The sequence below is a fragment of the Streptomyces sp. NPDC104831 genome, from assembly GCF_055583025.1.
Map to the genome: position 1 here is coordinate 57,672 of NZ_JBVJOT010000020.1, position 57,671 is coordinate 115,342.

Sequence of the window (57,671 nt, forward strand, 5' to 3'; positions counted from 1 at the left end):
GCCCAGTCCGAGCACCCGGGCCGCCTCGTCCTCGCCGACCTGGACGGCACCGAGGCGTCCCGCCGGCTGCTGCCCGCCGCCGTCGCCTGCGGCGAACCCCAGCTCGCGCTCCGCGACGGCACGCTGTGCGTCCCCCGGCTGGTGCGCGCCCCGCGCCTGCCCGAGGCCGCCCCGCCCGCCTTCGCCGGCGGCGTGCTGGTCACCGGCGGCACCGGCGCCCTGGGCCGGCTGGTCGCCCGGCACCTGGTCACCGCGCACGGCGCCGACCGGCTGGTGCTGCTCAGCCGGGGCGGGCCCGAGGCGCCGGGCGCGGCCGGGCTGCGGGAGGAACTGACCGCGCTCGGCGCCCGGGTGACGATCGTCGCCTGCGACGCCGCCGACCGCGCCGCCCTCGCCCGGGTCCTGGACGAGCACCCGGTCGGCGCCGTCGTGCACACCGCCGGCGTCCTCGCCGACGCCGTGCTGACCTCGCTCACGCCCGAGCGGCTGGACGCCGTGCTGCGGCCCAAGCTGGACGCCGCCTGGAACCTGCACGAACTGACCCGCGAGCGGCCCCTGACGGCGTTCGTGCTGTTCTCCTCCGCCGCCGGCCTGCTCGGCAGCCCCGGCCAGTCCGGCTACGCCGCCGGCAACGCCTTCCTGGACGCCCTCGCCGCCCACCGCCGCCTTCTCGGCCTGCCCGCCGTCTCGCTCGCCTGGGGCGCCTGGGCGGGCAGCGGCGGCATGGCCGACCGGCTCACCGGCACCGACGCCCGGCGCGTCACCGACGGGGGGATGCTCGCCCTGGACGCCGAGGCCGGGCTCGCCCTGTTCGACACGGCCGTCGGCCGCCCGGAACCGGTGCTGCTGCCGGCCCGCCTGGACCTCGCCCCGCGCGAGGCCGCCCGCGTCGCCCCGCTGCTGCGCTCCCTGGTACGGGTGTCGCGCCCGGCGGGCCCCGGGGCACCGGCCGCCGCGACGGCCCTGCGCCGCGAACTGGCCGGGCTGGCGCCCGAGGAGCGGGGCGAGCGGCTGCTGCGGCTGGTGCGGGACGAGGCCCGCGCGGTCCTCGGCACCGAGGAGTTCGCCGACGAACTGCCCTTCAAGGACCTCGGGTTCGACTCCCTGACCGCCGTGGAGTTCCGCAACCGGCTCAACGAGGCCACCGGTCTGCGGCTGACCGCCACCCTCGTCTTCGACCACCCCACCCCGGCCGCGCTCGCCGATCACCTCGGCGCCGAACTGGCCCCGCGCACACCGGACGGGCCGCGCGCCGAGGAGGACACCGTACGGGCCGCGCTCGCCGCGCTCCCGGTGGCGCGGCTGCGCGAGGCCGGCCTGCTGGACAGCCTGCTCGAACTCGCCGGACTGCGGCCCGCGCCGGCCCCGGCCGACGACGACGGTGCCGGCCGCGCCCCGATCGACGCGATGGACGCCGAGAGCCTGATCAGCATGGCGCTCGACGATCTCGTCGGGGACGACGACGCCCTGTGACGACGCCCGCGACAAGGAAGAGGACCATGGCCGAGTCCGAGATGCCGGACACCAGGATGGTCGAGGCGTTGCGCGCCTCGCTGAAGGAGATCGAGCGGCTGCGGGAACGCAACCGCGCGCTGACCGCGGCGGCCCGGGAACCGGTCGCGATCGTCGGCATGGCCTGCCGCTACCCGGGCGGCGTCCGCTCCCCGGAGGAGTTGTGGCGGCTGGTCGCGGGCGGCGGCGAGGGCATCACCGAGTTCCCCGCCGACCGCGGCTGGGACCCGGACCTGTACGACCCGGCCCCGGGCACACCGGGCCGGTCGTACACCCGGCACGGCGGTTTCCTGCACGACGCGGGCGAGTTCGACGCCGCGTTCTTCGGCATCGCCCCCAACGAGGCCCTCGTGATGGACCCGCAGCAGCGGCTGCTCCTCGAAGGCTCCTGGGAGGCCCTGGAGAACGCCGGGATCGACCCCACCGGGCTGCGCGGCTCCCGCACCGGCGTCTTCGCGGGCGTCATGTACCACGACTACTTCGGCAGCTTCGGCTCCGGCAGCATCGTCTCCGGCCGGGTCGCCTACACCCTGGGCCTGGAGGGGCCCACGCTCAGCGTCGACACCGCCTGCTCCTCGTCGCTGGTCACGCTGCACCTGGCCGTCCAGGCGCTGCGGCAGGGGGAGTGCACGCTGGCGCTGGCCGGGGGAGTGACGGTGATGGCCTCGCCGGGCACCTATGTGGAGTTCAGCCGGCAGGGCGCGCTCTCTCCGGACGGGCGGTGCCGTTCCTTCGCCGACGACGCGGCCGGCACCGGGTTCTCCGAGGGGCTGGGCGTCCTGGTGCTGGAGCGGCTCTCCGACGCCCGCCGCAACGGTCATCCGGTGCTGGCCGTCGTCCGGGGCTCCGCCGTCAACCAGGACGGCGCCTCCAACGGCCTCACCGCGCCGAACGGGCCGTCCCAGCAGCGGGTGATCCGGCAGGCACTGGCCGCCGCCCGGCTGTCGGCGGCCGACGTGGACGTGGTGGAGGCGCACGGCACGGGGACGACGCTGGGCGACCCGATCGAGGCGCAGGCGCTGCTGGCCACCTACGGCCAGGACCGCGAGGAGCCGCTGTGGCTGGGCTCGGTCAAGTCGAACATCGGGCACACCCAGGCCGCCGCCGGGGTCGCCGGGATCATCAAGATGGTCATGGCGATGCGCCACGGCGTGCTGCCCAGGACCCTGCACGTGGACCAGCCCTCCACGAAGGTCGACTGGGAGGCGGGCAACGTACGGCTGCTGACCGAGGAACGCCCGTGGCCGGCCGCGGACCGGCCGCGCCGGGCCGGGGTGTCCTCCTTCGGCATCAGCGGCACCAACGCCCACGTCCTCGTCGAGGAGGCACCCGCCGAGGACCCGGCGGACACCGAACCGGACGCGCCCGCCGTCGTGTGGCCGCTGTCCGCCCGCTCCGCGTCCGCCCTGCCCGCCCAGGCCGCCCGGCTGCACGCGTTCCTCGCGGACCGGCCCGGGGCGCACCCGGCCGCCGTCGCCCGCGCCCTCGGCACCCGGCGCGCCGCCTTCGACCACCGGGCGGCCGTCACCGGCACCGACCGCGAGGAACTGCTGGCCGGGCTGCGCGCCCTCGCCGCCGGGACGCCCGCACCCACCGCGGTCACCGGCCGGGCGCGCCCCGGCACCCGCACCGCGTTCCTGTTCACCGGGCAGGGCGCCCAGCGCCCCGGCATGGGCCTGGAACTGCGCGCCCACTACCCGGTGTTCGCCGACGCCTTCGACGCCGTCGAGGCCCGGCTCGGCCTGGACCTGGCCGGGGTGCTCGCGGGCGACGACCCCGACGCCGTCCACCGCACCGGGTACGCCCAGCCCGCGCTGTTCGCGTACGAGGTCGCCCTGTTCCGGCTGCTGGAGTCCCTCGGGGTGCGGCCCGACCTGCTCGCCGGGCACTCCGTCGGCGAGATCGCCGCCGCCCACGCCGCGGGCGTCCTCGACCTGGACGACGCCTGCGCCCTGGTCGCCGCCCGCGGCCGGCTGATGCAGGCGCTGCCCGAGGGCGGCGCGATGGTCGCCGTACGGGCCACCGAGGAGGAGGTACGGCCGCTGCTGGACGACCGGGTCGCCCTCGCCGCGGTCAACGGCCCCGGCTCGGTGGTCCTCTCCGGCGAGGAGGAGGCGGTGCTCGCCGCCGCCGGGGGCTTCCCCAAGGCCCGGCGGCTCACCGTCTCGCACGCCTTCCACTCGCCCCTGATGGACGGCATGCTCGACGAGTTCCGGGCCGTGGCCGGCCGGCTCACCTTCCACGCGCCGCGTGTCCCGCTGGTGTCCACCCTCACCGGCCGCCTCGCCGGGGACGGGGAACTGCGCGACCCCGGCTACTGGGTGCGGCAGGTGCGCGAGACGGTCCGGTTCGCCGACGCGGTCGCCGCCCTCGCCGCCGCCGGGGCCGGCCGCTTCGTGGAACTCGGCCCCGACGCCGTCCTCACCGGCCTCGCCCGCGCCTGCCCGGAGACCGACGGCGCCCTCCTGGTCGCGCTCGGCCGCCGCCACGGTGCCGAACCCGCCGCCCTGGCGGCCGGCCTCGCCCGCCTCCACACCGACGGCCTCGCCCCCGACTGGGCCGCGCTCTTCCCCGGCACGGCCCGCGCCGACCTGCCCACCTACGCCTTCCAGCACGCGCGCTACTGGCTCGACGCCGACGTGCCCCTCACCGCCGGACCCCTGACCGAACCCGCGGCACCCGCCCCGGCCACCGGGCCCGAGGCGGCCGGCTCCCTGCGGCGACGGCTGGCCGAGGCGGGGCCGGCCGAACAGGAGGCCCTGCTGACGGACCTGGTCCGGGCGCAGACCGCCGCCGTCCTCGGCCACACCGGACCCGAAGCCGTCGAACCCGATGCCGTCTTCCTGGAGATCGGGCTGGACTCCGTCTCCGCCGCCGAACTCCGCGCCGCCCTCGGCACCGCCCTCGGCAGCACCCTGCCGGCCGGTGCCGTCTTCGACCACCGCACCCCGGCCGCCCTCGCCGCCGCCCTGCGCGCCCACCTGGCCGGCGGCCCACCGGCCCCGGACGGCACCGCCGGACTCGAAACGGTCGCCGGGCTCGTGCGGCACGCGGCGGCCGACGGACGCATGGGCCAGGCCGTCGACCTGCTGCGCACCGTCGCCGGCATCCTCCCCGGTTTCTCCCGCCTCGCCGAACTCGGCGACCTCGCCGACCCGGTGCGGCCGGCCACCGGCCCCGCCGGCCCCCGCCTGGTCTGCCTGCCCTCGCCGATGGCGCTCGGCGGTGCCCACCAGTACGCCCGCTTCGCCCGGCACTTCGAGGGCCGCCGGGACGTCCTCGTGCCCGCGATGCCCGGCTTCGCCCCCGGAGAACCGCTGCCGCTGTCCGTGGACGCGGTGCTGGAGGCGGTCGTCGAGGGCATCCGCCGGGCCTGCCCGGACGAACGGCCGTACGTGCTCGTCGGGTACTCCTCCGGCGGCCAGTTCGCCCACGCGGCGGCCGAGATCATGGAGAAGGAGGGCCGCCCGGCCGCCGGCGTGGTGCTGCTGGACACCTATCTGCCCGGGGACGACGGCAAGGACGAGCTGTGGCGGCAGATGTTCGACGGGATGCTGGCCCGCGAGTCCGCCCTCGGCGGCTTCGGGACCGCCCGCCTCGCCGCGATGAGCCGCTACAGCGACCTCATCCAGCACTGCCTGCCGGGCGCCCTGACCGCGCCCGTGCTGTTCGTGCGGCCCACCGAGTCCTTCGCCGCCGGCCCCGGAACCGGTGACTGGCGGGCGTGCTGGCCCGCCGAACACCGGCCGGCCGACGTCCCCGGCACCCACTTCACGATGCTGGAGGACCATGCGCAGGCCACCGCCGAGGCGGTCGAGACCTGGCTGACGGCCGGGCCGGCCGCCGGCACCAGCTGAGCCGGTCCCGCCGAAAAGGCGGCGGATACCCCACGCGATCCGGCGCGGGGGGGGGGGGGGGGGGCTCCCCCCCCCCCCCCCCCCCCCCCCCCCCCCCCCCCCGCGCCCGCGTATTCCCCTTATCTCGCCGCCTCGTGGAAATGCGCCAACCACGCCTCGATATCACAGTGGATACTGTCCGGATCGATCCCTAATCGAGCGGCGATTTCATCCGCCGCCAATTCCGGCTGCCAGTCGCTGCGCTGGAGCGCCAGCCACATCGTCGTGCCACGTGGACCGCACCGGTGGCGCTTACCGGTGCGCCGTGAGAACAGCTCCAGATAACCATCGGGCCGGACGCTCGCGGTCAGCTCGTGGTCGGGCCTCCTGGCCATGTGACATCCCATCTACGCGGATTATCGGGTCCGTTCCGACGGTACCCGCAGGTACGCCCCGTGACACGGGTGGCAATCGGACCTTTCCCGGTGGAGCCGCCCGTGCGAGCGGGGTGGAGGCACCTCTGCACAAACATGGCGCCACTTCTGCACAAAGGTGGAGACGGCGTCGTACACATTTCAGAGGAACCCTGCCGAAACCTGGCCAGGCGAGGTAGAGAAACCTCTACCTCGAACCGGGCGGACAATGCCAATGTGCCGACGGCGCGGTCTTTCTAATGTGGTCCTCAGACACCGCGTGAGAGGCGCGTCATCCCTAGGGAGCCCGAGTGCAGACTTCACACGACCTCCGCCGGACGGAGGCGGTACGGCTGGACGCCGTGTCGAAGACCTACGGCCGGGGAGACGGCCGGGTGGCCGCCCTGCGCGGACTCACCATGAGCTTCGCCGACGGCACCTTCACCGCCGTGATGGGCCCCTCGGGATCCGGCAAGAGCACCTTCCTGCACTGTGCCGCCGGGCTGGTCCGGCCCACCTCCGGCACGGTCACCGTCGGCGGCACCGACCTCGCCGGCCTCGACGACACCCGGCTGACCAAGCTGCGCCGGGACCGGATCGGCTTCATCTTCCAGTCCTTCAACCTGCTGCCCGCCCTCACGGTGATGCAGAACATCACGCTGCCGCTGCAACTGGCCGGGCAGCGGCCCGACCAGGACCTGATCCGCACCGTGGTCGAGCGCGTGGGCCTGGCCGAGCGGCTCGGCCACCTGCCGGCCCAGCTGTCCGGCGGCCAGCAGCAGCGCGTCGCCATCGCCCGCGCCCTGGTCACCCGGCCCGCCGTCGTCTTCGCCGACGAACCCACCGGCGCCCTCGACACCCGCACCGCCGCCGCCGTGCTCCGCCTGCTGCGCGAGTCCGTCGACACCGCCCGCCAGACCCTCGTCATGGTCACCCACGACCCGGTCGCCGCCTCCTACGCCGACCGCGTGGTCTTCCTCGCCGACGGCGCCTTCGCCGGCGAGCTGCACCGGCCCACGGCCGACGCGGTCGCCGCCCGGATGACCCGGCTCGGCGCCTGGGAGGACGAAGCCCACCGGCAGAACGCGCCGCAGACCTCGGGAGGACGGTACTGATGTGGCGCCTGGCCCTGCGCACCCTGAAATTCCGCCGGACGAGCTTCGTCGCGACCTTCCTCGCCATGTTCCTCGGCGCCGCGATCGTCATCGGCTGCGGCGGCCTGATGGAGACCGGCGTCCGCATGGCGGCCGACCCGCAGCGCCTGCGCGGCGCCCCGGTCGTCGTCACCGGTGAACAGACCCACGACTCCAGCGCGCTGACCGAACGGCACCGCATCGACGCCGGCCTGACCGGCGAGGTGGCCCGGGCCGACGGTGTGCGCGCGGCCGTCCCCGACGTCTCGTTCCCGGCCACCGTCCTCAAGGACGGCGAGCCGGTGACGAAGAAGTCCGCGTCGTACGGCCACGGCTGGGCGTCCGCCCGGCTCACCCCCTATACCCTCGCCGCCGGGAGATCCCCCGTCACCGGCGGCGAGGCCGTTCTCGACGCCGGGCTCGCCCGGCGGGCCGGCGTCCGCCCCGGCGCCACGGTCGACATCGTCGTCCGGGGCACCGCCCGGCAGTTCCGGGTCAGCGGCGTCGCCGAGCAGCACGGCGGCCACAACCCCGACGCGGCCGTGTTCTTCACCGACGACGAGGCCCGCGCCCTCGCGGGCGGCCGGATCGACTCCGTCGCCGTGCTGCCCGAGCCCGGCACGAGCACCGCCGCCGTCGCGGACGCGGTGCGCGCCCGGGTCGGCGACCGCGCCGAGGTGCTCACCGGCGCCCGCCGGGGACTGGCCGAACTGCCCGGCACCCTCTCCAGCCGGCGCACCGTCGTCATCCTCGCGGCGGTCTTCGGCTCCTCGGTCGTCCTGATCGTCATGTTCGGCGTGGCCTCCACCCTCGGCCTCTCCCTCCAGCAGCGCGCCCGCGAGATGGCCCTGCTGCGCGCCGTCGGCTCCACCCCGAAGCAACTGCGCCGCATGATCCTCACCGAGACCGCCGTGCTGTCGGTGGCCTCCGTGCTGCTCGCCCTGGCGCCCGGATACGCCCTCGGCCGGCTGCTGTTCAAGGTGCTGACCTCCAGCGGCGTGGTGGCGCCCGCCATCGTCTACCGGGCCGGCTGGATGCCGATGGCCGTCGGCGCGGCCGTCACCGTCCTCGCGGCGGCCGGCGCCACCCGGTTCGCCGGACGGCGGGCCGCCCGCACCGAACCGGTCGCCGCCCTCGCCGAAGCCACCGCCGCGGGCCGCTGGTTCAGCCTGCCCCGGCTGCTGCTCGCGCTGTTCTTCCTCGCCAACGGCATCGGCCTGGCCGTCGCCACCGCCACCGTGATGGAGGACGGCCCCACCCTCGCCAGTACCGCGGGCCCCGCCTCCGTGCTGTTCTGCATCGGCCTCGCCCTGCTCGCGCCCGGCCTCACCAAGGCCATGGTGGCGCTGCTGCGACCGCCCGTACGGGCCCTGTCCGGGCTCTCCGGGCAACTGGCGCTGCGCAACGCCGCCACCGCCCACGTCCGCATGGCGGGCGCCGTCGCACCGATCGTCCTGCTCATCGGCATCGCCACGGGCACCCTGTACATGCAGTCCACCGAGAACCACGTCTCCCGGACCTCCTACGACGCCAACGTCCTCGCCGACTACGTCCTCGACTCCACCACGGGCGGTTTCGCGCCCGGCGTCGTCGCCGAGGTGCGGGGCACGGCCGGGGTGGCCGCGGCCAGCGAGTTCGTCACCAGCCGCGGCTTCGTGGACCGCCCCGGCGGGCCGGCCGACACCGACCTGCGCGGCGTCTCCGCCGAAGGGGTGCGCCAGAGCCTCGACCTGCCCGTGGTCGCCGGTTCCCTCGGCGCGCTGCGCGGCGACACCGTGGCCCTGTCCGACAAGAAGGCCCGGGAGTACGGCGTCGGGGTCGGCGACCGGCTGCCGCTGCACCTCGGCGACGGCAGCGCCCTGCGGCCCACCGTCGTCGCCCTCTACACCGACAACCCCAAGCAGCAGTACCTGACCCTGCCCGCGGCGACCCTCGCCCCGCACACCGGCGACGGACTGCCGCGCCAGATCCTGGTCCGCGCCGCGCCCGGCGCCGGCACCGAGGTCCACCAGCGGCTCGCCGCGCTGGCCGCCCGGGTGCCCGGCACCGAACTGGACGACAGCTCCTCCCTGGCCGGCCGGAACAACCAGATCCAGCAGATCCTGGTGTCCGCCAACTACACCATCGTCGCCATGATCGTCGGCTACGCGGCCATCACCGTCGTCAACACCCTGGTGTCCGTCACCCGCAAACGGCGCGCGGAGTTCGGCCTCCAGCGGCTCACCGGCGCCACCCGCGCCCAGGTGATCGGCATGCTGACCGTGGAGGGCGTGCTGATCGCGGTCGTCGCCACCGTCCTCGGCACCCTCGCCTCCGCGACGACCATCGTCCCCTACAGCCTCGTCAAGAGCGGCTCGTACCTGCCCTCCGGATCCCCCGGCATCTACCTCGCCATCGTCGGCGGGTCCCTGCTGCTGGTGTTCGGCGCCACGCTGCTGCCCTCCTGGCGCGGCATGCGCAGCCCCGCCGTGGACACGGTGAAGGCCGCGTGAGCCACGCCCCGGCCGGGCCGTCCCCGCTTCCCCCGGGCGGGGACGGCCCCCGCGTGAGCGCCGGCCGGGGATGGCAGCATGAGGGCATGAAGACTGTGCCGGTCGCGTGGCGCGGCCGACTTCGCCGCGCCGCCCTGGACACCCTGGTCGGCGTGGCCACCGCCACCGGAGCCCTGCTGTCGGTCGTCCTCTTCGTCACCACCACCTACTTCGTCATCCTCTGCCTGATCGGCATCGGCTTCCTCGCGCTGCCCTACCTCACCCGTGCCGTGCGGTGGCTGTGCGACCTCAACCGGCGCGCCGCGGCCCGCTCGGGCGTCCCCGTGGAGCGGCCCTACCGGCCCGAACCCGAGGAGATCGAGCGGGACATCGTCGGCTGGACGCGCCGCTGCAAATGGATCCTCGCCGACCCCGCGACCTGGCGGGACCTGCTGTGGCTGCTGCTCAACACCGTCGTCGGCCTGACCGGGTTCATACCGGCCGCCCTGCTCTACTACGCGGGGGAGGGGCTGTTCCTGGCCTGCGGGCTGTGGCGGCCGGTCGCGGACGGCGGAACGGGCCGCTGGTACGCCTTCGTCACGGTCGGCAGCTGGCCGGCCGCGTTTGCCGCCGGCCTGCTCGCGCTCGTCGTGCTCACCGGCTGGCTGTTCCTGTCCCCACCGGTGCTCAAGGGGTACGCCTACTTCGTCCGCTTCCTGCTCGGCCCGACCCGCGGCTCCCAACTCGCCTCACGAGTGCAGCACTTGTCCGAGACCCGGTCCGGCGCGCTGGACATCCAGGCCGCCGAACTGCGCCGCATCGAACGCGACCTGCACGACGGCGCGCAGGCCCGGCTCGTCAGCCTCGGCCTCCAGCTCGGCGCCGTGGACCGGAAGATGGGCCAGGACCCGGAGGAGGCCCGCCGGCTGCTGCGGCAGGCCCGCAGCTCCTCCGTCGAGGCCCTGCGCGAACTGCGCGACCTGGTCCACGGCATCCACCCGCCGGTCCTCGCCGAACGCGGCCTGGCCGACGCCCTGCGCGCCCTCGGCCTGGCCAGCCCGCTCGACGTGACCGTGGTGGCGGACCTGCCCGGCCCGCTGCCCGACCCGGTCGAGTCCGCCGTCTACTTCGCGGTGTCGGAACTGCTCACCAACGCCCTCAAGCACGCCGACGCCCGGCGCGTGGAGGTCGTCGCCTGGCGCGCGGAAGACACCCTGCACGCCCGGATCACCGACGACGGCCGCGGCGGTGCCGACGTCTCGGCCGGGAGCGGTCTGGAGGGCATCCGGCGGCGGCTGGCATCCTTTGACGGCGTCCTGGAGATCGACAGCCCTCCGGGCGGACCGACCGTGATCAAGCTGGAGTTGCCGTGCGCGTTGTCCTCGCCGAAGACCTCTTCCTCCTGAGGCAGGGAATCATCCAACTGCTGGAGGCGTACGGGTTCGAGGTCGCCGCCGCCGTCGACAACGGCACCGACCTCGCCGCGGCGATCGCCGAGCACCGGCCCGACGTCGCGATCGTGGACGTGCGGCTGCCGCCCACCTTCACCACCGAGGGCCTCCAGGCCGCGCTGCGGGCCCGGCGCGAGCGGCCCGGCCTGCCGATCCTCGTCCTCTCCCAGCACGTCGAGCAGATGTACGCCCGCGAGCTGCTCGCCGACGGCACCGGCGGCATCGGCTACCTCCTCAAGGACAGCGTCCTCGACGACGAGCAGTTCATCGACGCCGTACGCCGGGTCGCGGCCGGCGGCACGGCCATGGACCCCGCCGTCGTCGCCCAGCTGATGACCAGTCACGCCCGGGACGAACCGCTCGCCGCGCTCACCGCCCGCGAACGCGAGGTGCTGGAACTCATGGCCGAGGGCTGCTCCAACACCGCGATCGCCCAGCGGCTCACCGTCACCGAGGGCGCGGCCGCGAAGCACATCTCCAACATCTTCACCAAGCTGATGCTGCCGCCGTCCAGCGACAGCAACCGCCGGGTGCTCGCCGTCCTGGCCTACCTCAACGCCTGAGCGGCGCGGCGCCGGTTGGGGCGGGTAGGGGTGGCCGGGCCTCCGCCCGGCGGGCCAGACTGCTGGGGCCCGCCCGCGCCCCGCGCGGCGCCGCCACCCGAGGAAGGGACCACCCGCCCCATGACCACGCTCGCCGAGCACGACCGCCTCTGGATCCGCCGCTACCATCCCCGCCCGGACGCGGCGGCCCGGCTGGTGTGCCTGCCGCACGCCGGCGGCTCGGCGACGTTCTACCACCCGGTCTCGGCGGGCATGCCGGCCTCCGTCGACGTACTCGCCGTGCAGTACCCGGGCCGCCAGGACCGCCGCCACGAGCCGTGCGCCGAGAGCATCCAGGAACTGGCCGACCACGTCACCCCCGCGCTGCTGCCGTGGGCCGACCGCCCCCTGGTCCTGTTCGGCCACAGCATGGGCGCCTCCCTCGGCTTCGAGGTCGCCCGCCGGCTGGAACGCGACCACGGCATCGTGCCGAGGGCCCTGTTCGCCTCCGCCCGCAGGGCCCCCTCCTGCCCGCGCGACGAATCCGTCCACCTGCGCGACGACGACGGGCTCATCGAGGAGATGCGGCGGCTCAGCGGCACGGACTCGGCCATCCTCGACGACATCGAACTGCTCCGCATGGCCCTGCCCGCCATCCGCGCCGACTACCGGGTCGCCGAGACCTACGCCTACGAGCCCGGCCCGAACCTGCGGTGCCCCGTCGTCGCGCTCGTCGGCGACGACGACCCCAAGGTCACCGTGGACGAGGCGCGCGCCTGGTCCCGGCACACCGACGCCTCCTTCGAGTGCCATGTGTTCCGGGGCGGCCACTTCTACCTGACGGGCCATCAGCAGCAGGTGCTCGGCCTGCTCGCGGACGCGGCGGTGCGGTCGTGAGGTCGGTCCTCGTCACCGGCTGCGGCAGCGGTATCGGACTGGAGACGGCGCTGGCGTTCGCCCGGCGGGGCGACCGGGTGCACGCCTGCGTCCGCGACCCGGACACCGCCGGGGAACTGCGGCGCCGCGCCCGCGCCGAGGAACTCACCCTGGACATCCCCCGGCTGGACGTCACCGACGACGCCTCCGTCACCGCCGCCGTCACCGCGGTGCAGGACCGGTACGGCCCCCTGGACGTCCTGGTCAACAACGCCGGCATCGACCGCACCGGCCCCGTCGAGACCATGCCGGACGAGCAGGCCCGCACCGTGCTGGAGACCAACTTCTGGGGCCCGCTGCGCCTGGCCCGCACGGTGCTGCCCGGGATGCGCGCCCGGGGCTCCGGCGTCATCGTCAACGTCTCCTCGCTCGCCGCCCGCACCTTCGCCGTGCCGCACGGCGGGTTCTACGCGGCGAGCAAGGCCGCCCTGGGCGCGCTCAGCGAGGCCCTGTACGCGGAGGTCCAGCCGTACGGCATCCGCGTGGTCTGCCTGGAGCCGGGCAGCTTCGCCACCGCCATCCAGCGTGCCTCCCTGGCCGGCGCCGCCGGCGGGCAGCCGTCCGGGAGCGGCCCCTACGCCGCGGACCACGCCTGGCTGGACCGGTTCCTCGCCCGGGTCGCGGAAGGCGCAGCCGACTGTGCCGAGGCGGCCCGGGCCGTGCTCGCCGCCGCCGACGACCCCGCCACCGGGCTGCACACGGTGGTCGGCGCGGACGCGGAGGCGGCCCTGGAGTTCCTGCGGGGGGTCTCCTACGAGCAGTGGCTGCCCCGTTTCCTGGAGCAGGCCCGGTCGCTCGCGGGGCCGCGCCCCACGGACCCCCGATAGGCCGACGGCGGTGGGACCGGGCCGCCCGGTCCCACCGCCGTCGAGCGGGTTCAGCCGTGCACGCGGATCGACCGGGACGGGCACAGCTCGGCCGCCTGCACGACCTGCTCGCGCAGGTCCTCGGCCGGCTCCTCCCGCAACAGGGTGACCAGGCCGTCGGTGTCCTGGTCGAACACCTCGGGGCTCAGCAGCGCGCACTGGCCCGAGCCCACGCACCGGTCGCGTTCGGTGGTGACACGCATAGGGGACCCTCCGTCCTGCCCGGCCGTCACCAGGTGACGGGGAGTTCGTAGACGCCGTAGACCATGGCGTCGTCCTTGAACCGCAGCTCCGCCACGTCGGCGTCCAGCCGCAGGCCGGGGACGCGCCGCAGCAGCGTGCCGTAGACCGCCTCCAGCTCCACCCGGGCGAGGTTGGCGCCGATGCACTGGTGGACGCCGTAGCCGAAGGCCAGATGACCGCGGGCCTCCGCGCGGCGGATGTCCAGGGTGTCCGGGTCCGGGAAGACCGACTCGTCGTGGTTGGCCGCGTTGTTCAGCGCGAGGATGCCCTCGCCGGCGCGGATGGTGACGTCGCCGACCTCGATGTCCGCCACCGCGACCCGGGCGGTGCCGGAGTCGGAGATGGAGAAGACGCGCAGCAACTCCTCCACGGCGTTCGGCAGCAGCGACGGATCGGCCCGCAGCGCCTCCATCTGGTCCGGGTGCCGCAGCAGGGCCAGCACCCCGAGCGCGATCATGTTGGCGGTGGTCTCGTGGCCGCCGACCAGCATCAGCCGGGCCATCGTCACCACGTCGGTGTGGTCGGCGACCTGCTCGGCGCGGTTCTTCTCCAGGAACCGGCTGATGAGGTCGTCGCCCGGCTCCTTCTCCTTCAGGGTGACCAGCTGGTCGAGATAGGTGTCCAGGGCCTGCACGGCCGCGCCGTACTCCTCCGGGCTCAGGTCGTGGTTCATCATCGCCGCCGACCACGCCTCGAACCGCGCGTGGTCCTCGTAGGGCACCCCGAGCAGTTCGCAGATCACCAGGGAGGGCACCGGCAGCGCGAGGGCGGTGACCAGGTCCACCGGGCCGCCCGCCGCCAGCATCGCGTCCACGTGGTCGTCCACGATCTGCTGGATCCGCGGGCGCAGCTCCCGCACCCGCCGGGCGGTGAACTCCGGTATGAGCATGCGCCGGTGGGCGGTGTGCTCCGGCGGGTCCATGTTCAGCATCATCAGCCGGACCTGCGCCAGCAGTTCCTCGGGGATGTGGAACTGGTGCGGGTAGCCCGGCAGTTTCAGATTGGAGCTGACCCGGCTGTCGCCCAGCACCTGCCGGACGTGCTCGTGCCGGGTGACCAGCCAGGCCGGCTTGCCGTTCACTTTCAGCGCGGCCCGGGCGACGGGCTGGTCGGCGCGCATCCCGGCGTACTCGGGCGGCTCGGAGAACGGGCAGGTGCGGCGCAGCGGGAACCGCACCGGCGGCGATTCCGTCTCGGGTGCGGCATCGGCGGACTGGGTCATGGCTGCCTTTCGGACGTCGGTGGCGGCGGGGGAGGAGTCGGGGCGGCGGGGCGGGCCGTCACCAGGTGACGGGCAGCTCGTACAGGCCGTAGACGATCGCGTCGTCCTTGAACCGCAGCTCCTCCACCGGGGCGGCCAGACGCAGCGTCGGGACGCGGGCGAGCAGCGTCGAGTAGACGACGTCCAGCTCCATGCGCGCCAGGTTCTGGCCGATGCACTGGTGGACGCCGTAGCCGAACGCCAGCTGGCTGCGGGCCTCGCGGCGCACGTCCAGGCGGTCGGGATCGGGGAAGACCGACTCGTCGTGGTTGGCCGCGTTGTTCAGCGGCAGGATGCCCTCACCGGCCCGGATGGTCACCCCGCCCAGCTCGATGTCCTCCAGGGCAACGCGCGCGGTGCCCGCGTCGGAGATGGAGAAGAAGCGCAGCAGCTCCTCCACCGCCCGGGGCATCAGCTCGGGCTCCGCGCGGACGGCGGCCAGCTGCTCCGGGTGCTCCAGCAGGGCGAGCACGCCGAGGGCGATCATGTTGGCGGTCGTCTCGTGGCCGGTGACCAGCATCAGCTTGGACATGCTGACGATGTCGGAGTGCTCCACGGCGGGGGTCTGCCGGTTGAACTCGATCAGCCGGCTGATCATGTCGTCGCCGGGCTCGCTCTCCTTGGCGGTGACCAGCCCGTCCACGTAGCGGTCCAGCTCGTAGTGGGCGCGGCCCCGGTCCTCCTCGCTGATGTCGTGGTTCATGATGGCCCACGCCCACTCCTCGAACCGGCCGTGGTCCTCGTAGGGCACGCCGAGGAGTTCGCAGATCACCAGGGAGGGCACCGGCAGCGCGAGCGAGGTGACCAGGTCGACCGGGCCGTCCGCGCCCTTCTCCAGCATGTGGTCGATCTGCCGGTCCACGATCTGCTGCACCCGGCCGCGCAGCTCGCGCATCCGGCGCACGCTGAACTCCGGCGCCAGCATGCGCCGTTGCACCGTGTGGTCCGGCGGGTCCATGGACAGGAAGGTCAGCGGCACCGACTGGAGGATCTCGTCCGGCACCGGCACCTGGAGGGGGTAGCCGGGCAGCTTCAGGTTCGCGCTGACCCGCTCGTCGCCCAGCAGCTTCTTGTACAGGTCGTGCCGGGTGACCAGCCAGGCGGGCTTGCCGTTGACCTTCAGCCGGGCCCGGGAGACGGGGGCGGTCTCGCGCAGCTCGGCGTAGGCGGCCGGCGGGCTGAAGGGACAGGCCCGCCGCATCGGGAAGTCCGGCGGCGCGGCCTGGTCGGCCGGTTCGGCAGGTGCAGTCATCATGTCCTCTTCGCACGGGAGGGAACGGGACGCGCCGACGCCGGGTCCGCCCCGGGCGCGGCGCCGTGCGGCGCCGTCGGCCGTCCCCCGCACGCTAGGCAGCCGCGCCGACGGGACCCAACCCCTAGCCGCCCCTAGGGGGTGGCGGGGACCGGGACGGCCGGCCCGGCCGGCTGCGCCCACCCCATGCGCCCCCAGTCCCCCCGGACCGCCTAGGGGCGGTTAGGGGTCTGGTGGCGGGGCGGGGGCCGTTAGCGTCGGCTGCGGACCACGGCGGAGACGGCGGGGGCGCCGCGCCCCGGCCCTCCCGGTCCCGGCCGGTGTCCGCGCCCGGCCGCCGTCCCGTCCCGCAGCGAGCAGAGGTGATCAGCGTGTCCCCGGAAGCCAGCGCGAAGGGCACCGTCCCCTTCGGGGAGTACCGGACCTGGTACCGGGTGACCGGTGAGCTGGGCGCGGGACGCCCGGCGCTCGTCGTCGTGCACGGCGGGCCCGGCAGCACCCACGACTACCTGCTGCCGCTCGCCCACCTCGCCGGGGACGGCTGGCCCGTCGTCCACTACGACCAGCTCGGCAACGGCGGCTCGACCCATCTCCCCGACCAGGACCCCGGGTTCTGGACGGTCGAGCTGTTCGAGGCCGAACTGGCCAACCTGGTCGAGCGGTTGGGGATCGCCGACGACTACGTGCTGTTCGGCCAGAGCTGGGGCGGCCCGCTGTGCGCCCGGCACGCCATGACCGCCCCGCCCGGCCTGCGCGGACTGGTCGTCGCCAACGCGCCCGCCTCCTACCCGCTGTGGCTGGAGGAGATGGCCCGGCTGCGCGCCGCACTGCCACCGGGGGTGGAGGACACCCTGCGGCGGCACGAGGCGGCCGGCACCTACGACAGCGAGGAGTACCTCGCCGCGATGCGGGTCTTCTACGACCGCCACGTGTGCCGGGTGACGCCCTGGCCCCGGGACTTCCTGTCCTCCTTCATGGAGATCTACAACGACCCCACCGTGTACTACGCGATGAACGGCCCCAACGAGTTCCACGTCATCGGCTCCCTGAAGGACTGGTCGATCGTCGGCGACCTGCACCGCGTCCGCACCCCGACCCTGCTGATCAGCGGACGCCACGACGAGGCCACACCGGCCGTCGTCCAGCCGTACCACGACGAGATCCCCGGGGCCCGCTGGGAGATCTTCGAGGAGTCCAGCCACCTTCCGCACCTGGAGGAACCCGAGCGGTTCCGCGCGGTGCTGACCGACTTCCTCAAGAGCCTGTGAAAGGGGACCCGGCCATGGCACACGACACCGCCCTCGTCTTCCCCGGCATGGGACCCGTCCCGTTCGCCGAGGTGGGCAGGTTCATGGTGGCGAACCCCGTCGCCCGGGACCTGGTCGCCGTCGCCGACGACGCCCTCGGCTACTCCCTCGTGGACGCCTTCCGCACCAGCCCGGGCGACTACTCGGAGGCCGCCCAGGTCGCGTTCCTCGTCAACTGCCTCGCCTGCGCCCACTGGGCCGAGGAACACCTCGGCGTGGAACCCGGCATCGTGGCCGGACCCAGCTTCGGCGAGAAGGCGGCCCTCGCCTACACCGGCGCCCTGGAACTCCCCGACGCCGTCCGCCTCACCGCGGAGATCGCCCGCTGCCTGGAGGAGTACTTCGCCACCGAGCACGAGGACATCGTCACCCTGTCCTTCGTCCGCGCCCCGCGCGACGGACTCGACGCGATCCTCGCCGAACTGGACGAGGCGGGGGAGTGGCACGAGATCTCCTGCCACATCGACGACGGCTTCTACATGCTGTCCCTCTCCGAACACCGCGTGCCCTGGTTCCAGGAGCGGCTGCGCGCCCTCGGCAGCCTCCCCCTGTACACCATGCGGCCCCCCATGCACGCCTCGGCGTTCGCGTCGCTGCGCGCGAAGGCCGAACGCGAGGTGGTGTCCCGGTACACCTTCGCCGATCCCCGGCTGCCCGTCGTCGCCGACCAGGACGGCCGGCTGCTGCGCACCGGCGAGGAGGTGCGCACCATGCTCCTCGACGGCTTCGACCACCCGATGGACTGGCCGAGCGTCACCACCGCCCTGAAGGACGCCGGCGCGCGCCGGATGTGCGTCGCCGGACCCGACAGCCTGTTCGGCCGGGTGCCGTGCACGACCCGCCAGTTCGACGTCGTCGCGGCCCAGCCGCGGCTGGCCATGACCCCCCGGCGCCGCACCCGCGCCGCCTGACCCCCGCCCGACTCGTTGGAGGCCCCCATGTGGGACGACCGGTTCGAACAGATACTCCGCCCCTTCCTGCCGTTCCTCCCCCCGCAGGAGGAGCTGACGCCGGAGTCCGACCTGAAGGACCTCGGCCTGGACTCCCTCGGCACCGTCCAGCTCCTCGGCACGCTGGAGGAGGACTACCAGGTCCGCTTCCGCGACAGCGCGCTGACCATGGACACCTTCCGCACCGCCGGCGTCCTGTGGGACACGCTGCGCGGCATGCTGCAGCAGAGCACCGCGGGCTGACGGGGCGGCCACCGTGGACCCCACCGTGGACGGCACGCTGTCCGGCCGGTTCGCGCGCGGTCTGGCCCTCGCCCCCGACCGGCCCGCGCTGCGCGCCGACGGCGTCGACCTCACCTACCGCGAACTGCACGAACACGCCCTGGTCCGGGCCGGCTCACTGCTCGCCGGGCTCCCCGGCCGGCCGCCCGCCGTGGGGGTGCTGGCTGGCAAGGGACCCACGGCGTACGTCTCGCTGCTGGCCGGCCTGTACAGCGGCGTCACCGTCGTCCCGCTCCAGCCGGCCTTCCCCGCCGACCGCACCCGGCGGATGATCGAGGCCGCCGGGGTGGGCGCGCTGCTCGCCGACGACGACGCCCTGCCCGCCCTGACCGCGCTGCACGAGGAGGGCGTACGGCTGCCGACGCTGTTCGCGCCCGGCGGGCAGCCGATGCCCGCCCTGCCCCTCGATCCGGACAGCGCCCTGAAGGCACCCCAGCCCACCCGGCCCTCCGACACCGCCTACGTGCTGTTCACCTCGGGCTCCACCGGCCGGCCCAAGGGCGTGCCGGTCACCCACGCCAACACCGCCCACTACTTCGGCCTGCTCGACCGGCGCTACGACTTCGGGCCGCACGACGTCTTCTCGCAGACCTTCGACCTCAACTTCGACTGCGCGATGTTCGACCTGTTCTGCGCCTGGGGCGCCGGCGCCGCCGTCGTCCCCGTACCGGCCCGGGCCTACGCGCACCTGCCCGAGTTCGTGGCCGAGCAGCGGATGACCGTGTGGTTCTCCACGCCCAGCGCGATCACCCTGGTGCGCCGCACCGGCGGGCTCGCACCGGGCGCCCTGGCCCCGCTGCGCTGGAGCTTCTTCGCGGGGGAGGCGCTCGGCTGCAAGGACGCCGAGGACTGGGCCGCCGCCGCGCCGGGCGCCGCGCTGGAGAACCTCTACGGCCCCACCGAGCTGACCATCACCATCACCGCGCACCGCTGGACACCCGGCCGCCAGCCGAACGGCATGGTGCCCATCGGCGCCGTCCACCCCGGCCACGACACCCTGCTGCTCGACCCCTCCGGCGCGCCCGGCACGGGTGACGAGGGCGAACTGTGCATCGCCGGCCCCCAGTTGACCCCGGGCTACCTCGACCCGGCCGACGACGCCGGGCGGTTCCTGGAGCGCGACGGCCGGCGCTACTACCGCACCGGTGACCGGGTCCGTCGCGCCGGCGACGACGGCTGGCACTACCTGGGCCGCACGGACGCACAGGTCCAGGTGCACGGCATCCGGGTGGAGCTGGCCGAGGTGGACGCCGCCGCCCGCACCTGCCCCGGCGTCGAGGACGCCGTGACCGTGGCGGTGCCCGTGGACGGCACCGTGGAACTCGCCGTGTTCCACACCGGCACCCCCGTGGCGCCCGCGCGGCTCGCCCGCCATCTGCGCGCGCTGCTGCCGGCCGCCGTCGTCCCGCGCGCCTACCACCACCTGGACACCCTCCCGCTCAACGCCAACCGCAAGACCGATCGCAGGAAGCTCGCCTCCCGGGCCCAGGCCATGCGGCAGCCCGCCGGAGGCACACACGAAAGGCGGCAGGAGTCGCAGTGAACGGTCAACCGACAGTGCCGGCCCGCACCGACGCCCGGGTGCACGACCTGCTCGACGAGGCCACCGCCGAGCGCCCCGACGCCCCCGCGGTCACCGACGCCACGGGACGCTGGACGTACCGGGAACTGGCCGCCCACAGCCACGCCGTCCACGCCTGGCTGCGGTCGGCCGGCATCGGCCCCGGCGACCGGGTCCTGGTCCAGCTGCCCAGCACCCGGGAACTCGTCGCGCTCCTCTACGGCACCGCGCGGTGCGGCGCGGTGCTCGTCCCCGTCAACACCGGCATGAAGGACTACCACCTGCGGGCGGTCGTGGAGAACGCCGAACCCGCGCTGATCGTCGTCGCCGACACGGCCGTGGACCGGATCGGCGCCCTCGCCGGCCCGGTGCCGGTCCGCGGGCTCGGCCCGGCCTGGCGGGAGATCACCGCGCTGCGCGAGCGCGGGGACCGGCCCGCCGAGACCCCGGTCGGCGCCGACGACATCGCCGTCCTCGTCTACACCTCCGGCTCCACCGCCGCGCCCAAGGCGGTGATCTGCCCGCACGGCCGGATGGTCTTCGCCACCGAGGCCATCAACCTCGAACTCGGCTACCGCCCCGACGACGTGGTGTTCTGCCGCTTCCCCATCTCCTGGGACTACGGCCTGTACAAGGTGCTGCTCACCGCCGCGGGCCGCAGCGAACTCGTCCTCGCCGACGGCGACTCGGACCTGGTGCTGCTGCGCCGCATCCGGGAGACCGGCGCCACCGTCGTCCCGATCGTGCCGTCCCTGGCCACCATGATCTGCGCCCTCGCCGAACGCGAACCCGCCCGCGAGTCCCGGGTGCGGCTGTTCACCAACACCGGTGCCGCGCTGCCGAAGTCCACCGCCGACGCCCTGCGCACGGCGTTCCCCGGCGCCGAGGTGGTCGTCCAGTTCGGGCAGACCGAGTGCAAACGCGTCTCCGTGCTGCCGCCCGCCCTCCAGGACGCCAAGCCCGGCTCGGTCGGCCGCCCGCTGCCCGGCACCCGCGCCTTCGTCGTGGACGACGAGGGCCGGCCGCTGCCGCCCTGGCGGACCGGCGAGATCGTGGTCGAGGGACCGCACGTCATGCCCGGCTACTGGCGGGCCCCGGAGCAGACCGCCCGCGCCTTCCGCCCCGCCCCCGACGGCGGACTGCGGCTGCACACCGGCGACTTCGGCCACGTCGACGAGGACGGCTTCCTGTACTACGAGGGCCGCCGCGACGACATGTTCAAGCACAAGGGCGTCCGCATGAGCACCACCGAGATCGAGGCCGCCGCCGCCGACGTCCCCGGCGTCCGCGCCGCCGCCGTCCTGCCGCCCGCCGGGGACCGCCCCCTCGCGGTGTTCGCCGAGGGCGACATCGACCCGCACACCCTGCTGAAGGAACTGTCGCTGCGGCTGGAGCCCGCCAAGGTGCCCGCCGTGAGCCGGATCGTCGGCGAACTGCCGCTCACGCCGCACGGCAAGCACGACCGCAAGGCGCTCGCCCGCCTCCTGGAAGGAACCCCCGCGTGACCGCCACCGAACCGGCCGGCCGCGACCACCGCGTGTCCGCCACCGAGCTGGCCGAGCGCTTCGGCACCCCGGCCTACGTCTACGACCTGGACCGGGTGGCGGCGGCCCGCGACGACCTGTTCGCCGCGCTGCCCGCCGAGGTCGAGGTGTTCTACGCCGCCAAGGCCAACCCCCACCCCGAACTGCTGCGCGAGCTGCGCGCCGGCGGCTGCCGCGCCGAGATCAGCTCCGTCGGCGAACTCGACGCCGTCCTGCGCGCCGGGTTCCCCGGCGACCGCGTCCTGTACACCGGACCCGGCAAGACCACCGGGGAACTGACCGAGGCCCTGGCCCGGGGCGTGCGCCTGTTCTCCGCCGAGTCCCACGGCGACCTGCGCCGCATCGGTGAGACGGCGCTCGGGCTGGGCCTGACCGCCGACTGCCTGCTCCGCGTCAACAACGCCACCGGCGCCGCGGCCACCGGCATCCGCATGACCGGCGTGCCCTCGCAGTTCGGCTTCGACGGCGAGACCCTGCCCGGCCTCGCCGCCGAACTGCGCGAGGTCCCCGGCACCCGCGTCGCCGGACTGCACTTCTTCCCGCTCAGCAACGCCAAGGACGAGGCGAGCCTCATCGCCGAGTTCCGGCACACCGTCGCCACCGCCGCCGCCCTCCAGGAGGCCCTCGGCGTCACCTTCCGCTTCCTCGACATCGGCGGCGGATTCGCCGCGCCCTACGCCGTGCAGGGCGCCCGGCCCGTGTACGGCGAACTGCGCGAGGCCCTCGCGGGGGCGCTGGACGAGCACTTCCCCGGCTGGCGCGCGGGCGCCCCCCGGATCGCCTGCGAGTCGGGCCGCTACCTGGTCGCCGACAGCGGCACCCTGCTCACCTCCGTCGTCAACGTCAAGGACAGCCGCGACCACCGCTACCTCGTCCTCGACGCCGGCATCAACACCTTCGGCGGCATGTCCGGGCTCGGCCGCATCCTGCCCGTGTCCGTGGAACCCCACGAGTCCGTGGGCGCCGACGGCACCCCGGCGAGCCTGGCCGGACCGCTGTGCACCCCGGGCGACCTGCTCGGCCGGGGCGTCCCGCTGCCCGCACTCGCCCCCGGCGACCTGCTCACGGTCCCCAACGCGGGCGCCTACGGCCCCACGGCCAGCCTGCTGATGTTCCTCGGCCGGCCCGCGCCCGCCGAGATCGTCGTGCGCGGCGACGACCTCGTGTCCGTCTCCCGCATCGAGCACACCCGCACCTACGACCACGGACAGGCCCTGTGATGAGCCCCTACCCGACCACCCCCGACCCCGGCGACCGGCCCGTGCTGGTGGCCGGCGGCATCTCCGACTCCCACACCTGGAACCTCGTCTACCTCCAGCTCCTCCTGGAGGAGCACGGGTACCGCGTGGTCAACCTCGGCCCGTGCGTCCCCGAGGACCTGCTCATCGCCGAGGCCCTCGCGCACCGCCCCGCGCTCATCGTGGTCAGCAGCGTCAACGGCCACGGCTACCACGACGGCATGCGGACCGTCACCCGGCTGCGCGAACACCCCGGCCTCACCGCGGTGCCCGCCGTCATCGGCGGCAAGCTCGGCATCGCCGGGCCCGCGGGCACCGAGGAGGTTGCCGCGCTGCGCGCCGCCGGGTACGACGCGGTGTTCGACGACAGCGCCGAGGGCGTCGCCGCCTTCCGGCGGATGCTCGGCGCGCTGCCGCAGCGGGCCCTGGTGTGACCGGCGGCGGGTTCGGCGCGTTCGTGCGCCGGGCTCACGACGCCGGCCACCTGGTGGTGCAGCCCCGGATGGGGATGAGCAGCCCGCGGCGGATGCGTTCCGGGCTGCTCGCCACCCGGAACGCGCGGGCGACCACCGTCGGCACGATCACCCTGGACAGCTACACCCGGGTCGGCGACCTGGAGTCGGCGCGCCTGGCCGTCCTGGAGGACGTGGCCCTCAACGGCTACCCGATCGTGAGCCACGACGCGGCCACCACCGCAGGCGTCCTCGACGGGATCCACGGCCCCGGCTTCCCGGTCCAGGTCCGGCACGGCTCCGCCGCGCCCCGGGACATCTTCCGGGCACTGACCGCCGTCGGACTCGACGCCTCCGAGGGCGGCCCGGTCTCCTACTGCCTGCCCTACGGCCGGGTGCCGCTGCGCGCGTCCGTCGCCCACTGGGCGGACGCCTGCGAACTGCTCGCCGCCCGCCGGGAGTCGGGCGGCGAACCGCACCTGGAGACCTTCGGCGGCTGTGTCCTCGGCCAGTTGTGCCCGCCGAGCCTGCTCGTCGCCGTCAGCGTGCTGGAGGCGCTGTTCTTCCACCGGCACGGCATCCGCAGCATTTCCGTCAGTTACGCCCAGCAGACCCATCCCGGCCAGGACGCCGAAGCGGTGGCCGCACTGCGCCGCCTGTGCGCGCACCACCTGCCGGACGCCGAATGGCACGTCGTCGTCTACGCCTACATGGGCCTGTATCCGGAAACGGAACAGGGCGCCTACCGACTGCTCGGGAAAGCGGCCGAACTCGCCGTCACCAGCGGCTCGGAACGGCTCATCGTGAAAACCGTCGCGGAATCCCGCCGCATTCCCACCGTGGCGGAGAACGTGGCCGCCCTGGAATACGCGGCCGAGGTCGCCGCCCGCACCCCGCGCGCCCCGGTCGACGCCACCGGCACCCAGACCTACGCCGAGGCGTCCGCCCTGGTGAACGCCGTCCTGGAGCTGGACGACGACCTCGGCGGCGCCCTGCTGACGGCGTTCGCCGAGGGACTGCTCGACGTGCCCTACTGCCTGCATCCGGACAACGCCGGATTCAGCCGCAGTCACATCGCCGCGGACGGCCGGCTGGCCTGGACCGACATCGGCAGGATGCCGCTGAACGGCATCGCCGACGTACGCCCGGCCCACGCCGTCACCGCTGCGGAACTGCTCGATTCCCTGTCCTACGTACGCCGTTCGTTCGACGGACACGACCCCCGGAACACCCGGGCCGTCGAATCCGCCCACCCCTAGGGGTGGTTAAGGGTGTGGCCTTTCGGAGGCCGTCACTACGGTGTGGAAAAAGGTGAGGAAAACCGGTGTCGGCCGAAAGTGGAGATGCGTGGATGAACGGGCCCGGATCCGACTCAGCTCTGGCACGACGGCTCGCCACGGCCGTCCCCTCCCGGCACCGCGCGCTGGTGACCGACCTGGTGCGCACGGCCGTGGCCGAGGCGATCGAGACGGCCCGGCCGGGCACGCCGGCCCCGCTCGATCCGGCCGCGCCCCTCGCCGCGCAGGGACTCGACTCGCTGGCCGCGGTCGACCTGCACCGGCGGCTGACCGCGCTGACCGGCCTCGACCTGCCGGTCGGCCTCGCCTACGACTGCCCGACCGTCCAGGACCTCGCGGCCCGGCTGCTCGCCGAGGTCCACGGCACCCCGGACGCCCCCGCCGAGCCGGCCGGTGACCCGGACCCCGGCGAACCGGTCGCCGTCGTCGGCATGGGCTGCCGCTTCCCCGGCGGCATCGCCTCGCCCGCCGACCTGTGGCGGCTGCTCACCGAGGGGGGCGAGGTGCTGACCGGCTTCCCCCGCGACCGCGGCTGGGACCTGGACGCCCTCTACCACGAGGACCCCGAGGTGCCCGGCAGCACGTACGTGCGCAGCGGCGGATTCCTCGACACCGCCACCGAGTTCGACGCCGACTTCTTCGGGATCAGCCCCCGCGAGGCGCTCGGCATGGACCCGCAGCAGCGGCTCGTGCTGGAGACCTCCTGGCAGGCCCTGGAGGACGCCGGCATCGACCCCACGGCGCTGCGCGGCACCCCGGCCGGCATGTTCCTCGGCGCCGAGATCCAGGAGTACGGCCCGCGCCTGCACGACGCCCCGGACGGCCTGGACGCCTATCTCCTCGCCGGGAACGCCAACAGCGTCATATCCGGCCGCGTCGCCTACGTGCTGGGCACCGAGGGGCCCGCGGTCACCGTGGACACCGCCTGCTCCGCCGCCCTGGTCGCCGTCCACCTGGCGTGCCGCTCGCTCAGGCAGGGCGAGTCCTCGCTCGCGCTCGCCGGCGGCGTGGCCGTCATGGGCGGCCCCGGGGTGTTCACCGCCTTCAGCCGGCAGCGCGGCCTCGCCCCCGACGGACGCTGCAAGGCGTTCTCCGCCACCGCCGACGGCACCGGATTCGCCGAGGGCGTCGGCGTGCTCGTCCTGGAACGGCTCTCCGACGCCCGCCGCAACGGCCACCGGGTGCTGGCCCTGGTGCGCGGCTCGGCCGTCAACCAGGACGGCGCCTCCAACGGCCTGACCGCGCCCAGCGGCACCGCCCAGCAGCGGCTGATCCGCCGGGCGCTCGCCGACGCCGGCCTCACCGCCGCCGACGTCGACGTGGTCGAGGCGCACGGCACCGGCACCCGGCTCGGCGACCCCATCGAGGCCACCGCGCTGCTCGCCACCTACGGCCAGGACCGGCCCGCCGGCGCGCCGCTGCTGCTCGGCTCCGTCAAGTCCAACCTCGGGCACACCCAGGCCGCCGCCGGTGCCGCCGGCCTGATCAAGACCGTCCTCGCCATGGAGCACGGACAGGTACCGGCCACCCTCCACGTCGACGCGCCCACCCCGCACGTCGACTGGTCCTCCGGGGCCGTGGAACTCGTCACCGCGCCGCGCGCCTGGCCCGACACCGGCCGGGCCCGGCGGGCCGGGGTGTCCTCGTTCGGCGTCAGCGGCACCAACGCGCACGTCATCCTCGAACAACCCGGGCCCGAGCCCGAGCCCGAGCTCCGGGCGCCCGGCCCGGACACGCGTCCCGCCCCGCCCGCCGGGACGCCGCTGCCGTTCGTCCTGTCCGCCCGGGGCGAGGCCGCCCTGCGCGCCCGCGCCGCCGACCTGCTGCCGCTGGCGGACGAGGCCGGTCTCGCGGACCTCGCCCACTCGCTGGCCACCACCCGGGCCGCGCTGCCCGACCGGGCCGTCCTCGTCGCCGCCGACCGCGCCGAACTGCGCGCCGCCCTCGACGCCCTGGCCTCCGGGACCACCCCGCCCACCCCGCGCGCCGACGGCGAACTCGGCTTCCTGTTCACCGGGCAGGGCAGCCAGCGCCCCGGCATGGGCCGCGAACTCGCCGACGCCCACCCGGTGTTCGCCGACGCCCTGGACGACGTCTGCGCCCACTTCGACCTCCAGCTCGACCGCCCGCTGAAGGAGATCCTCTTCGCCGGCCCCGGCACCCCGGAGGCGGAGCTGCTGCACCGCACCGAGTACGCGCAGCCCGCGCTGTTCGCCGTGGAGGTGGCCCTGTACCGGCTGCTGGAGAGCTGGGGCCTCGCCCCGGACCAGCTCGCCGGGCACTCCGTCGGGGAGATCGCCGCCGCCCACGTCGCCGGCGTCCTCACCCTCCAGGACGCCACGATCCTGGTCGCCGCGCGTGGCCGGCTGATGCAGGCCCTGCCCGAGGGCGGCGCCATGGTCGCCGTACGCGCCGCCGCGGACGAGGTGGCGCCCCTGCTCACCGCCCGCACCGGCATCGCCGCCGTCAACGGGCCCGCCGCCGTCGTCGTCTCCGGCGACGCGGCCGACGTGGAGCTGATCACCGCCGAACTCGCCGCCCGCGGCCACGACACCAAGCGGCTGCGGGTCAGCCACGCCTTCCACTCGCCGCTGATGGACCCGATGCTGGCCGAGTTCCGCCGGATCGCGCACGTCCTGGATTACGCCGAACCGAGGCTGCCGATCGTCTCCACCGTCACCGGCGGCCCCGTCACCGCCGAACTGCGCGACCCCGAGTACTGGGTGGAGCACGTCCGCGCACAGGTCCGCTTCCACGACGCCGTCCGCTCCCTCGCCGACGCCGGGGTGCGCACCTTCCTGGAGGTCGGCCCGGACGCCGTGCTCTCCGCCATGGGCCCCGACTGCGCCGGCACACCCGGCACCGCGTTCCTGCCGGTGCTGCGGCGCGAGCGGTCCGAGCCGCGCGAGGCTCTCGCCGCGCTGGCCGCCGTCCACGCCCGGGGCGTCCCCGTCGACTGGCGGCGGCACTTCGCCGGCCTCGGCGGGCGCCGGATCGACCTGCCCGGCTACCCCTTCCAGCGGCGCCGGTTCTGGCTGGAGCAGCGCACCGGCACCGACGCCACCGGCCTCGGCCAGCTCCCCGCCGGCCACCCGCTGCTGGCGGCCGTGGTCGCCGTCGGCGCCGAGGGCGTCGTCCTCACCGGCCGTCTGTCCACCCGCGCGCAGCCCTGGCTCGCCGACCACGTCATCGCCGGCCGGGTGCTCCTGCCCGGCACCGCCTTCGTCGAACTCGCCCTGCGCGCGGGCGAGCACGCCGGCGCCGGCACCCTGGAGGAGCTGACCCTCGGCGCCCCGCTCGTGCTGCGCGCCGAGGAGGACATCGCCGTACAGGTCGCCGTCGGCGAACCCGACGCCACCGGCCGGCGCACCGTCACCGTGCACAGCCGCGCGGACCGGGCCGCGCCCTGGACGCAGCACGCCACGGGCGTCCTCACCGCCGCCGCCCCGCCCGAGCCCGTGCCCCTCACCGAGTGGCCGCCGCGCGACGCCCGGCCGCTGGACACCACCGGCGTGTACGCCGATCTCGCCGGACAGGGCTACGACTACGGGCCCGCCTTCCAGGGGCTGCGCGCCGCCTGGCGGCACGGCGACGACGTCTACGCCGAGGTCGCCCTGCCCGAGGACGCGGCCGCCGACGCCGGCGCGTTCGGCCTGCACCCGGCACTGCTCGACGCCGCGCTGCACGCCGCCGACCTCGGCACCCCGCCGCGTCCGGAGGTGCTGGTGCCGTTCGCCTTCACCGGTGTCACCCTGCACGCCACCGGCGCCACCGCCCTGCGCGTACGGATCACCCGCCGGGGCGGCGACACGATCGCCGTGCACCTCGCCGACCCCGCCGGCGCCCCGGTGGCCGCCGTCGAGGCCCTGACCTCCCGACCCGTACCGGACCAGGACGTCCTGTACGCGGTGGACTGGCGGCCGTACCCCCGGCCCGCGACCACCGGGCCCCTGCGGACCGCCGTCCTCACGGACGCCGCCGAGCCGCTGGGGGACGGACCCGCCCCGGACGCCCTCGTGTACCGCGTCCCCGGCCCGGCGGACGCCGACGCCGGCGAGGCGCGCGCCCACGTCCGCCACGTCCTCGGCCTGCTGCGCACCTGGCAGGGCGACGCACGCCTCGCCGGGACCCGGCTGGTCCTCGTCACCCCGCCCGGCAGCCCCGCCCACGCGGCCGTCCGCGGCCTGGTCCGCTCGGCCCAGGCCGAGAACCCCGGCCGCTACGTCCTGGTCGAGCACGAGACGCTGCCCTCCGAGACCGACCTGCGCCGCGTCCTCGCCACCGGCGAACCCGAACTCTCCCTGGCCGACGGCGGGTTCAGCGTGCCCCGGCTGACCGTGCGGCCGCCGGGCGAGGAGACGGCGGCCGACTGGGGCACCGTCCTCGTCACCGGCGGCACCGGCGGCCTCGGCGCGCTCCTCGCCCGCCACCTGGTGGCCGCCCACGGGGTACGCCGCCTGGTGCTCGCCGGCCGCCGCGGCACCGCGCCCGACCTGCACGCCGAACTCACCGCACTGGGCGCCGAGGTGACCGTCGCCGCCTGCGACACGGGCGACCGCGAGGCACTGCGCCGCCTGCTGGAGCGGCACCCGGTGGACTCCGTCGTGCACGCGGCGGGCACCGTCCGCGACGGCGTCGTGGACACCCTCACCGACGCGATGGTCGACGAGGTCTTCCACGCCAAGGCCCTGGGCGCCTGGCACCTGCACGAACTGACCCGGGACCGCCGGCTCGCCCGCTTCGTGCTGTTCTCCTCCCTCGCCGCCGTCCTCGACGGAGCCGGGCAGGGCAACTACGCCGCCGCCAACGCCTACCTGGACGCCCTCGCCGCCCACCGCGCCGCCCTCGGCCTGCCCGCCACCTCCCTCGGCTGGAGCCTGTGGGCCACCGACACCGGCATGGGCGCCGCCCTGGACGACGCCGCCCGCGAACGCATCGCCGCCTACGGCGTGCCCGGACTGTCCGCCGCCCGCTCCCTGGAACTGTTCGACGCCGCCGTCCGCTCCGGCGCCCCCCACCTGCTGCCGGTGGAGATCGACACCGCCGCCGTCCGCCGCCGCCCCGACGGCGTGCCCCCGCTGCTGACCGGCCTCGTCCGCCCGGCCGTCCGCCGGGCCGCGGCGGGCACCGCCCCCGCGCCGGTCACCGACGGACGGCTCGCCGAGCTGCCCGCCGCCGACCGCGACCGCGCCCTGCTCCACCTCGTGCGCACCGAGGTCGCGGCCGTGCTGCGGCACGACGGCCCGTCCGCCGTGGACCCCGGCCGGGCCTTCACCGACCTCGGCTTCGACTCGCTCGCCGCCGTCGAGCTGCGCAACCGGCTGAACACCGCCACCGGGCTGCGGCTGCCCGCCACCCTCGTCTTCGACCACCCCACCTCCCGCGCCCTGGCCGCCCACATCCGCGACACCCTCTTCGGCACCGGCCCCGACCGGACCCCCGCCGCCCCCGCCCGCACCGCCTTGGACGACGACCCGATCGCCATCGTCGGCATGAGCTGCCGCTACCCCGGCGAGGTCCGTTCCCCGGAGGACCTGTGGCGGCTCGTCGCCGACGGCGTCGACGCGGTCGGCGGCTTCCCGGCGGACCGCGGCTGGGACACCGAGGCGCTGTACGACCCCGAGCCGGGCACCCCCGGCCGCACCTACACCCGCGAGGGCGCCTTCCTGTACGACGCGGCCGGGTTCGACGCCGGCTTCTTCGGCATCGGCCCCCGCGAGGCCACCGCCATGGACCCCCAGCAGCGGCTCCTGCTGGAGGTGTCCTGGGAGGCCCTGGAGCGCTCCGCCATCGACCCGCACCGGCTGCGCGGCTCCCGCACCGGTGTGTTCGCGGGCGTCATGTACCACGACTACGGCACCTGGCTCGCCGAGGTCCCCGAGGACCTCGCCGCCTACCTCGGCAACGGCAGCCTCGGCAGCGTCGTCTCCGGCCGGGTCGCCTACGCCCTCGGCCTGGAGGGGCCGGCCGTCACCGTCGACACCGCATGCTCCTCCTCGCTGGTCACCCTGCACCTGGCGGCCCAGGCGCTGCGGCAGGGCGAGTGCGACCTCGCCCTGGTCGGCGGCGTCACCGTCATGTCGACACCTGACACCTTCGTGGACTTCGCCCGGCAGCGCGGACTGGCCGCCGACGGCCGCTGCAAGTCCTTCGCCGCCGCGGCCGACGGCACCGGCTGGGGCGAGGGCGCCGGCATGCTCGTCGTGGAACGCCTCTCCGACGCCCGCCGCAACGGCCACCGGGTCCTCGCCCTGGTGCGCGGCTCCGCCGTCAACTCCGACGGCGCCTCCAACGGCCTGACCGCCCCCAACGGCCCCTCCCAGCAGCGCGTCATCCGCGCCGCGCTGGCCTCCGCCGGGCTCACCCCGGCCGACGTGGACGCCGTCGAGGCGCACGGCACGGGGACGACGCTGGGCGACCCGATCGAGGCGCAGGCGCTGCTGGCCACCTACGGCCAGGACCGCGAGGAGCCGCTGTGGCTGGGCTCGGTCAAGTCCAACATGGGGCACACCCAGGCCGCGGCCGGGGTCGCCGGGATCATCAAGATGGTCATGGCGATGCGCCACGGCGTGCTGCCCAGGACCCTGCACGTCGACGCGCCGTCGCACCAGGTCGACTGGAGTGCCGGCGCCGTGGAACTGCTCACCGAGCGGCGCCCGTGGCCCGAGACCGGCCGGCCCCGCCGGGCGGGCGTCTCCTCCTTCGGGATCAGCGGCACCAACGCCCACGTGATCCTGGAGGAGTTCCCCGCACCCGAGCCCGCCGAACCGGACCCCGCCACCGCCCCGCCGGTCCTTGCCCTCCCCGTCTCCGCCCGCTCACCCGAGGCCCTGCGCGGCCAGGCCCGGCGGCTGCTGGACCTGACCGGCACCGCCCCCGCCGACCTCGGCCTGGCCCTCGCCACCACCCGCGCCACCCACCCGCACCGCGCCGTCCTCCTCGCCACCGACGCCGACCGGACGGCCACCGCCCTGGACGCCCTCGCCCACGGCACCGAGGCCCCCGGACTGCTGGTGACCGGCACCGCGACCGACGGCGACCTGGCCTACCTGTTCTCCGGCCAGGGCGCCCAGCGCCCCGGCATGGGGCGCGACTGGTACGACGCCTTCCCCGTCTACGCCGAACACTTCGACCGCGTCGCCGCGCTCTTCGACAAGCACCTCGAACGGCCCCTCGCCGAGGTCGTCCTCGGCGACGATCCCGCGGCCCTGGAGCAGACCGCCTACACCCAGGCCGCCCTGTTCACCACCCAAGTGGCCCTCTACCGGCTGCTGGAGTCCTTCGGACTGCGCCCGGACCGGCTCGCCGGGCACTCCGTCGGCGAGTTCGCCGCCGCGCACGTCGCCGGCGTGTGGTCGCTGCCGGACGCCGTCACCGCCGTCGCCGCCCGCGGCCGGCTCATGCAGGCGCTGCCCGCGGGCGGCGCGATGGTCGCCGTCCAGGCGTCCGAGGAGGAGGTCGCCGCGCTGGTGGACGGCGAGCGGTGCGCGATCGCCGCCGTCAACGGCCCTGCGGCCGTGGTCGTCTCCGGCGACGAGGACGCCGTCACCGAGGTCGCCGCACACTTCGCCGGCGCCCGCCGGCTGCGCGTCTCGCACGCCTTCCACTCGCCCCGCATGGCCCCCATGCTGGCCGCCTTCCGGGACGTCATGGCCGCTCTGCCGGCCGCCGAACCGGCCATACCGATCGTCTCCACCCTCACCGGCGCCCCGGCCACCGCCGCCGATCTCGGCTCCGCCGACTACTGGGCACGGCACGTGCGGGAGACCGTCCGCTTCGCCGACGCGGTCGCCACGCTGGCCGCGCAGGGCACCGGCACCTTCCTCGAACTCGGCGCCGCCCCCGTGCTCACCGCCCTCGGCCCCGACTGCCTGCCGGACGCCGAGGACACCGCCTTCGTCCCCGCCGCCCGCAAGGACACCGCCGAGCTGCCCGGCCTGCTCGCCGCCCTGGCCGCCGTCCACACCCGGGGCCACGACGTCGACTGGGCCGTGCTGTACGGGACGTACGCGGGGCGCCCGGTCGACCTGCCCACCTACGCCTTCGCCCACCAGCGGTACTGGCTGCCCGTGCCCGCCGTCACCGCCGGCGACGCCGCCGGGCACGGGCTCGCCGCCGCCGGGCACCCGCTGGTCAGCGCCCGCCTGGACCTGCCCGGCGACGCCGGGGTGCTGCTCACCGGCCGGATCTCCACCGCCACCCACCCGGTCCTCGCCGACCACGCCGTGCTGGGCACGGTCCTGGTGCCCGGCGCCGCACTGGTCGACCTCGCCCTGCACGCCGGACGCCTGACCGGCCGTCCCGTCCTGGACGAGCTGACCCTGCACGCCCCGCTGGCGCTGCCCGGCGACACCGCCGTCCGCCTCCAGGTCGCCGCCCGCGCCGACGGCACCGTGGAGATCCACTCCCGCGCCGAGCACGCCCCTGCCGACGAGGGCTGGACCCACCACGCCAGCGGCACCCTCACCGACTCCGCACCCGCCCCCGCGCCCGCGGCCGGCGCCTGGCCGCCGCCCGGGGCCACCCCGCTCGACGTCGGCGGCCTCTACCCGCGCCTGCACACCGAGGGCTACGACTACGGCCCCGTCTTCCAGGGCGTCCGGGCCGCCTGGCGGGACGGCGACACCCTCCTCGCCGACCTGGAACTGCCCGCACGGGCGGGCCAGGACGCCGCCCGGCACGTCCTGCACCCCGCGCTGCTGGACTCCGCCCTGCACGTCACCTCCCTGCTCGACGGCGAACCGGCGCCCGACGGGCCGTCCGACGGCGTCGCCCTGCCCTTCGCCTGGACCGGGGTCACCGTGCACGCCCAGGCGTCCCTGACCGCCCGGGTCCGCGTCACCCGCCACACCGACGGCACCCGCATCGAGCTGGCGGACACCGACGGCCGGCCCCTGGCCACCGTCGCCTCCTACGTCACCCGGCCGGTCACCGCCGACCGGCTCACCCGGCGCCGCCGCCACCTCTACGCCGTCGCCGAGACACCCCTGCCCGAGGCCGCCGGGCGCCCCGACCGCCGGAGCTGGGCGGTCCTCGGCGACGACGACCTCGGCCTCGGCGCCCCCCTCCACCCCGGCCTGGAGGCGCTCGGCACCCCGGTGCCGGACGTGGTGATCCTGCCCGTCACGGCTCCCCGCGCGGACGACGTGCCCGCGGCCGTGCGCGGCGCGCTCGGCCGCACCCTGGAGGTCCTGCGGTCCTGGACGGCCGACGACCGGTACGCCGGCTCGGTGCTCGTGGTCCTCACCGGCGGCTCACTCGCCGACGCGGCGGTGCACGGACTGGTGCGGGCCGCACAGGCCGAGGACCCCGGCCGGATCCTCCTCGTCGGGCGGGCCGCCCCCGGCGCACCCGTGCCCGACCGGGCCGCGCTGGCCGCCCTCCTCGACTCCGGGGAGCCCGAGGTCCGCTGGCGGGACGGCACCGCCCACGCGCCCCGCCTGGTCCGCGCCGACGACACCGAGACCGCGGACCGCCCGTGGGGCACCGTCCTCGTCACCGGCGGCACCGGCGGACTCGGCGCCCTCGTCGCCCGCCACCTGGCCGCCCGGCACGGCGTCACCCGCCTGGTGCTGACCAGCCGCCGCGGCCCCGACGCGCCCGGCGCCGCCGCACTGCGCGCCGACCTCGCGGACCTCGGCGCCGAGGCCGACCTCGTCGCCTGCGACGTCGCCGACCGCGCCGCGCTCGCCGCCCTGCTCACCGCGCACCCCGTGGACAGCGTCGTGCACACCGCCGGCGTCCTGGACGACGCCCTGATCGGCTCGCTGACCCCGGCGCGGCTGGACACCGTCCTGCGGCCCAAGGCGGACGCCGCCTGGCACCTGCACGACCTGACCCGGGACAGGGAACTGGCCCACTTCGTGCTGTTCTCCTCGGCCGCCGGCACCCTCGACGCCTCCGGGCAGGGCAACTACGCCGCCGCCAACGCCTTCCTCGACGCCCTGGCCGCCCACCGCGCCGCCCTCGGCCTGCCCGCCACCTCCCTCGCCTGGGGCCTGTGGTCCGGCGGCGGCATGGGCGCCGCGCTCGGCACGGCCGACGTCCAGCGCATCGAACGCACCGGCATCGGCGCGCTCGACCCGGACGAGGCACTGGACCTGTTCGACGCCGCCGTGGCCGCGGGCACCCCCGCCCTGGTCCCGGTACGGCTGGACACCGCCGCCCTGCGCCGCCGCGCCGACGACGTCCCGGCCGTGCTGCGGACCCTGGCCGGCGCCACCGCCCGCCCGGACCGCGCCGACCACGCCCGCACCCTCGGCGAACGGCTGGCCGCCCTGCCCGCCGCCGACCACGAGCACACCGTGCTGGAGGCGGTCCGCACCGAAGTGGCCGCCGTCCTCGGCCACCCCGGGCCCGCCGCCGTGGAACCCCGCCGCGCCTTCACCGAACTCGGCTTCGACTCGCTCGCCGCCGTGGAACTGCGCAACCGCCTGGGCGCGGCCAGCGGACTGCGGCTGCCCTCCACCCTCATCTTCGACTACGCCACCCCGGCCGCCCTCGCCGGCCACCTCCTCCAGCGGCTGCGGCCGGAGCCCGAGCCGGCCGCGCCCGGCGACGACGACGAGGTGCGCGCCCTGATCTCCCGCATCCCCGTCGCCCGCCTCCGCGCCGCCGGACTGCTGGACAGCCTGCTGAAGCTGTCCGAGCCCGCCGCGGACCCCGCCCCCGCCGAACCGGCCAGGGACATCAGGACCATGGCCGTGGCCGACCTGGTGCGCGCCGCCCTCGACCGCACCGCCCCCCAGTGACCCACCCCCGGTGCCGGACGACGCGCCGCGTCCGGCACCGGGCCACCCGCACCGGCGCACCCGCCACCGCGTCACCAGCGCCGCCGAGCCAGCAGGGAGCGACACCGACCGTGGACACATCCGTCGAGCAGATCGTCGAGGCGCTGCGCGAGTCATTGCTCGAGAACGAGCGGCTGCGCGTGCAGAACGAACGGATCACCGAGGCGGCGCACGAGCCCGTCGCGATCGTCGCCATGAGCTGCCGCTACCCCGGCGGCGTACAGACCCCCGAACAGCTGTGGCAGCTGGTCGACACCGGCACGGACGCCGTCGGCGACTTCCCCGACGACCGCGGCTGGGACGTCGAGGGCATCTACGACCCCGACCCCGACACCCCCGGCCGCACCCATGTCCGCGAGGGCGGATTCCTGTACGACGCGGCCCGGTTCGACCCCGGCTTCTTCGGCATCAGCCCCCGCGAGGCCCTCGCCATGGACCCGCAGCAGCGGCTGCTGCTGGAGACCGCCTGGGAGGCCTTCGAGCGCGCCGGCATCGACCCGCACACCCTCAAGGGCAGCCGCACCGGCATCTACGCGGGCGTCATGTACCACGACTACGGCAGCTGGCTCACCGACGTCCCCGAGGGCGTCGAGGGCTACCTCGGCAACGGCAACCTCGGCAGCGTCGCCTCCGGCCGCGTCTCCTACCTCCTCGGCCTGGAGGGGCCCGCCGTCACCGTCGACACCGCCTGCTCCTCCTCCCTGGTCGCCCTGCACCTCGCCGTCCAGGCCCTGCGCACCGGCGAGTGCACCCTCGCCCTGGCCGGCGGCGTGACCGTCATGTCCACCCCGGACACCTTCGTCGACTTCTCCCGTCAGCGCGGCCTCGCCCTCGACGGCCGCTGCAAGTCCTTCGCCGACGGCGCCGACGGCACCGGCTGGGGCGAGGGCGCCGGCCTGCTCCTGCTGGAGCGGCTCTCCGACGCCCGCCGCAACGGCCACCGGGTGCTGGCCGTCGTCCGCGGCTCGGCCGTCAACCAGGACGGCGCCTCCAACGGCCTGACCGCCCCCAACGGCCCCTCCCAGCAGCGCGTCATCCGCGCCGCCCTCGCGGGCGCCCGCCTCGAACCCCACCAGGTGCACGCCGTCGAGGCGCACGGCACCGGCACCCCGCTCGGCGACCCCATCGAGGCGCAGGCGCTGCTCGCCACCTACGGCCAGGACCGGGCCGAGCCGCTGTGGCTGGGCTCGGTCAAGTCGAACATCGGGCACACCCAGGCCGCCGCCGGGGTCGCCGGCGTCATCAAGATGGTCATGGCGATGCGCCACGGCCGGCTCCCCAGGACCCTGCACGCCGAACACCCCACCACCCAGGTCGACTGGGACGCGGGCGCCGTCGAACTGCTCCGCGAGGCCCGGGACTGGCCCGACGACGGCGAGCCCCGCCGCGCCGCCGTCTCCTCCTTCGGCATCAGCGGCACCAACGCACACGTCATCATCGAGGCCGCCCCCGAGACCGAACCCCGCGCCGCGGACCCCGCCTGGAACGGCCCGCTCCCGCTGGTGCTGTCCGGCAACGGCCCCCGCGGCCTGGCCGCCCAGGCCCGCCGCCTCCTCGACCACCTCGCCACCGGCGCCGACCCCGTCCCCGACATCGCCCACACCCTCGCCACCGGGCGCGCCGCGCTGGACGAGCGGGCCGTCGTCACCGCGGCCCACCCGGCCGCCCTCACCGCCGGGCTGACCGCCCTCGCCGAGGGCGACGACACCGCGCCGAACGTGGTGCGCGGCCGGCCGGCGGGGGAGTCCCGCGTCGCCTTCGTCTTCCCCGGGCAGGGCTCCCAGTGGGCCGGCATGGCCGCCGACCTCCTCGACACCTCACCGGTGTTCGCCGCGCGCATGGCCGACTGCGCCGCCGCCCTCGCCCCCGTCACCGACTGGGACCTCCTCGAGACCGTACGGGCCCGGCAGCCGCTGGACCGCGTGGACGTCGTCCAGCCCGTGCTGTGGGCGATCATGGTGTCCCTCGCCGAGGTGTGGCGCGCCCACGGGATCCGGCCGGCCGCCGTCGTCGGCCACTCCCAGGGCGAGATCGCCGCCGCCTGCGTGGCCGGCGCGCTCTCCCTCGCCGACGGCGCCCGCGTGGTGGCCCTGCGCAGCCGGGCCATCGCCCGGGAACTGTCCGGCCGCGGCGGCATGATGTCGGTGGCCCTGCCCGAGGCCCGGGTCCGCGACCTCCTCGCGCCCTACGCCGGCCGGGTCTCGGTGGCCGCCGTCAACGGCGCCTCCTCCGTGGTGCTGTCCGGCGACGCCGACGCCCTCGACGCGCTCCGCGCGGCCGTCGTGGCCGGCGGCGACCGCGCCAAGCGGCTCCCCGTGGACTACGCCTCGCACTCCGCGCACGTCGAGTCGATCCGGGAGCGACTCCTCGCCGACCTGGCGGGCATCCGGCCCCGGCCCGCCGAGGTGCCGTTCTACTCCACCGTCACCGGCACCCGCCTCGACACCACCGGCCTGGACGCCGGCTACTGGTACACCAACCTCCGGCAGACCGTGCTGTTCGCACCGGCCACCCGCACCCTGCTCGACGCCGGGTACGGCGTGTTCGTCGAGTGCAGCCCGCACCCCGTGCTGCTGCACAGTGTCGAGGAGACCGCCGACACCGCCGGCGCCACCGTCACCGGCCTCGGCTCCCTGCGCCGCGACGACGGCGGCGCCGAGCGCCTGCTGACCGCCCTCGGCGAGGCATTCGTCGCCGGCCTCCCGGTGGACTGGGCACCCGTCTTCGACGGTCTGCCGGTGCGCACCGCCGACCTGCCCACCTACGCCTTCCAGCGCGAGCGGTACTGGCTGGGCCGGTCCGCCGGCGGCGGCGACGTCACCGCCGCCGGACTCCAGACCACCGGCCACCCCCTGCTCGGCGCCGCCGTCCCGGTCGCCGAGGGCGGCACCGTGTTCACCGGCCGGCTCGCCACCGCCACCACACCCTGGCTGGCCGACCACGCCGTGTCCGGCACCCCCCTGCTGCCCGGCACCGCCCTGGTCGAACTGGCCCTCGGCGCCGGCCACCGGCTCGGCTGCGGGCACCTGGCCGAACTCACCCTCCAGGCACCGCTGACCCTGCCCGAGCGGGGCGCCGTCCAGCTCCAGCTGCACGTGGCCGCCGCCGACGACACCGGACACCGCGCGCTGACCGTCCACTCCCGCCCCGAGGGCGACGACGACACCGCCTGGACGCGGCACGCCACCGGCCTGCTCGCCCCCCGGGCCGCCGCCCCCGCCTTCGACCTCACGGCCTGGCCGCCGCCGGGCGCGCGGCCCGTACCGGCCGAGGACGCCTACGACCGCCTGGCCGCCCTCGGCTACGACTACGGGCCCGCCTTCCAGGGGCTGCGCGCCGTGTGGCGGCGCGGCGACGAGACGTTCGCCGAGGTCGAACTCCCCGGCGAGGCGGACGGGTTCGCCCTGCACCCGGCCCTGTTCGACGCCGCGCTGCACGCCGACGGCCTCACCGCCGACGGCCGGGACGGCACCCGGCTGCCGTTCTCCTGGACCGGGGTCTCGCTGTACGCGGCCGGGGCCACCGCCCTGCGGGTCCGCCTGCACGGCACCGGGGACGCGCTCGCCCTCCAGCTCGCCGACCCCACGGGCGCCCCGGTCGCCGAGGCCGAGTCCCTGGTCTCCCGGCCCGTCGACCCGGCCGCGCTCACCTCCGCCGCCCGCGCCGACGCCCTGTACCGGCTGGACTGGCCGGCCCTGCCGGTACCCGAGGCACCCACGCCCGGGTACACGGTCCTGGACGAACGGGGCCCGGCCGCGCTGGAGACCGTCCCGGCGTGGGTGGTGCTGCCCGCCGGCGGCGACGGCCCGGGCACCGGCACACACCGGGCGGCCGAGCGCGTGCTGAGCGCCGTACAGGACTGGCTGGCCGACGAACGCACCGCCGACGCCCGGCTGCTGGTCCTCACCCGGGGCGCCGTGGCGGCGGGCCGGGAGGACGTCACCGACCTGACGGGCGCCGCGGTGTGGGGCCTGGTCCGGGCGGCCCAGGGGGAGCACCCCGGGCGGTTCGTGCTCGTGGACTCCTTCGCCGATGTCGCCGATGTCGCCGGCGCCGCCGTGGCCGCCGCCGCGGCGAGCGGTGAACCCCAGCTCGCCCTGCGCGACGGCGCCGTGCGCGTGCCCCGGCTCGCCCGGGCCACCCCGCGGGGCCAGGCACCGGCCCTCGACCCGGACGGCACCGTGCTGATCACCGGCGGTACCGGTGTGCTCGGCGCCCTGGTCGCCCGGCACCTGGTCGCCGAGCACGGCGTCCGCCACCTGGTGCTGGCCGGCCGCAGCGGCACCGCCGCCGAGGACTTCGCCGGCCTGGACGCCGAGGTCACCGTGGCCCGCTGCGACGCCGCCGACCGGGACCAACTGGCCGGGCTGCTCGCCGGGATACCACCGCACCGCCCGCTGACCGCCGTCTTCCACCTCGCCGGCGTCCTGGACGACGGCCTGGTGACCGACCAGACGGCCGAGCGCCTGGCCGCCGTGCTGCGGCCCAAGGCGGACGCCGCCTGGCACCTGCACGAGCTGACCCGCGACCTCGGCCTCGCCGCCTTCGTACTGTTCTCCTCCGCCGCGGGCACGGTCGACGGCGCGGGCCAGTCCGGCTACGCCGCCGCCAACGCCTTCCTCGACGCGCTGGCCGCCCACCGCACCCACCACGGCCTGCCCGCGCACTCGCTGGCCTGGGGCTTCTGGGAGCAGCGCACCGGCCTGACCGCGCACCTCACCGACGCCGACGTGGCCCGCATGGCCCGCGCGGGCGTCCGCCCGCTGTCCACCGAGGAGGGGCTGCGCCTGCTCGACGCGGCCCTGGGCGCCGCCGAGCCGCTGCTGCTCCCGGTCGGCCTGGACACGGCCGCGCTGCGCCGGGCCACGGACGTCCCGGCGGTGCTGCGCGGCCTGGTGCCCGCCCGCGTCCGCCGCACGGCGGCCACCCGCGCGGACTCCGCCCCGCTCGCCGACCGGCTCGCCGCCCTCGGCCCCGCCGAGCGCGACGCGGCCCTCCTGGAACTGGTCCGCACCCAGGTCGCCGCCGTGCTCGGCCACGGCAGCGACATGACGCTGGATCCGCGCCGCTCCTTCCGCGAGTCCGGGTTCGACTCGCTGACGGCGGTGGAACTGCGCAACCGGCTGGGCGCCGCGGTGGGCCTGCGCCTGCCCGCCACCCTGGTCTTCGACTACCCGGACGCGGGCGCGCTCGTCGCCCACCTCAGGACGGAACTGTTCGGCGAGGACGACGGGTCCGCCGCCGACGTCACCGTGCGGGAGGCGGACGAGCCGGTCGCCATCGTCGCCATGGCCTGCCGCTACCCCGGCGGCGTCGCCACCCCCGAGGAGCTGTGGCGGCTGCTGGCCGACGGCGGCGACGGCATCGGCGCCTTCCCCGCCGACCGCGGCTGGGACCTGGACGGCCTGTACGACCCGGAGCCCGGCAAGGCCGGCCACTCCGTCACCCGGTCCGGCGGATTCCTGTACGACGCCGCCGACTTCGACCCCGACTTCTTCGGCATCGGCCCGCGCGAGGCCCTGGCCATGGACCCGCAGCAGCGGCTGCTGCTGGAGACGTCCTGGGAGGCGCTGGAGCGGGCCGGCATCGACCCGCACTCCGTGCGCGGCAGCCGTACCGGCGTGTTCGCGGGCGTCATGTACCACGACTACGGCAGCCGGCTGCGCCGCGTCCCCGAGGCCGTGCGCGACCACCTCGGCAACGGCAGCCTCGGCAGCGTGGCCTCCGGCCGGGTCGCCTACGCCCTCGGCCTGGAGGGCCCGACGCTCACGGTCGACACGGCCTGCTCGTCGTCCCTGGTGGCGCTGCACCTGGCCGCGCAGGCGCTGCGGCAGGGCGAGTGCACGCTGGCGCTGGCGGGCGGGGTGTCCGTGATGTCGACCGTCGACACGTTCGTGGACTTCAGCAGGCAGCGCAACCTGGCGGCCGACGGCCACGCCAAGTCCTTCGCCGACGCGGCGGACGGCACGGCCCTGTCCGAGGGCGCCGGCATGCTGGTGCTGGAGCGGCTCTCCGACGCCCGCCGCAACGGTCATCCGGTGCTGGCCGTCGTCCGGGGCTCCGCCGTCAACCAGGACGGCGCCTCCAACGGCCTCACCGCCCCCAACGGCCCCTCCCAGCAGCGGGTGATCCGGCAGGCGCTGGCCGCCGCGCACCTCACCCCGGCCGACGTGGACGCCGTCGAGGCGCATGGCACGGGGACGACGCTGGGCGACCCGATCGAGGCGCAGGCGCTGCTGGCCACCTACGGCCAGGACCGGGCCGAGCCGCTGTGGCTGGGCTCGGTCAAGTCGAACATCGGGCACACCCAGGCCGCGGCCGGGGTCGCCGGGATCATCAAGATGGTCATGGCGATGCGCCACGGCGTGCTGCCCAGGACCCTGCACGTGGACAAGCCGTCGTCCCAGGTCGACTGGGAGGCGGGGAACGTACGGCTGCTGACCGAGGAACGCCCGTGGCCGGCCACGGACCGGCCGCGCCGGGCGGCGGTGTCCTCCTTCGGCATCAGCGGCACCAACGTCCACACCATCATCGAGGAGGCACCCGCCGAGGAGCCCGCACCGGACCCGGCCCCGGTCCCGCTGCTGCCGCTCGTCGTCTCCGGGGCCACCCCCGAGGCGCTGGCCGCCCAGGCCGCCCGGCTGCGCGCGGTCGCCGGCCGGCCGCTGCCCGACCTCGCCCGCTCCCTGGCCACGGGCCGCGCCGCCCTCACCCACCGGGCCGCCGTCGTCGCCCGCGACGAGGACGAACTCCTCGCCGCGCTCACCGCGCTGGCCGACGGCACCGGCTCCGACGCCGTGGTCCGCGGCCGGCCCGAAGGCGGCAAGACGGCCGTCCTCTTCACCGGCCAGGGCGCCCAGCGCCCGGGCATGGGCCGGGGCCTGTACGCCGCCCACCCCGCCTTCCGGGACGCGCTCGACGAGGTCTGCCGGGCACTCGACGCCCATCTCGACCGCCCGCTGCGGGAGGTGATGTGGGCCGAGCCCGGCACCGAGGACGCCGGCCTGCTCGACCACACCCTCTACACCCAGAGCGCCCTGTTCGCCGTGGAGACCGCCGCGTACCGGCTGCTGGAGTCCCACGGCGTACGCCCGGACCGGCTGGCCGGCCACTCCATCGGCGAACTGACGGCCGCGCACGTCGCCGGGGTGTGGGACCTCGCGGACGCCGCCCGGCTGGTCGCCGCGCGCGGCCGGCTGATGCAGGCGCTGCCCGCCGGGGGCGCGATGCTCGCCCTCGACGCCACCGAGGCCGAGGTGCTGCCCCACCTCGGCCCCGAGGTGTCCGTCGCCGCCGTCAACGGGCCCCGCGCCGTCGTCGTCTCCGGCACCGAGGCCGCCGTGGCCGCGGTCGCCGCCGCCTTCCCCGGCCGCCGCACCCGGCGGCTGCGGGTCAGCCACGCCTTCCACTCGCCGCTGATGGACCCGATGCTCGCGGAGTTCGAGAAGACGGCCCGGGAGCTGCGGTACGCGCCGCCCGCGATCCCCCTCGTCTCCAACCTGACCGGAGCGCTCGCCGGCGAGGACGAGGTGTGCGACCCCGGGTACTGGGTGCGGCACGTCCGCGAGACGGTCCGCTTCGGCGACGGCGTCCGCGCGCTGGAGGCCGACGGGGTGCGCACCTTCCTCGAACTCGGACCCGACGCCGTCCTGACGGCCCTGGGCGCGCACGCCGTCGCCGACGCCGGACGGTCGGCGTTCGTCCCGGCGCTGCGCCGCGACCGGGACGAGGAGCGGACCTTCGCGGCCCTGCTCGGCACCGCCCACGTGCGCGGGGTCCCCGTCGACTGGCGGCGGGTGTTCGCCGGCACCGGCGCCCGCCGCACCGACCTGCCCACCTACGCCTTCCAGCGGCGGCGGCTGTGGCTGGACGACGAGCCCGGCACGGTCGCCGACGCGGGCGGCCTCGGCCAGGCCCCGACCGGGCACCCGATGCTCGGCGCGGCCCTGGACCTCGCCGACGACGACCGGGTCACCCTCACCGGCCGCCTCTCCCTGGCCACCCACCCCTGGCTCGGCGACCACGCCGTGGCCGGTGTCGTCCTCGTGCCGGGCAGCGCCCTCGTCGAACTGGCCGTCCAGGCCGGCGACCGCACCGGCTGCCCGCACCTCGCGGAACTCACCCTGGAACGCCCGCTGGTGCTGCCCGGGAACGGCGCCGTCCACCTCCAGGTGACCGCCGCCGCCCCCGGCGCCGACGGGCACCGGACGCTCACCGTGCACGCCCGCCCGGAGGGCACGGACGGTACGTGGACCCGGCACGCCACCGGCGTCCTCGCCCCCCGCACCGCACCGGAACCGGCCGCCCTGACCGACTGGCCGCCCGCCGGCGCCGTACCCGTGGACGTCACCGGTACCTACGACCACCTGGCCGCGCAGGGCTACGCCTACGGCCCGCTGTTCCGCTGCCTGCGCGGCGCGTGGCGGCTCGGCGCGGAGGTCTGGGCCGAACTCGCCCTGCCCGAGCCCGCCGCGGCCGACGGCTTCGCCCTGCACCCGGCGCTGCTCGACTCCACCCTGCACGCCATCGACCTGCTCGACGGCCAGGACCCGACCGTGCTCACCCTGCCCTTCTCCTGGGAGGGCGTCACCCTGCACGCGACCGGTGCCACGGCGGTGCGGCTGCGGCTGACCCCGCACGGCACCGACCACATGACCCTGCGCCTGTACGACGGCACGGGCGCGCCCGTGGCCGAGGTGACCGCGCTGCGCATCCGCCAGGTGACCGCCGACCAGCTGAACGCGGCCGCGCCCGAGCCCGGCGACCTGTTCGGGCTGCGGTGGACCGAGCTGCCGGTCCCCGCGGGCGGCCCGGCGCCCGCACCGCGCACCCTCACCGCGGATCCCGCCCCCGGCGCCGAACCGCCCGTGGTGGCCCGCGAGACCGCCGTACGCGTCCTCGCCGCGCTGCGACGGCACCTCGCCGACGCACCCGACGGCGTGCCGCTGGTGGTGCTGACCCGGTCCGCCGTCGCCGTCCACGCCGACGACGTGCCCGACCCGGCGCAGGCCGTGATCTGGGGCCTGGTGCGGTCGGCCGCGGTCGAGCACCCGGGCCGCCTCGTCCTCGTCGACACCGACGGCGAGGACGCCTCGGCCGGCGCCCTCCCGGCCGCCGTGGCCACCGGCGCCCCCGAACTCGCCCTGCGCGCCGGCACGGCGTACGCCCCGGAGCTGACCCGCGTCACCGCCCCGGACCCGGAGACCACCGGCCGGGCGACCGATCCGGACCCGGAGCGAGTCGTTCTGGACCCGGAGGGGACCGTTCTGGTCACCGGTGGCACCGGGAGCCTCGGGCGGCTGCTGGCCCGGCACCTGGTGACCCGGCACGGCGTCCGGCACCTGCTGCTGGCAGGCCGGGGCGGGCGGCTGCCCGAGCCCGGCGCCCTGGACGACCTGGCCGCCCTGGGCGCGAGCGTGACCGTCGCCGCCTGCGACGTCACCGACCGGGCCGCGCTCGCCGGCCTGCTGGCGTCCGTGCCCCCCGCGCACCCGCTGACCGCCGTCGTGCACGCCGCGGGGGTCCTGGACGACGGCCTGGTCACCGACCTCACCGCCGAACGGCTGGAGGCGGTCATGCGCCCCAAGGCCGACGCCGCCTGGCACCTGCACGAGCTGACCCGCGACCTCGGCCTCGCCGCGTTCGTGCTGTTCTCGTCCGCCGCCGGCACCCTGGGCGCGGCGGGCCAGGCCAACTACGCGGCGGGGAACGCCTTCCTGGACGCCCTGGCCGTCCGGCGGCGCGCCGAGGGGCTGCCCGCCCTCTCGCTGGGCTGGGGACTGTGGGACACGGGGGAGGGGATGGCGGCCGGGCTCGGCGAGACCGAGCTGCGCCGGCTGGCCCGCGACGGCATCCTGCCGCTGCCCGCCGACCGCGCCCTGGCCCTGTTCGACCGTGCGCTGACCGCCGGGCGGGCACCGGCCGCCGACCGGGCCCTGCTGCTGCCGGTGCGCGTGCGGGTCACCGAGGACGCCCCCGCCCTGGTACGCAACCTCGCCCCCGCCGCCGCACGGCGCCCCGCCCGCCCGGCGGCCGTCCTCGCGCCCGCGACCGCCGAGCCGCTGCCGGAGCGGCTGGCCCGCCTCGGCGCCGCCGACGCGCTGGAGCTGCTGGTGGAGACGGTGTGCGGGCATGTCGCCGACGTCCTCGGCCATGCCTCCGGCAGCGCCGTCGACCCCCAGCGCCCCCTGGGCGACCTGGGCGTGGACTCGCTGGCCGCGCTGGAACTGCGCAACCGGCTCGGCGCGGACACCGGCCTGCGCCTGTCCACCACGCTCACCTTCGACTACCCGACCTCCGACGCCCTCGCCCGGCACCTGTTCACGGAGCTGGGCGGCGACCGTGCCGCCGGGCCGGCCGTCGACGTCGAGGCGGAAGTGGTGCGGCTGGAGGAGGTGCTGGGGAGCGCGCTGGACTCGTCCGCACTGGACGAGGAGCAGCGCGCCCGGGTGGCGGCCCGGCTGCGCACCCTCAGCGCGCGCTGGGACGGCACCGGCGAGTGGCGCGAGGGCGGCACCGGGGCCGTCGGCGGGACGGGGCTGGAGACGGCCACCGCCGACGAGCTGTTCGGCATCCTGGACGACGAACTCGGCAGCTTCAGCTGACCGGGTGGCGCGCGGCACGCGGCCCCGCCGGTGACCTCCCGGTGGGGCCGCGCGCCGCGCCTCCCGCGCGGCGGGGCGGGAGTCGCTCAGCCCGCCGACGTGTGGGTGTCGGCCCAGCGGTCCGACAGTTTGGGGATGCGGTGCTCCAGCATTTTCGACGGCAGCTCCGCCCGGCTGGCCACCTGGAGCTTGCGGTAGACCCGGGTGAGGTGCTGCTCCACCGTGCTGATCGTGACATGCAGCCGGGCGCTGATCTCCCGGTTGGTGTAGCCGAGCGCGGCCAGCCCGGCGACCCGGCACTCGGCGTCGCTGAGGATGGCCGGGCCGTCCTCGGACTCGGCGGCCTCGGGCCGTACCGGGTCCTCCAGCAGGTGCGCGTCGACCGGCGACTCGATCCGGCAGGCCTCGGCCTCCCGGGCGGCCCGCCGGGCCACCAGCCGGGCCCGGGCGTACTCGCCGAGCTCGTAGTGCGCGGCGGACAGGTCGGCGTAGGCCTGTGCCAGCGCGTAGCGGTCGCCGCACGTCTTGAGCAGGTCGATCGTCTCGCGCAGCAGGGAGGCCCGGCGGTGCGGCTTGCTGGTCGCGGCCAGCAGCCGCAGTGCCATGGCCCGGGCCCGGGAGCTGTGCCCGCCCGGCAGCCGCAACTGCTCCTCCGCCCACTCGCGGGCGGTGCGGGCCTTGCCTATCCGCAGATTGGCCAGCGCCAGGTCGGACCGCCAGGGGATGCCCTTCTGCAGGCTGGGATTGCCCTCGCGGAGCAGCCGGCCGCAGGTCTCGAAGTCGCCCAGGGCCGCGAACGGCCGGTCGGTGGCGAGGTAGTGGTGGCCGCGGGCGCGCAGGTACTGGATGCCGAACACGGTGCGGAACATGGGTTCCGGCACATCGCGCTTGAGCAGTTCCCCGGCCTCGGCGTGGGAGCCGGTGGCGGTGTGCGCGGAGATGGCCGTCGACAGCGGCAGGCCGATCAGCACCCCCCAGCTCTGCGCGCCCAGGGTGCCGAGCGCGTCGAGCGCGCCCCGCGACGCGGTGGTCACGTCGCCCCGGAGCAGGGCGATCTCGGCCCGGATGGAGCCGAGCAGGGCCTGCCAGGTCGTCGCCCCCCGCTCCACGGCGCACTCCAGCAGCCCGTCGCAGGCCGCGGCGGCGATCGCGGGCCGGTCCGCGTGGGCGATCGCCAGCAGCGACATCGCGACCAGTTCGAGGTTGAGATGGTCCAGCTGGTGTCCTTGCAGGGCTTGGGCGACGGCCGCCGCGGACTCGTCGGTGGCCTCGCCGCCGACCAGCGCCGCCACCCGCGCGGCCAGTCCGCCGCCGTCGGCGCGCACCGGGCGGGGGCGCGGGGCGGGGCCGGCGGCCGGGGCGCCCTTGCCGGGCAGCGCCACGCCGTAGAACCACTGCCGTACGAACTCCACCTCGGCGACGGTCTGCGCGTCGGCGGGCGACTGGGCGTGCACGAGCGTGGTGACGGCCTTGGCGGCCAGTTCGGTGTCGCCCCGCCACAGCAGGTACCGCAGGACGGTGGCGGTGTCCCGCATGCTCAGCCCGCCGTCCAGCGCGACCTCGCGCAGCGGCTCCAGGTGGGGGCCGGCCGCCGCCGGGTTGGTACGCCACTGGGCGCGGGCCAGGGCCACCGACAGGGCGTGGCGTTCCCGTTCGTCGGCGCAGACGCGCAGGACCATGCCGAGGTAGTCGGTGCAGCGCTCCACGTCGTCGGCGGCCAGCGCCTGCTCCGCGGCGGTGCGCAGCACTCCCGCGCCCCAGCCCGCCGGGACCTGGCCGGCGGCGTGCAGATGCCGCGCCACCTCGACGGCGGGGGCGCCGGAACGATACAGCAGCTGGGCGATCCGGCCGTGCAGTTCGGTGCGGGCGGTGGTGTCCATGTCCTCCAGGACGGCCGCGGCGGCGGTGGGGTGCCGGAAGGCGTGACCGTCCAGCAGGCCGGAGGAGTTGAGGACGGCGACGGCCTCCTGGGCGCCGGCGGGCGTGGTGCCGGCCAGCTCCGCGACGGAGACGGTCTGCGCGAGGGTGCCGAGCGCGGCCAGGGCCCGGGCCACCCGGACCCCGCCCGCCCCGCCGCGGTGCAGCAGGGAGAGCACGGCCTGGCGGTAGGCGGCGCCGGCCACGGGCGGGCCGATCTCGGGGCCGAGGCCGGCGCTGTCGTCCAGCAGGGCGTGGATGAGGAAGGGGCTGCCGGCGGTGGCCCGGTGGTAGGCGCCGCACACGAGGTCCGGCAGGGCCCGGCCGGCCTGGGCGGCGAGGAGTTCGCCGACGCCCGCCTCGGACAGCGGGGCCAGCCGCACCCGTTGGTGCGGCTGGCGCAGCAGCTCGGTGTGCGCGTCCGAGCGGGCCGCGCCGAAGTGCCCGGAGGTGGCGCACACCACGAGCACCCGCCGGGAGCGGCTGCGGCGCAGCAGATGGATGACCGTCGTCAGCGACTCGGGGTCCATGGCGTGGGCGTCGTCCAGGGCGATGACCAGGGGACGTTCGCCGGGGACGAGGCTCAGCAGCGCCTCGGTCCCCTCGGCCGCCCGGAGCGCGGGCGGCGCGGACGGGGCGCGGGGTCCGGGTTCCCGGGGACGGCCGTCGCGCGCCGCGGGGCGCGGGGCCGAGGAAGCGTGGTGCGCCAAGGCGTACTCCGCCTCGGCGTTGCCGAGTAATTGCCCGACCAGGCTCATCGGCTGCTGCCGTTCCGCCGCGCAGGCCGTGCCGGCCAGGACCCGCGCGTCGGCGCTGTGCAGCGTGGCCAGGAATTCGTGCATCAACTGGGTCTTGCCGGATCCCGGGCCCCCCGTGATGATCACGAGGCGGCCGTTTCCCCGCGCACAGTCGGTGAATGCCTCGGCCAGGGACCGGAGTTCTCTCGAACGGCCGAAGATGTGCATGGTGCCTCTCCCCCATGGATTCTTTATGCCGAACCGGATCGTGCTCCGCTTTCCGCGTGATGGGCGATGGCGGGATGTCACGCGACGGTGCGTGGAGAGTTCACAAGGGCGGCGGCGGCGCGACAAAGGCGGCGCGCCGAACCGGCCCGGTCCCTGGCGGAGGGCTGCTGACCGGCGGCGCGGTGGGCGTGTGCCCGCCGATGCGGTCCCTGACTGCATCGCGAGGGGCGTTGCATCCTCTGGTCTCCCGTATGTGCCGCGTACTGTCGACACCCCGAATCGATTCCGGCCAATAAATGGCCGGAATCGATTCGGGGTGTCCGCGGCTTTGCTAGTCGAATCCTGAATTAAAGATTAGAAACACATAGCAGACCGAAACGCTATCTGTCCAGGTCAACGTTGTCAACTGTCGTCATGTATCGGTCAGTTGTGGTTCTCCGGGCCTCCTGCCTACTGGCCGGACGGTCCGTCGAGGCATCGTTTTACGGGCCGTTTATTTACCGGATGGTTAATGAAAGGATCCGGGCAGGGTCAATCGTGAGATCGGTCACGTGAAAGGCGGTGTGGCTGCCCGATCGGGCACCGCCCCTGCCCGGAGGCCGGTCAGGGCAGGATCGAGTCGATGTACCCGCCGTCCACGCGCAGGGCCCCGCCGGTCGTGGCCGACGCCTGCTCGGAGCTGAGGTAGACGACCATGTGGGCGATCTCCTCGGGCTCGATCAGCCGCTGGAGCAGGGACTGCGGACGGTGCCTGCGCATGAACTCGCGCTGCGCCTCGTCCCAGGGCAGCTCCCGGTCGACCAGCTCGTATACGAAGTCCTCGACGCCTCCGGTGTGGGTGGGGCCCGCGATGACCGAGTTCACCGTGACGCCCGTGCCCGCGGCCTTCTTGGCGAAGCCCCGGCCCACCGCCAGCAGGGCGGTCTTGGACATTCCGTAGTGGATCATCTCCGCGGGGACGACCACCGCCGAGTCGCTCGCCACGTACTGCACCCGGCCCCAGCCCCGCTCGGTCATGCCCGGCAGATACAGCCGGGTCAGCCGTACGGCGGCCAGGACGTTCACCTCGAAGTAGCGCCGCCACTCCGCGTCGCTGATCTCCAGCGGGTCGGCGGCGCCGAAGATGCCGAGGTTGTTCACGAGGATGTCCACCCGGGGCAGCAGCTCCGCCACCCGGGCCGCGCCCTCGTCCCCGGTGACGTCGGCGGCCACCGGCACCGCCTCGGCGCCGGGCACCTTGCTCGTCAGCGCCTGCACGCTCTCGGCCACCCGCCGCTCGTCGCGGCCGTTGACCCCCACCCGGGCCCCGGCCCGGGCGAGCGCGACGGCGATGGCGGCACCGATGCCCTGTGTCGAGCCGGTGACCAGTGCGGTACGTCCTGTCAGATCGATTCGCATGAGGGAACGAGTTCCCCCCGGCCCGCGGCCGTACCGTGCCCCGCGCGGGTCACGGCGCGGGCCCGCCTCCCGCGCCGGGCGTCGAGAACCCGGTCGCCGCCACGGTGCCGACCGGCGGCCGTAAGGGATCCGTCAAAGCCATGGGCCCTGCCGTAAGAGAGGCGTCAACAACGGCCGGAACCGGTCACGCAGGCGGTTTCCTCGTACACGTCCGTTTCCACCGAACCTCACTCCAGGAGTCCGCGATGGCCGATCTGGCCTTCGTCCTCACCGTGCTCGCCGGTTTCGCGCTGGTGGCTCTCGTCGCCAAGGGGGTGACGAGGCTGTGACCGCGGAGAACGTCGTCGGCCTGCTCGTGGCCGCCGCCCTGCTGGGCTACCTCGTCCTCGCCCTGATCTTCCCGGAGAGGTTCTGAGCACGCACATGGGTCCCGTACTGGCAGGCGTGCTCCAGCTGCTCGCCCTCATCGGCGCGCTGGCGCTCGTCCACATCCCGCTCGGCACCTACATGGCCCGGGTCTACACCTCACGGCGCCACCTGCGGGCGGAGCGGTGGATCTACCGGGCCATCGGCGCCGACCCCGACGCCGAGATGACCTGGCCCGCGTATCTGCGCGGTGTGCTGGCCTTCTCCCTGGCCGGTGTCCTCTTCCTCTACCTGCTCCAGCGGCTCCAGGGCGTCCTGCCCGGCTCGCTCGGCTTCGCCTCGGTGAACCCCGCGCAGTCGTTCAACACGGCCGTCTCCTTCGTGACCAACACCAACTGGCAGTCGTACGCCGGCGAGCAGACCATGGGCCACCTCGTGCAGACCGCCGGTCTGGCCGTGCAGAACTTCGTGTCGGCCGCCGTGGGCATGGCCGTGGCCGTGGCACTGGTGCGCGGTTTCACCCGGTCCCGCTCCGGTGGACTGGGCAACTTCTGGGCCGACCTGGTACGCGGCACGCTGCGCGTCCTGGTGCCCCTCGCCGCGCTCGCCGCCGTGGTGCTGGTCGCCTCGGGCGTGCTGCAGAACTTCTCCGGCATCCACGAGGTCGGGCAGTTCACGGGCGGCTCGCAGCAGTGGGGCGGCGGCGCCTACGCCTCGCAGGAGGCCATCAAGGAACTGGGCACCAACGGCGGCGGTGTCGCGAACGCGAACAGCGCCCACCCCTTCGAGAACCCGACCCCGTTCACGAACCTGCTGGAGATCTTCCTCATCCTGGTGATCCCCTTCTCGCTGACCCGCACCTTCGGCGAGCTGGTCGGCAGCGTGCGGCAGGGCTACGCGATCCTCGGCACGATGGCGGCCGTCTGGCTGGGCTTCGTCGCGCTGATGATGTGGACCGAGTTCGCCCACCACGGCCCGGCGCTCCAGGCCGCGGGCGGGGCGATGGAGGGCAAGGAGGTCCGCTTCGGCGTCGGCGGCTCCTCGGTCTTCGCGGTGACGACCACGCTCACGTCGACCGGTGCGGTGGACTCCTTCCACTCCTCCTTCACCGGCCTGGGCGGCGGCATCACCCTGCTCGGCATGATGCTGGGCGAGATCGCGCCCGGCGGCGTCGGCTCCGGCCTGTACGGCATGCTGATCATGGCGGTGATCGCGGTGTTCATCGCCGGCCTGATGGTCGGCCGCACCCCCGAGTACCTGGGCAAGAAGATCGGCGCCCGGGAGATGAAGCTCGCCGCGTGCTACATCCTCGTCACCCCGGCGCTCGTCCTGGTCCTCACCGCCGCCTCCCTGGCCCTGCCGACCCCGCCGCACTCGATGCTCAACCCGGGCGCGCACGGCTTCTCCGAGGTGCTGTACGCGTTCACCTCGGCGTCGAACAACAACGGCTCGGCCTTCGCTGGCCTGAACGCGAACACCGACTGGTTCAACACCACGACCGGGCTCGCCATGCTGCTCGGCCGCTTCCTGCCGATGGTGTTCGTGCTGGCACTCGCCGGCTCGCTGGCCGGACAGCGGCCCGTCCCGGCCACGGCGGGCACCCTGCGCACCGAGAAGCCGCTGTTCACCGGCCTGCTGGTCGGCGCGATCCTGATCATCACCGGTCTCACCTACTTCCCGGCCCTCGCTCTGGGGCCGCTCGCGGAAGGGCTCGCGTGATGACCACCCGTACAGAGAAGTCAGAGGACTCCATGTCCACAGCCGCACACACCCGGGCGCCGCACAGCGATGTCCGCACCGGGCACAAGCCCGCCGAGGGCCGTGTCGGAGCGGGCCTCTTCGACCCCAAGGCGCTGGTCAAGTCGCTGCCGGACGCGTTCCGCAAGCTGGACCCGCGGGTGATGGTCAAGTCTCCCGTGATGTTCGTGGTGTGGATCGGCTCGGTGCTGACCACCGTGTTCTCCTTCACGGACCCGACCGACTGGTTCGGCTGGACCATCAGCGCCTGGCTGTGGCTGACCGTGCTCTTCGCCAATCTGGCGGAGGCGGTCGCCGAGGGCCGGGGCAAGGCCCAGGCCGACACGCTGCGCAAGGCGAAGACCGACACCGTCGCCCGTCGGCTGCGCGCCGACGGCGGCGAGGAGCAGGTGCCGGGCACCGCGCTGACGATAGGTGACCGGGTGGTCTGTGAGGCCGGGGACGTCATTCCCGGCGACGGGGACGTCGTCGAGGGTGTCGCGTCCGTGGACGAGTCGGCCGTCACCGGCGAGTCCGCGCCGGTCATCCGCGAGTCCGGCGGCGACCGCAGCGCCGTCACGGGCGGTACGAAGGTGCTGTCGGACCGGATCGTCATCAAGATCACGACCAGGCCCGGCGAGACCTTCATCGACCGGATGATCAACCTGGTCGAGGGCGCGGCCCGGCAGAAGACGCCGAACGAGATCGCCCTGAACATCCTGCTGGCCTCGCTGACGATCGTCTTCCTGCTCGCGGTGGCGACCCTGCCGCCGTTCGCCTCCTACGCCGGCACGCACCTGACGATGGTGGTGCTGGTCGCCCTGCTGGTCTGCCTCATCCCGACCACCATCGGCGCCCTGCTGTCCGCGATCGGCATCGCCGGCATGGACCGCCTGGTCCAGCGCAACGTGCTCGCGATGTCCGGGCGTGCGGTCGAGGCGGCCGGTGACGTCTCGACGCTGCTGCTGGACAAGACCGGCACCATCACCCTCGGCAACCGGCGGGCCGCGGAGTTCGTGCCGGTACGCGGTACCGCGGAGGCGGAGGTCGCGGACGCCGCCCAGCTGTCGTCGCTGGCCGACGAGACCCCCGAGGGCCGCTCCGTCGTCGTCCTGGCGAAGGAGAAGTACGGACTGCGCGAACGACACCAAGGCGAACTCGTCGGTGCCGAGTGGATCGAGTTCACCGCTCAGACCCGTATGTCCGGCGTGGACGTCGACGGGCGCAGGATCCGCAAGGGCGCCACCGCCTCGGTCATCGCCTGGGTGGAGGAGCGGGGCGGCACCGTCGCCGAGGACGCCGACGCCACCGCCGGCCGGATCTCGGAAGCGGGCGGCACACCCCTGCTCGTCGCCGTGCAGGACGCAGACGGCGCCCGGGTGCTCGGCGTCATCCACCTCAAGGACGTCGTCAAGGAGGGCATGCGCGAGCGGTTCGGGGAACTGCGCCACATGGGCATCAGGACGGTCATGATCACGGGCGACAACCCGCTGACCGCCAAGGCCATCGCCGAGGAGGCGGGCGTGGACGACTTCCTCGCCGAGGCCACCCCCGAGGACAAGATGGCCCTCATCAAACGGGAGCAGGCCGGCGGCAGGCTGGTCGCGATGACCGGCGACGGCACCAACGACGCGCCCGCCCTCGCCCAGGCGGACGTCGGCGTGGCCATGAACACCGGCACGTCGGCCGCCAAGGAGGCCGGCAACATGGTCGACCTCGACTCCGACCCGACGAAGCTGATCGAGATCGTGGAGATCGGCAAGCAGTTGCTGATCACCCGGGGCGCGCTGACGACGTTCTCCATCGCCAACGACGTGGCGAAGTACTTCGCGATCATCCCGGCGCTGTTCGCGGCGGTCCACCCGGGCCTGGACAAGCTGAACATCATGCACCTGTCCTCGCCGGACTCCGCGATTCTCTCCGCGGTCGTCTTCAACGCGCTGATCATCATCGCGCTGGTCCCGCTGTCCCTGAAGGGCGTGCGGTACCGGCCCATGAGCGCCGACAAGATGCTGCGGCGCAACCTCGGCATCTACGGCCTCGGCGGCCTGGTCGCCCCCTTCGTCGGCATCAAGCTCATCGACCTGCTCATCTCCCTCATTCCCGGAATCGGCTGATCGCCATGAACAACTCCGTAACGAACACGGCCCGGTTGCTCGGGGCGGGCCTGCGCGCCCTCCTCGTGCTGACCCTGGTGACCGGTGTCGTCTACCCGCTGGTGATCACCGGCATCGCCCAGGGGCTGTTCCACGACAAGGCGAACGGCTCGGAGATCAAGGCGGACGGCAAGGTCGTCGGCTCCTCCCTCATCGGGCAGCAGGGTCACGACCTGCGGTACTTCCAGCCCCGCCCGGCACGCGGACTGGCCGGGAACTCGGTCAACACCCGATACCGGCTGCTGGTGTCCGGCGCGACCAACCTCGCCGCCGACAGCAAGGAGCTGCTCCGCCAGGTCCGGGACGCCAAGGCCGAGATCGTCCGGGACAACTCGGTGCCCGGTCACCCGGTCGTCTCCGCCGACGTTCCCGCCGACGCCGTCACCTCCTCCGGCTCCGGCCTGGACCCGGACATCTCCCCGGCCTACGCCGCGCTCCAGGTGCGCCGGGTCGCCGCCAGGAACCACCTGCCCGTCACCGCGGTGCGCGGGCTGGTCGAGGACCACACCGAGGGACGCACCCTGGGCTTCATCGGCGAACCCCGCGTGAACGTCCTGGAGCTCAACATCGCGCTCGGGGACCTCGTGGCCAGGCGGCGATGACGGTCTTACGCGACGCGCCCGGGGGCCGGTGCCACCGGCCCCCGAGCCGTGAAGAGGAAAGGCGTGCGCCCATGACCCGGGTCCTCGTCGTGGAGGACGACCCGCAGCTCGTACGGGCCCTCGTGATCAATCTCCAGGCCCGCGGCTACGGTGTCGACGCGGCCCCCGACGGAGCCACCGCGCTCGGCCTCGCGGCCGCCCGCCGGCCCGTCACCGGATCGGATCCGTCCGCGGATCGACGGCCCAGTGGTTGGCCCGGAGCATCCGCCCCGCGAACTCCACCTCGACCTCCGCCCGGAACCGGAACCCGACGGACCGGCAGATGCCGTTCGACGCCCCGTTGGTGACCGCCGGGAAGGCGTGCACCACGCCCCACCGCCCCTGCTCCCGGGCCTTCTCCAGGAGGGCGCGGACGGCGCGCTTGCCCAGGCCGCGGCCCTGGAACTCCGGCAGCACCATCCACCCGATCTCGGAGACCGGCCCGCCGCCGGGGTCGTGCGACCAGAGGGTCACCTGGCCCGCCACCACCTCCGGCCGGCCCGGGTCGGGAACGATCATCTTGATCCACGCCTGGTCGTCCGCCGCCTCCCGGACATCCCGCTCCACCTTCTCCGCGATCCCCTCGCGCGGCAGCGGGCCGCCGAGGTCGGCCATCATGGCGGGGTCGCAGCGCATCCGGACGTAGGCGTCGACATCGCCCGGCGACACATCGCGCAGTTCCACGGGTCTCCTCCGTTTTCCCAGGATCCTCGCACGGGCGGCTCCGGGTGGGTCAAGGACTGGTGAGGAGGACGAGCCGGCCGGTGGCCCGGGTCATCGCGACGTAGCGGTCCACCGCCCCCTGGACGCCGGTGCCGAAGCGGTCCGGGTCGACGAGGACGACCAGGTCGAATTCGAGCCCCTTCGTCAGCTCGGGAGGCAGGGAGCGGACCCGGGGGGCCGCCGGGAAGGCGGGGTCGCCGATGACACAGGCGGTCCCGTCGGCGTGCGTGGCGAGCCAGGTGTCCACGACCGAGCGCAGCTCCGCGACGGAGCCGTGGCCGACGGGGACACCGCTGCGGCGCACGGACACCGGCACGTTGGCGTCGGGCAGCACGGCCCGGATCACCGGCTCGGCCCGGGCCATGACCTCCTCCGGCGTCCGGTAGTTCACGCTCAGCGACGCCGGCCGGACCCGGTCGAACCCGACCCGTTCGAGCCGCTCGTTCCAGGACTCCGTGAACCCGTGCCGGGCCTGCGCCCGGTCCCCGACGATCGTGAAACTCCGGGACGGGCACCGCAGCAGCAGCATCTGCCACTCCGCGTCGGTCAGCTCCTGCGCCTCGTCCACGACGATGTGCGCGAACGGCCCGGCGAGCACGTCGGGATCGGCGGCGGGCAGCTCGCCCTCGTCCACCAGGCTCACCTTCGCGTCCTCCCCGCGCAACATCGCCACCAGGCCCTCGCCGTCGTCCCCGTCGGCCCCGGACGTCGCCACCGCCTGGACGAGGTTGTCGACGACCCGCTCCATGCGCTCCCGCTGCGCCGCGAGGAGCGCCGCGTTCCGCCGCGCGCGCCGCGCCGCCTCCGGGTCGCCGAGCCGCTGCCGCGCCGCGTCCAGCAGCGGCAGGTCCGACACGGTCCAGGCCTGCGCGTCCGCACGCTGCAACCGCCGGACCTCGTCCGGGCCGAGCCAGGGGGCGCACAGCCGCAAGTAGGCGGGCACCGTCCACAGGTCGCCGACGAGGTCGGCCGCCTCCAGCTGCGGCCACGCCCGGTCGAGGGCCGTCAGCAGCTCCCGGTTCGTCCGCAGCGACCTGCGCAGCAGCTCGGACGGGGCGTCGCCGTCGTGCTTGTCCTCCAGGATCGTCAGCAGTTCCGCCAGCACCTGCTCGCGGGCCTCGTTGTGGGGCGTGCCGGGTTCCGCCGCGTCGAACGCCGCGGCCCAGTCGTCCGCGGTCAGCCGGATGTCGGACCAGGGGGTGGTGACCGTCATGTCCTCGGTGGGCGGTTCCTCGTAGAACCTGACGGCGGTCTCGATCGCCCGCACCATCCGCGCGGACGACTTCAGCCGGGCCACCTCCCGATCGGCCTCGGGCACCGCCCGGGCCCCCTCGGCGACGAGGTCCCGCAGGGTGCAGGTCTGCACGCCCTCCTCGCCGAGGCCGGGCAGGACGTCGGCGACGTAGGACAGGTACGGCCGGTGCGGGCCGACGAAGAGCACCCCGCCCCGGCGGTGCCCGAGCCGGGGATCGGCGTACAGCAGGTAGGCGGAGCGGTGCAGGGCCACGACCGTCTTGCCGGTGCCCGGGCCGCCGTCCACGACGAGCGCGCCGCGCGAAGGCGCCCGGATGATGGCGTCCTGGTCGGCCTGGATGGTGCCGAGCACGTCCCGCATCCGCGCCGAACGGCTGCCGCCCAGACCGGCGATGAACGCGGACTGGTCGTCCAGCGCGGCGTGCCCCACCAGGCCGTCGGCGGTGAACACCTCGTCCCAGTAGTCGCCGATGCGGCCGTTCGTCCAGCGGTACCGGCGGCGGCTCACCAAGCCCATCGGGTGGGCGTGGGTGGCCCCGAAGAACGGCTCGGCGGCGGGGGAGCGCCAGTCG

Annotated in this window: 31 protein-coding genes and 1 pseudogene (2 of these 32 cut by a window edge); 24 read left to right on the plus strand and 8 right to left on the minus strand. The window is 75.2% G+C overall.

Annotated features, from left to right (window positions below; translation table 11 throughout):
• Together ACZ63H_RS16175 and ACZ63H_RS16180 are read left to right on the plus strand one after the other, a co-directional pair.
• Positions 1-1,473, plus strand: the final stretch of a protein-coding gene (locus ACZ63H_RS16175) for an SDR family NAD(P)-dependent oxidoreductase (RefSeq protein WP_469865395.1). Its footprint begins 14,001 nt before the window's first position; only the last 1,473 of its 15,474 coding nucleotides appear in the window; its start codon lies off the left edge, out of view; it ends in the stop codon at positions 1,471-1,473.
• A complete protein-coding gene (locus ACZ63H_RS16180) occupies positions 1,470-5,369 on the plus strand; it encodes a type I polyketide synthase (protein WP_469865397.1) in 3,900 nt (1,299 codons plus the stop codon). Before ACZ63H_RS16175 ends, ACZ63H_RS16180 begins: the two co-directional genes overlap by 4 nt.
• A 119-nt stretch (positions 5,370-5,488) precedes the next feature.
• On the opposite strand, the gene ACZ63H_RS16185 is transcribed toward ACZ63H_RS16180, so the two are convergent.
• On the minus strand, positions 5,489-5,743 hold the full coding sequence (locus ACZ63H_RS16185; protein ID WP_469865399.1) for a hypothetical protein: 255 nt from the start codon (positions 5,741-5,743) through the stop codon (positions 5,489-5,491).
• A gap of 329 nt (positions 5,744-6,072) precedes the next feature.
• On the opposite strand from ACZ63H_RS16185, the gene ACZ63H_RS16190 reads away from it, so the two are divergent.
• From ACZ63H_RS16190 to ACZ63H_RS16215, 6 genes are all read left to right on the plus strand, one after another.
• The gene (locus ACZ63H_RS16190) at positions 6,073-6,876 is read left to right on the plus strand and encodes an ABC transporter ATP-binding protein (protein ID WP_469865401.1); all 804 of its coding nucleotides are present in this window, start codon (positions 6,073-6,075) and stop codon (positions 6,874-6,876) included.
• Positions 6,876-9,386, plus strand: coding sequence for an FtsX-like permease family protein (locus tag ACZ63H_RS16195; RefSeq protein WP_469865403.1), 2,511 nt, complete (start codon positions 6,876-6,878; stop codon positions 9,384-9,386). Before ACZ63H_RS16190 ends, ACZ63H_RS16195 begins: the two co-directional genes overlap by 1 nt.
• A gap of 86 nt (positions 9,387-9,472) precedes the next feature.
• Positions 9,473-10,771, plus strand: a complete 1,299-nt coding sequence (locus tag ACZ63H_RS16200) for a sensor histidine kinase (RefSeq protein WP_469865405.1) — start codon at positions 9,473-9,475, stop codon at positions 10,769-10,771.
• Entirely contained in the window at positions 10,735-11,379 is a 645-nt protein-coding gene (locus ACZ63H_RS16205) for a response regulator (protein WP_201827219.1), read from the plus strand. Before ACZ63H_RS16200 ends, ACZ63H_RS16205 begins: the two co-directional genes overlap by 37 nt.
• A gap of 120 nt (positions 11,380-11,499) precedes the next feature.
• Positions 11,500-12,255, plus strand: coding sequence for a thioesterase II family protein (locus ACZ63H_RS16210; protein ID WP_469865407.1), 756 nt, complete (start codon positions 11,500-11,502; stop codon positions 12,253-12,255).
• Positions 12,252-13,121, plus strand: coding sequence for an SDR family oxidoreductase (locus ACZ63H_RS16215; protein WP_469865409.1), 870 nt, complete (start codon positions 12,252-12,254; stop codon positions 13,119-13,121). Before ACZ63H_RS16210 ends, ACZ63H_RS16215 begins: the two co-directional genes overlap by 4 nt.
• Before the next feature lie 50 nt (positions 13,122-13,171).
• On the opposite strand, the gene ACZ63H_RS16220 is transcribed toward ACZ63H_RS16215, so the two are convergent.
• The 3 genes from ACZ63H_RS16220 to ACZ63H_RS16230 are packed head-to-tail and all read right to left on the minus strand — an operon-like array spanning position 13,172 to position 15,916.
• Positions 13,172-13,363, minus strand: coding sequence for a ferredoxin (locus ACZ63H_RS16220; protein WP_469865411.1), 192 nt, complete (start codon positions 13,361-13,363; stop codon positions 13,172-13,174).
• A gap of 26 nt (positions 13,364-13,389) precedes the next feature.
• Positions 13,390-14,625: a cytochrome P450 gene (locus ACZ63H_RS16225; protein WP_469865413.1), complete on the minus strand. Its 1,236-nt coding sequence runs from the start codon at positions 14,623-14,625 to the stop codon at positions 13,390-13,392.
• Between the two features lie 58 nt (positions 14,626-14,683).
• Entirely contained in the window at positions 14,684-15,916 is a 1,233-nt protein-coding gene (locus ACZ63H_RS16230) for a cytochrome P450 (protein WP_469865485.1), read from the minus strand.
• A gap of 371 nt (positions 15,917-16,287) precedes the next feature.
• Between ACZ63H_RS16230 and ACZ63H_RS16235 the strand changes: the two genes are divergently transcribed.
• From ACZ63H_RS16235 to ACZ63H_RS16280, 10 genes are all read left to right on the plus strand, one after another.
• The gene (locus ACZ63H_RS16235; RefSeq protein WP_469865415.1) at positions 16,288-17,184 is read left to right on the plus strand and encodes a proline iminopeptidase-family hydrolase; all 897 of its coding nucleotides are present in this window, start codon (positions 16,288-16,290) and stop codon (positions 17,182-17,184) included.
• Positions 17,185-17,198: 14 nt separating this feature from the next.
• The gene (locus ACZ63H_RS16240) at positions 17,199-18,134 is read left to right on the plus strand and encodes an ACP S-malonyltransferase (RefSeq protein WP_469865417.1); all 936 of its coding nucleotides are present in this window, start codon (positions 17,199-17,201) and stop codon (positions 18,132-18,134) included.
• A 27-nt stretch (positions 18,135-18,161) separates the two neighbouring features.
• Entirely contained in the window at positions 18,162-18,416 is a 255-nt protein-coding gene (locus tag ACZ63H_RS16245; protein ID WP_318205429.1) for a phosphopantetheine-binding protein, read from the plus strand.
• A gap of 13 nt (positions 18,417-18,429) precedes the next feature.
• Positions 18,430-19,998 carry an AMP-binding protein gene (locus tag ACZ63H_RS16250; protein ID WP_469865419.1) on the plus strand — a complete coding sequence of 523 codons (1,569 nt, stop codon included), beginning with the start codon at positions 18,430-18,432 and terminating at the stop codon, positions 19,996-19,998.
• Positions 19,995-21,521 (plus strand): class I adenylate-forming enzyme family protein, encoded by a 1,527-nt coding sequence (locus tag ACZ63H_RS16255; protein ID WP_469865421.1) that lies wholly within the window; start codon positions 19,995-19,997, stop codon positions 21,519-21,521. The genes ACZ63H_RS16250 and ACZ63H_RS16255 overlap by 4 nt, the downstream gene beginning before the upstream one ends.
• Positions 21,518-22,780, plus strand: a complete 1,263-nt coding sequence (locus tag ACZ63H_RS16260; RefSeq protein WP_469865423.1) for a type III PLP-dependent enzyme domain-containing protein — start codon at positions 21,518-21,520, stop codon at positions 22,778-22,780. The genes ACZ63H_RS16255 and ACZ63H_RS16260 overlap by 4 nt, the downstream gene beginning before the upstream one ends.
• The gene (locus ACZ63H_RS16265) at positions 22,780-23,232 is read left to right on the plus strand and encodes a cobalamin B12-binding domain-containing protein (protein WP_469865425.1); all 453 of its coding nucleotides are present in this window, start codon (positions 22,780-22,782) and stop codon (positions 23,230-23,232) included. The genes ACZ63H_RS16260 and ACZ63H_RS16265 overlap by 1 nt, the downstream gene beginning before the upstream one ends.
• Positions 23,229-24,509, plus strand: coding sequence for a methylaspartate mutase (locus tag ACZ63H_RS16270; RefSeq protein ID WP_469865427.1), 1,281 nt, complete (start codon positions 23,229-23,231; stop codon positions 24,507-24,509). The genes ACZ63H_RS16265 and ACZ63H_RS16270 overlap by 4 nt, the downstream gene beginning before the upstream one ends.
• A 92-nt stretch (positions 24,510-24,601) precedes the next feature.
• Positions 24,602-35,299 carry an SDR family NAD(P)-dependent oxidoreductase gene (locus tag ACZ63H_RS16275; protein ID WP_469865429.1) on the plus strand — a complete coding sequence of 3,566 codons (10,698 nt, stop codon included), beginning with the start codon at positions 24,602-24,604 and terminating at the stop codon, positions 35,297-35,299.
• Positions 35,300-35,409: 110 nt separating this feature from the next.
• Complete coding sequence (locus ACZ63H_RS16280) at positions 35,410-45,942, plus strand: SDR family NAD(P)-dependent oxidoreductase (protein ID WP_469865431.1); 10,533 nt, start codon at positions 35,410-35,412, stop codon at positions 45,940-45,942.
• 86 nt (positions 45,943-46,028) lie between these two features.
• Here ACZ63H_RS16280 and ACZ63H_RS16285 read toward each other — a convergent pair whose 3' ends face one another.
• A complete protein-coding gene (locus tag ACZ63H_RS16285; RefSeq protein ID WP_469865433.1) occupies positions 46,029-48,824 on the minus strand; it encodes an AAA family ATPase in 2,796 nt (931 codons plus the stop codon).
• A gap of 603 nt (positions 48,825-49,427) precedes the next feature.
• Positions 49,428-50,222 (minus strand): SDR family NAD(P)-dependent oxidoreductase, encoded by a 795-nt coding sequence (locus tag ACZ63H_RS16290; RefSeq protein ID WP_469865435.1) that lies wholly within the window; start codon positions 50,220-50,222, stop codon positions 49,428-49,430.
• A 140-nt stretch (positions 50,223-50,362) separates the two neighbouring features.
• On the opposite strand from ACZ63H_RS16290, the gene ACZ63H_RS16295 reads away from it, so the two are divergent.
• The 6 genes and pseudogenes from ACZ63H_RS16295 to ACZ63H_RS16320 all read left to right on the plus strand — a co-directional run.
• Positions 50,363-50,551, plus strand: a complete 189-nt coding sequence (locus tag ACZ63H_RS16295; RefSeq protein ID WP_469865437.1) for a hypothetical protein — start codon at positions 50,363-50,365, stop codon at positions 50,549-50,551.
• Positions 50,548-50,637, plus strand: a complete 90-nt coding sequence (gene kdpF, locus ACZ63H_RS16300; RefSeq protein ID WP_469865439.1) for a K(+)-transporting ATPase subunit F — start codon at positions 50,548-50,550, stop codon at positions 50,635-50,637. The genes ACZ63H_RS16295 and kdpF overlap by 4 nt, the downstream gene beginning before the upstream one ends.
• 8 nt (positions 50,638-50,645) lie before the next feature.
• A complete protein-coding gene (kdpA, locus tag ACZ63H_RS16305) occupies positions 50,646-52,307 on the plus strand; it encodes a potassium-transporting ATPase subunit KdpA (RefSeq protein WP_469865441.1) in 1,662 nt (553 codons plus the stop codon).
• Positions 52,308-52,339: 32 nt separating this feature from the next.
• Positions 52,340-54,442 carry a potassium-transporting ATPase subunit KdpB gene (gene kdpB / locus ACZ63H_RS16310; protein ID WP_469865443.1) on the plus strand — a complete coding sequence of 701 codons (2,103 nt, stop codon included), beginning with the start codon at positions 52,340-52,342 and terminating at the stop codon, positions 54,440-54,442.
• 5 nt (positions 54,443-54,447) lie between these two features.
• Positions 54,448-55,083, plus strand: coding sequence for a potassium-transporting ATPase subunit C (locus ACZ63H_RS16315; protein WP_469865445.1), 636 nt, complete (start codon positions 54,448-54,450; stop codon positions 55,081-55,083).
• 71 nt (positions 55,084-55,154) lie between these two features.
• Positions 55,155-55,292 (plus strand): annotated as a pseudogene (locus ACZ63H_RS16320) (DNA-binding response regulator); the annotation flags it as partial.
• A gap of 1 nt (position 55,293) precedes the next feature.
• Here ACZ63H_RS16320 and ACZ63H_RS16325 read toward each other — a convergent pair.
• Together ACZ63H_RS16325 and helR are read right to left on the minus strand one after the other, a co-directional pair.
• Positions 55,294-55,806 (minus strand): GNAT family N-acetyltransferase, encoded by a 513-nt coding sequence (locus ACZ63H_RS16325; protein WP_469865447.1) that lies wholly within the window; start codon positions 55,804-55,806, stop codon positions 55,294-55,296.
• Between the two features lie 49 nt (positions 55,807-55,855).
• Positions 55,856-57,671 carry the 3' portion of an RNA polymerase recycling motor ATPase HelR gene (helR, locus tag ACZ63H_RS16330; RefSeq protein ID WP_469865449.1) on the minus strand. The gene runs 356 nt beyond the window's last position, so the window shows 1,816 of its 2,172 coding nt (coding positions 357-2,172); its start codon lies off the right edge, out of view — the gene reads right to left on this strand; the stop codon is at positions 55,856-55,858.

Excerpts from the sequence above, each read along its gene's own strand:
- ACZ63H_RS16195 (WP_469865403.1), top strand. The coding sequence starts at position 6,876 with ATGTGGCGCCTGGCCCTGCGCACCCTGAAATTCCGCCGGACGAGCTTC.
- ACZ63H_RS16295 (WP_469865437.1), top strand. The coding sequence starts at position 50,363 with ATGGGCCCTGCCGTAAGAGAGGCGTCAACAACGGCCGGAACCGGTCAC.
- ACZ63H_RS16185 (WP_469865399.1), bottom strand. The coding sequence starts at position 5,743 with ATGGCCAGGAGGCCCGACCACGAGCTGACCGCGAGCGTCCGGCCCGAT.
- ACZ63H_RS16265 (WP_469865425.1), top strand. The coding sequence starts at position 22,780 with ATGAGCCCCTACCCGACCACCCCCGACCCCGGCGACCGGCCCGTGCTG.
- ACZ63H_RS16210 (WP_469865407.1), top strand. The coding sequence starts at position 11,500 with ATGACCACGCTCGCCGAGCACGACCGCCTCTGGATCCGCCGCTACCAT.
- ACZ63H_RS16220 (WP_469865411.1), bottom strand. The coding sequence starts at position 13,363 with ATGCGTGTCACCACCGAACGCGACCGGTGCGTGGGCTCGGGCCAGTGC.
- ACZ63H_RS16290 (WP_469865435.1), bottom strand. The coding sequence starts at position 50,222 with ATGCGAATCGATCTGACAGGACGTACCGCACTGGTCACCGGCTCGACA.
- ACZ63H_RS16315 (WP_469865445.1), top strand. The coding sequence starts at position 54,448 with ATGAACAACTCCGTAACGAACACGGCCCGGTTGCTCGGGGCGGGCCTG.
- kdpB (WP_469865443.1), top strand. The coding sequence starts at position 52,340 with ATGTCCACAGCCGCACACACCCGGGCGCCGCACAGCGATGTCCGCACC.
- ACZ63H_RS16240 (WP_469865417.1), top strand. The coding sequence starts at position 17,199 with ATGGCACACGACACCGCCCTCGTCTTCCCCGGCATGGGACCCGTCCCG.
- ACZ63H_RS16225 (WP_469865413.1), bottom strand. The coding sequence starts at position 14,625 with ATGACCCAGTCCGCCGATGCCGCACCCGAGACGGAATCGCCGCCGGTG.
- ACZ63H_RS16200 (WP_469865405.1), top strand. The coding sequence starts at position 9,473 with ATGAAGACTGTGCCGGTCGCGTGGCGCGGCCGACTTCGCCGCGCCGCC.
- ACZ63H_RS16275 (WP_469865429.1), top strand. The coding sequence starts at position 24,602 with ATGAACGGGCCCGGATCCGACTCAGCTCTGGCACGACGGCTCGCCACG.
- ACZ63H_RS16245 (WP_318205429.1), top strand. The coding sequence starts at position 18,162 with ATGTGGGACGACCGGTTCGAACAGATACTCCGCCCCTTCCTGCCGTTC.
- kdpA (WP_469865441.1), top strand. The coding sequence starts at position 50,646 with ATGGGTCCCGTACTGGCAGGCGTGCTCCAGCTGCTCGCCCTCATCGGC.
- ACZ63H_RS16285 (WP_469865433.1), bottom strand. The coding sequence starts at position 48,824 with ATGCACATCTTCGGCCGTTCGAGAGAACTCCGGTCCCTGGCCGAGGCA.
- ACZ63H_RS16230 (WP_469865485.1), bottom strand. The coding sequence starts at position 15,916 with ATGACTGCACCTGCCGAACCGGCCGACCAGGCCGCGCCGCCGGACTTC.